Here is a 57,671-nt window from a genome sequence, read left to right as displayed (position 1 = left end):
GGGTGCCCCCATTGATGGCCTCGGAGAGATCACAGCTGAAACTCGCCGTGCGCTGGAGCTTCAAGCTCCCGGCGTCATGGACCGCAAGAGTGTGCACGAGCCCATGCAGACCGGAATCAAGGCAATCGATGCCATGATCCCGATCGGCCGCGGACAGCGCCAGCTGATCATTGGTGACCGCCAGACCGGTAAAACGGCCATCGCGATCGACACCATCATCAACCAGAAAGACAACTGGGAGTCCGGCGACGAAAACAAGCAGGTTCGCTGCATCTACGTCGCTATCGGCCAAAAGGGTTCGACCATTGCTGCCGTCAAGGGCGCGCTCGAAGAGGCCGGCGCCATGGAGTACACCACCATCGTGGCCGCCCCCGCATCCGACCCCGCCGGCTTCAAGTACCTCGCCCCCTACACCGGTTCGGCCATTGGCCAGCACTGGATGTACGGCGGCAAGCACGTACTGATCATCTTCGATGACCTCTCCAAGCAGGCTGAGGCCTACCGGGCAGTATCACTTCTCCTTCGCCGTCCGCCAGGGCGTGAGGCATACCCCGGTGACGTGTTCTACCTGCACTCTCGCCTCCTCGAGCGTTGTGCAAAGCTCTCCGATGAGCTCGGTGCCGGTTCGATGACGGGTCTTCCCATCATCGAGACCAAAGCAAATGACGTTGCGGCCTATATCCCGACCAACGTGATCTCGATCACCGACGGCCAGATCTTCCTGCAGTCCGACCTGTTCAACGCTAACCAGCGCCCCGCCGTTGACGTGGGTATTTCGGTCTCACGTGTCGGCGGAGACGCTCAGGTGAAGTCGATCAAGAAGGTTTCAGGAACGCTGAAGCTTGAGCTTGCTCAGTACCGCTCCCTCGAGGCCTTCGCGATGTTCGCATCCGACCTCGACCCCACCAGCCGTCGCCAGCTTGCCCGAGGCGCACGACTCACCGAGCTGCTTCGCCAGCCCCAGTACTCGCCGTTCCCCGTCGAGAACCAAGTTGTTTCGATCTGGGCCGGCACCAACGGCAAACTCGACGAAGTCCCTGTCGAAGACATTCTTCGTTTCGAAAGTGAACTGCACGACCACCTCGCACGCAACACCAAGATACTCGACACCCTCCGCGAGAAGAATGTACTCGATGACCAGCTGATCGCTGACATGGATGCCGCAGTCGACGAGTTCAAGCTGGGCTTCCAGACGGGCGAGGGCAAGACGCTCAATTCTGTCGGATCCGAGCAGTTCGAAGAGATCGCTGAAGAAGACATCGCCCAAGAGCAGATCGTCAAGCAAAAGCGCTGAGCTCTGCACAAGTGATAATCGAACAAGTGATCATCGACCAACACGACATAGAAAGTTAGAAAGCCATGGGAGCGCAACTTCGGGTCTACCGGCAGAAAATTAGTTCTGCCAAGACGACCAAGAAGATCACACGCGCGATGGAGCTGATCTCCGCGTCGCGCATTCAGAAAGCGAAACAGCGGGTGGCCGCATCGGGTCCGTACTCGCGTGCCGTCACGCGCGCCGTCTCGGCGGTGGCGACTTTCTCAAACGTCGATCACGTGCTGACAACCGAGCCAGAGACTGTCGACCGCGCAGCAGTCGTCATCTTCTCGAGCGACCGTGGTCTCGCGGGAGCGTTCAACACGAACGTTCTCCGCGAAGCTGGCGAACTCGCAGCTCGGCTCGAACGCGAAGGCAAACAAGTTGTTTACTACCTCGTAGGTCGAAAGGCCGCAGGGTATTTTGCCTTCCGTAAGCGTGATGCTGAGCAAATTTGGACCGGCGGAACAGATTCGCCCGTATTCGAGATTGCGAAAGAAATCGGCGACGCCGTCGTGCGCAAGTTCTTGCAGCCGGCAAGCGAAGGCGGAGTAGACGAGATCCACATCGTCTACAACCGCTTGGTGAGCATGCTGCTGCAGGTTCCAGAGGTTGTTCGTCTACTCCCCTTGGAGATCGTTGAAGGTGTGGAAGCACCCGACAAAGGTGACTTGCTTCCGCTCTACGAATTCGAACCAGAGGTAGACAAGGTGCTCGATGCCCTGCTGCCTGTCTACATCGAGAGCCGCATCTTTAACGCCATGCTTCAGTCTGCCGCTGCAAAACACGCTGCGACGCAGAAGGCAATGAAGTCTGCAAGCGACAACGCAGACAAGCTCATCAACGACTACACGCGCTTGGCAAACAACGCGCGTCAGTCGGAGATCACCCAGCAGATTTCCGAGATCGTGGGCGGCGCGGACGCCCTCAGCTCGGCTAAGTAAGAACCATAGATAGGGAAGCCATGACTGAAAAAGCCCCGGCCAAGAAGGCCCCAGCCAAAAAAACGCCAGCCAAGAAGGCGCCAGCTAACACGGCGGCAGCAACTGTTGCCGGTATTGGTCGCATCTCGCGTGTAATCGGTCCCGTTGTGGACGTCGAGTTCCCGCACGATTCGATTCCCGGAATCTACAATGCGCTCAAAACCAACGTCACCATTGGTGGCGAAACTACGGAGATTACGCTCGAGGTCGCACAGCACCTCGGCGACGACGTAGTTCGCGCCATCGCGCTCAAGCCCACAGACGGACTCGTTCGTGGCCAAGAAGTTCGCGACTCCGGCGAGCAGATCACGGTTCCCGTTGGTGATGTCACCAAGGGCAAGGTGTTCAACGTTACCGGCGACATCCTCAACGCGGATGAAGACGGCAAGGTCAACGGCGAAACCGTCGAGATCACCGAGCGCTGGCCCATCCACCGCAAGCCACCGGCATTCGACCAGCTCGAGTCGAAGACTGAACTCTTCGAAACGGGCATCAAAGTTATTGACCTCCTCACCCCCTACGTGCAGGGCGGAAAAATTGGCCTGTTCGGTGGTGCCGGTGTTGGTAAGACCGTTCTGATCCAAGAAATGATCCAGCGTGTAGCTCAGGATCACGGTGGAGTTTCCGTATTCGCCGGTGTTGGTGAGCGCACCCGTGAAGGTAACGACCTCATCGCCGAAATGGATGAAGCGGGCGTCTTCGACAAGACCGCACTCGTCTTCGGCCAGATGGATGAGCCGCCAGGAACGCGTCTCCGCGTTGCGCTCTCGGCCCTCACCATGGCTGAGTACTTCCGCGACGTGCAGAAGCAGGACGTTCTGTTGTTCATCGACAACATCTTCCGCTTCACCCAGGCAGGATCCGAAGTGTCGACCCTTTTGGGTCGTATGCCATCTGCCGTGGGCTACCAGCCGAACCTTGCCGACGAGATGGGTATCCTTCAGGAGCGCATCACCTCGACGCGTGGTCACTCAATTACGTCGCTTCAGGCAATTTATGTTCCTGCTGACGATTACACCGACCCGGCACCGGCAACGACCTTCGCCCACTTGGATGCCACGACTGAGCTCAGCCGGGAAATCGCGTCGAAGGGTCTGTACCCCGCCGTTGACCCGCTCACCTCAACGAGTCGCATCCTCGACCCCCGTTACCTGGGTGCCGACCACTACCGTGTTGCCACGAACGTGAAGCAAATCCTCCAGAAGAACAAGGAACTCCAGGAGATCATTGCGATTCTCGGTGTTGATGAGCTCTCTGAAGAAGACAAGATCAGCGTTTCGCGTGCGCGCCGCATCCAGCAGTTCCTCTCGCAGAACACCTACATGGCGAAGAAGTTCACCGGTGTTGACGGTTCGACCGTTCCGCTCAAGGAGACCATCGAGTCCTTCGACGCGATCGTCAAGGGTGAGTTTGATCACGTCGCTGAGCAGGCGTTCTTCAACGTCGGTGGAATCAACGATGTTGAAGAGCAGTGGGCAAAGATTCAAAAGGAGAACGCCCAATAATGGCCGTTCTCACGGTGAGCGTCGTCTCTGCCGACCAGGAACTCTGGTCGGGAGAGGCGAGCCAGCTCATTGCGCGCACCACCGAAGGTGAGATCGGAATTTTGCCCGGCCACGTACCAATCCTCGCAATTCTGGCGAAGGGCGAGGTTCGCGTCACTGCCACAGATGGGTCTCAAATCACCGCAAACGCAGATAACGGATTCCTCTCTGTGGAGAACAACACGGTAACAGTCGTGGCGAGTTCCGCAGAGTTGGTCTAGTTTTCGTTTTATGCTAATCGTAATGGCCGGGTTGTCGGGCGCAGGAAAGAGCACTCTCGCACAGGTGGTTGGCGCGCGCCGCAGGATCACCGTGCTGTCGGTGGATCAGATCGAAACAGCGATTCTGAAAGCGGGAATCAGTGCCGGGCAGCCCATTGGCTTAGCCGCGTATTTGGTTGCTGAAACTCTTGCCGAGTCAGTGCTCATGCACGATCGCGACATCATCATCGACGCGGTGAACGCTGTGGATCCTGCCCGTGAGCAGTGGGTAAATCTTGCTGAGCGCACGGGGTCAGGAGTTCGGTTCATCGAAGTGGTGTGCTCTGACCGGGAAGAACACAAGAACCGGCTTGTCGAACGCGCAGCGAAGCGACAGGAGGCCGGAGCCGCTGTTCGCAAAGGAGTGGAACATAACTTGGATGAGTACTCTCCTTGGACGGGAGCAAGCGGCGCGGTAGCGCGAATCACACTCGACTCCGTCGGCGCGATCGGCGTCAATGTTGAGCGTGCGATTGCCTTTCTTGACGCGTGATCGTCCTTCTTCCGCCCTCTGAGACGAAGCGTGATGGGGGAACTCAGGGTTCGCGGCTCAACCTGTCGAAGTTCATGTTTCCTGCGCTGACAGGCGCACGACAGGCTGTCGTAGCCGGATTGACCCAAATCAGCAATGATTCGGATGTTGCCCGAAAGGCTTTGGGTCTCAGCGCAAAACAACAGTTCGAGGTAGAGCGAAACCGTGTGCTTGAGACCGCGCCGGTAATGCCGTCGCTGGAGCGCTACACGGGAGTGCTTTTCGATGCCCTTGACGCGCCAAGCATGACCTCAGGGGAGCGCGAATTTGCTCACAGCACGGTGTTGGTGCATTCTGCTCTTTTCGGACCGGTGGGGGCGGGCGACCCCGTCCCCGCGTATCGACTCTCCCACAACTCAAAACTGCCCGGCCTCACCCTGAAGCGTCACTGGTTCACGCAGGTAACCGACACTCTGGCGGCTGTTCCTGGGCTGCAGCTGGATCTTCGTTCTGAGGCATATGCGCAACTAGGAGCAGCCTCCCACAACAGCGTCTATCTTCGCGTTGTCACCGAAGGAACTGACGGTAAGCGTGTGGCATTGAGCCATTTCAATAAAAAGTCAAAGGGACTATTTTTGCGCGCGCTGATCAACGCAGGGATTAGGCACTCGACCGTGGATTCGCTGGTTTCGTGGGCGCAGAGTGCCGGATTCCGCCTTGAAGCTGGCGCGCCCGGGGAACTCGACCTCGTAGTGTCGAGTGCCTAGCCCTTGAGCCTTAGCACTCGAGCACTCGAGCGCTCAGCACTTGAGCCTTAGCGTTGAGTCGTGCGCCAGCAGCCCTCGATATGGTCATCAACCATGCCGGTGGACTGCATCAGCGCATACATCGTGGTGGGGCCAACAAACCGGAATCCGTGGGTTTTGAGGGCTGTGCTCATTGCGGTCGACTCGAGTGTCACCGCCGGCACATCATCGAGAGAGACAAATCGGCGCGTGCGCGGCGGGGGAGCGAACTGCCAGAGCAGTGTGTCGAGTGCTCCGGCTGCCGCCTGGGTGAGCTCTAATACTGCGTGGGCGTTGCTGATGGCCGCCAACACTTTGAGTCGATTGCGAATAATGCGCGGATCATCGAGCAGCCGAGCGATGTCTTCATCTCCATACCGGGCAATCGTGGCCGGATCGAACTGGTCGAACGCGTCACGCAGGCCTTCACGTCTCCGGAGAATTGTGATCCAGGAGAGCCCCACCTGAAAAGCCTCAAGCATGATCTTCTCGAATAGCCGCTGATCACCGTGAAGGGGAGTGCCCCATTCTGTGTCGTGATAGTAGCGATAGAGCTCATCGTTGCCGACCCAGCCGCATCGCGCCCTGCCGTCGTCTGCGATGAGAAGTGACCGACGATCACTCATCGGTGGGCTATTCCTTCATGGGTGAGTAGCCACACTTTAGTTGGGATGCCGTCGCCACCGCTGTATCCGGTGATGCGCTGATCTGATGCGAGTACACGATGGCAGGCAATGATGATCGGGATCGGATTAGCGCCAACCGCACCACCTACCGCGCGGCCAGCGGTGGCGCGACCGGTCGCCCGACCGATATCGGCGTAGGACACGGCCGAGCCGAACGGCAGTTTCATCAGCTCGCTCCAGACGGAGCGCTGAAACTCCGTTCCGCGGGTGGAGAGCGGTAGCTCGAATGCCCGCCGCTCTCCTGAGAAGTATTCGGTGAGTTGGTGCACCGCCTGGTCGAGCACTGCGCACGATCGCTCATCGTCGTTATCCCGGGGAAGAGCCCCAGACTTTTCGATAGCGAGTCCCGTGATGTGTTCCCCGTCGCTGACTAGCTCGATGCGACCGAGAGGAGAGGGCGTACGGAGCAGATAGGGACGCTCGGTGTGGAGTGTGGTGCCTGGTTGCATGCTTCGAGCGTAATCCCGACTCTCGATCTCTCGCTGGCTATTTTCGGACATTGCGGCATGGCGCCCAGAGTGCACCTATGTTGAGGACGGGTTCTACAACCCGGTGTCGCTGCGCGGCTCGATGTTGATGCTGGTGTTCAGCTCACCAATCGTGGCGTTGAGAGCCTCCAGCTCGACCACCATTTGATCGTAAACAGCGACATCCGTATCGATAGCGGCATAGAGAGCATTCAGAACTCCCTGACGCTCGATCAAGGCTGCACGCTCTTGATTGAACTGCGCAACGGAGTTGAACTCGCCCGCATCCGCACGCGCATTGAAGCTATCAATATCGCCGTTGAGACGGTCGTAGCCGGCGTTGTAAGAGTCGTAATCTGCGTCGATACCGACGCGAAGATCATCCAACTCGCTCACCAGTTTTTTACTAGCGTCCCGCTGGGCCGTGAACACCACATTTGATTTTTCGTGAAGAGCCACGACTGCTGAACGATCGAGGAAATACCTCGCATAGTATTGCTTGAGCTCAGGGGCGACGTCCGAAAATTCCGTTCCAATAATCGAATGCAATTCGTTCGATCGTTCGCCAGGCTGAGTCTTCGCGTAAAACTCGAGCGTCGCTGAGAACTCCGGATCGTCGGTGAGGCGTTCCGCTTCCGCTTCCAACAGCGGGGTGAGCCGCGTGCGCTCTGCAGCAGAAATACGATCCCATGCGGCGTGAAGCATTTCGTGCGCGGCGACGACCGCTTCGATGCCGGCGAGACGGTCATCCTTCACATCAAAAAGATAGATCAACTTCTCGCCAGGAAAATAGCAGCCGAGTACCCCGAAATCTTCTTCAACATTCGCGCACGTGCTGTTGAAAGTGGGGTTCGATTGAATCGCGGGCTGACTGGCGTAAAACAAGAACTCGCCCTCACCCGACATGCTCGCCTCAGTTACGTATCGCGCAACGGCGGTGGAAGGCTCGAACTGCCAGACAACGAATTGATCGGCGATGCGCTGCTGATTGGTCAGCGCCCACACCCCACCAGCGATAATCGACAGGTTCAGCAGAGCAGCCAAGACAATTGCAACCGCGCGCGCCCCAGATCTCGCAGGTCGCGGATGACGGGCCAGCCCCGCGGACGAATTATCCTCAGTACTCACAGCAATAACTCTAACGGAGCCGTGGTGTGACTCAGTGCATCACTGTTGCGTTTCTAGAGACGGTTCCACGCCTCGGTAAGCACCGAGCGCAAGATTGCTTCGATCTCGTCAAACTCCGCCGGACCAATGGTCAGAGGCGGTGCCAACTGAATCACGGGATCCCCTCGATCGTCAGCGCGACAGTACAATCCGGCCTCGAACAATGCCTTAGAGAGGAACCCGCGCAACAGTCGCTCTGACTCGTCGTCGTTAAAGGTCTGTTTCGTTGCCTTATCTTTGACCAACTCGATCCCAAAAAAGTAGCCATCCCCGCGCACGTCACCGACGATAGGCAGGTCGAGTAGTCGCTCGAGAGCCGCCCGGAACTTCGGCGAATTCTCTCGAACGTGCTCGTTCAGCTTCTCTTCTTCGAAAATGTCGAGGTTTTCGAGCGCAACAGCAGCCGAGACCGGGTGCCCACCAAAGGTGTACCCGTGGTAAAACGCGGTCGCTCCGTGCTTGAAGGGCTCGTAAATGCGGTCGGAAACAATCGTGGCACCCAGAGGAGAGTAGCCGCTGGTCATCCCCTTGGCACACGTGATCATGTCGGGAATATAGTCGTACGCGTCGCAGGCAAACATATGGCCGATGCGTCCGAAAGCGCAGATTACTTCATCGCTGACCAAGAGCACGTCGTACTCGTCGCAGATTTCACGCACACGCTGGAAGTAGCCGGGGGGTGGCGGAAAACATCCGCCCGAGTTCTGTACGGGTTCCAAGAACACCGCGGCCACGGTTTCTGGCCCTTCGAACTGAATCATCTCTTCGATGCGATTTGCCGCCCACAACCCAAACTCTTCTTCGGTACCGTGGAAGCCCATCTCCTCAGCGCGGTAATAGTTGGTGTTGGGCACGCGAAAACCGCCAGGCACCAGGGGCTCAAACATCTCTTTCATTCCGGGGATGCCCGTGATGGCGAGTGCGCCCTGGGGGGTGCCGTGGTAGGCGACTGCGCGCGAGATAACCTTGTGCTTCGTGTGGCGCCCCTGCAGTTTCCAATACTGTTTGGCAAGTTTGAATGCGGTTTCGACAGCTTCGCCGCCGCCGGTCGAAAAGAACACTCGATTGAGATCGCCGGGGGCATAGCCGGCCAGTCGGTCAGCGAGTTCAATGGCTTTCGGATGTGCGTACGACCACAGCGGGAAGAAGGCCAGCTCTTCAGCCTGCTTGGCAGCGGCCGCAGCTAGACGCTTGCGACCATGACCCGCATTGACAACGAAGAGGCCACTCAACCCATCAAAGTACTTGTTGCCCTTGCTGTCATAAATGTGGTGGCCCTCGCCGCGCACAATAATGGGCACACCGTGGCCGTCCTCCATTACCGACTGGCGCGTGAAGTGCATCCAGAGGTGGTCTTGTGCTTTTTGCTGCAGATCGGCTTCGTCGAACTCTGACATGACTGACACTTTCTTGAGTGGGGTTGGGGGCGCCGCTTAGCGGGTGCCCCAGTTGTAGAACTGTTTGTGGAGGCGCAAGTAGACGAATGTTTCTGTCGAGCGCACGCCCGGAATTCCACGGATGTCGCGGTTGAGAAGGTCGATCAGGTCGTTGTCGTTTTCGCAGACCACCTCAACGAGAAGGTCGAAGCTACCCGCAGTAAGAACGACGTAGTCGACGGCGGGGAGCTTGCCAATTTGTTCGGCGACAGCCGTGGTGTCTCCTGAAATCTGGATGCCGATCATGGCCTGCCGAAAGAAGCCCAACTGCATCGGATCGGTAACCGCCACGACCTGCATGACACCGGAGTCGGTGAGTTTTTGCACGCGCTGGCGAACGGCGGCCTCGCTGAGCCCGACCGCTTTGCCGACTTCGGCATAGGAGCGACGCCCATCATTTTGCAACTGTTCGATAATTGCTTTCGAGACGTCATCGAGGTGCACCGGCTTGGTGGCTGAACTGCGTGACGAGGTGCTCATGCCTCGATTTTGTCAGTTGAAACGACCTTCTGCAAGTGATTCCGTACCAAAATAGTCTTTTCACAGCGGAAATCGACAGTTCAGCAGTGGATTCTTGGCGGCGTGCTCGGTATCTTGGAGGAATGAGCGCATCTGAGATCCATAACTTCATCAACGGCGAATACGTTGCAGCCCGCACCACGAAAAGTTTCGACGTGATTGATCCTGCCACTGAGCAGAGCTATGCAACGTCACCGGTGTCGTCGGCTGCGGACGTCGACGATGCTTACAGGGCAGCGGCATCCGCATTCGAAACATGGGGCGAAACCACCCCGGCAGAGCGCCAGCTGGCACTGTTCCGAATCGCTGACGCGATGGAAGCCCGCGCCGAAGAGTTTGCCGATCGGGAATCGAAAGACACCGGGAAGCCCCGAGCGAGCCTTGTGGCAGATGAGATTATGCTGTCAGTGGACCAGATCCGTTTCTTTGCCGGGGAGGCCCGTCATCTCTCAGGAATGGCATCCGGCGAATACATGAAAGACCACACCTCGTCGATACGTCGTGAACCTATCGGTGTCATCGGTCAGGTTGCCCCGTGGAACTACCCGCTCAACATGGCGGTCTGGAAGGTTGCGCCGGCAATCGCCGCAGGAAACACCACGGTTCTGAAACCGAGCGACACGACACCATCGTCGACGCTGCTGTTTGCGGAGATCGCCGCAGAATTCCTCCCCGCCGGCGTTTTTAATGTGATCACGGGTGATCGAACCACCGGCGGGCTCATGATCGACCACAAGACCCCGCAGATGGTCTCGATCACTGGCTCGGTGCGCGCCGGGATGGAGGTCGCCAAAGCGGCATCCGTCGACCTCAAGCGCGTTCACCTGGAACTGGGGGGCAAGGCCCCCGTCGTGGTGTTCAACGACGCCGACATCTCTGCCGCGGTGGCGGGGATCGGCGCAGCAGGCTATTTTAATGCCGGCCAAGATTGCACGGCAGCAACCCGCGTGCTGGTGCACGAAGATGTGCACGATGAGTTCGTCAGAGAACTGGTCTCCTGGACACGCGAGAACGCCAAAACCGGTGCGCCGCACGACGATGTCTACTTTGGCGCCATCAACAACGCCAACCAACTGGCGCAAGTTGCGCGAGTTATTGATGAACTGCCCTCGCACGCTCAGATAGACCTCGGCGGTCAACGCCAGGGCCAACAGGGATACTTCTTTGAAGCCACAATTGTGTCGGGGCTCCACCAAGATGACTCCGCTGTGCAGAACGAGATCTTCGGCCCCGTCATCACCGTGCAGAAATTCCGTGACGAGAATCAGGCCCTGGAGTGGGCCAATGGCGTGGATTACGGTCTCGCCTCAAGCGTGTGGACAAAGGATCATGCCCGAGCGATGCGATTCGCCAAGCACCTTGACTTCGGGTGTGTGTGGATCAACACCCATATTCCCATCGTTGCCGAGATGCCCCACGGTGGCTTCAAGCACTCCGGGTATGGAAAAGATCTTTCGAGCTATGGCTTTGAGGACTACACACGGATCAAGCACGTCATGAGTTTTATCGGACAAGCATGATGGTCTGGCGCGGCGCAGGGCCCGCATGCCTAACGGCACCCCGCATGCCTAAACTGGCCCCGTGACTCACGACTTCGACGAAACGATCGCCGCGGGCGAGCGCCCCCACGTGAGGCGTACCGAACCAGACAGCGATGACACGATCATTCGCCCGGCCCCGGCCCCGGCCCCGGCCCCGGCCCCGGCCCCGGCCCCGGCCCCGGCCCCGGCACCGCCACCGCCATCGGCTTCGGCACCGGCTTCGGCACCGAAACCGCTGCGCGCCCCGCTCTTGGCCTCGTCGGCTGGTGCTGAATCCACGACTCCGGCGCCCTCCGCGGAGGGGTCCGCTCTGCACTATCGGGTGCAGTTGGAGGGTGACGCTGCCGACCATAACTTGGAGCGTCCCTGCATCTTCGGACGGGATCCGCGACCACCTCGTATTATTCGTGGGGTGGCGCCCAAGCTGATCGCCGTTGATTCCCCCAACCGTGAGGTCTCTGCCGCCCACCTAGAAGTGCGCGAGCTGGGAGCATCCGTTATCGTGACTGATCTTCGTTCTACGAACGGTTCGCTTGTTCAGGCGCCGGGCAATCCCGTGCAGAAACTGCGCCAGGGTGAGTCGGTGGTGGTTTCTGCGGGCACGCTGGTAGATATTGGAGACGGAAACATTATTCGGATTCTGCCGCGGCAGGCTCTGGAGTGAATTGTGCAGGAAGGTAGCCGTGACCGAAATCGGCAGCAACAACTCCGGCCACACCATCGCACTGCCGGGCCAACCCAGCCAAACATTTACGTTTGCTTGGGCTGCGGGCACGCACACCGGACATCGGCGCGCCGCGAACGAGGACAGCTATGTCGCCCGATCCCCGATGTTTGCTGTTGCAGACGGCATGGGTGGTCACTGGGCCGGTGATCTTGCCAGTGCCGCAGTGGTGGAGGGACTCGACGATGCGATTTCGGGTGATTTCATGCCCGCCCGGGCCGTCGAACGTGCTCTTGAGCGCGCCACAGACCACATCGGTCTGATTGCGCAGGATAGCGAGCTCGGTGTTGGCACCACGGTTACGGGAGCCATCGTCACCGAACATCGTGAATCCGCCTGTTTCGCTATTTTTAATGTCGGCGATAGCCGCGTGTATTCATTCGAGAAGGAGACTCTCACCCAAATCACTCGAGACCATTCGGTGGTGCAAGACCTTGTAGAGGCGGGCCTCATCTCTCGTGATGAAGCAGAGAGTCATCCTGATGCGAACATCATCACGCGCGCGATTGGGTTCAATGCGGCTCCCTCTCCCGATTTTTGGATGGTGCCGATCCGCCTAGGCCAGCGTCTGCTGATCTGCTCTGACGGGCTCACCCGCGAGGTCACTGATGCGGAGCTTGCGCTCCACCTCTCAGAGCGACGAGACCCGGTCACTACGGTGTCCGCGTTGATCGATTCGGCACTCGATGGCGGTGGTCGAGACAACATCACCGCGATCATTGTTGATGTCGTGAAGGTGCCTAAAGCGCACTAAGCGAAACTTCCCCGTGTTCGGCGCGCACCGTTGGTTCCCAGTCAACGGACAGAAACCGAATGTTGAGCGATTGCTCACTTAGAATGGTCGAAATCGTTGACATGTTAGGGGTGTGATGTGGCTCGAAGACTGCCCTCGCAACCCCCAGCGTTGCCGGGATTCTCGCACGTGCACGTTCTCGGTTCCGGCGGCTTTGCTGACGTGTTCCTCTACGAACAGAACATGCCCAGGCGGCAAGTCGCCGTGAAGGTCATGTTGAGCGAAGTGGTCAACGACCAAGTGCGCCAGATGTTTCAGGCTGAAGCGAACCTGATGGCCCAGCTCAGCGCGCATCCGTCAATCTTGACGGTGTATCAGGCGAGTGTGTCATCCGACGGGCGGCCCTACCTGGTGATGGAACTCTGTTCCTCGACGCTCAACCAGCGCTACAGAGCAGAGCGACTGCCCGTGCCAGAGGTGCTCCGCGTGGCGATCAAGATCGGAAGTGCGATCGAGACCGCCCACCGCGCCGGGGTGCTGCACCGAGATATCAAGCCGTCAAACATTTTGACCACCGCCTATGGTCATCCGGTGCTGTCTGACTTTGGTATCGCAGCGACGTTGAGCGAGTCAGAAAATCTTGAAGCGGTCGGCATGTCCATTCCGTGGTCTGCCCCGGAAGTGTTGATGGATGAGACTGCCGGCACGATTGAGTCCGAACTGTGGTCGTATGCCGCGACCGTGTACTCGTTGTTGGCCGGCCGCTCACCGTTCGAAGTGCCGGGGGAGTCCAACAAGTCCGCTGACCTGATTGCACGAATCAACCGCGCAAAACCTCGGCTAACGGGCCGCGGCGATGTGCCGGAGAGCCTCGAGAGTGCTCTGGTGCGAGCGATGTCGCGCAAGGCAGAATCCCGTCAGGGAAGTGTTTTGGAACTGGTGCACGAACTTCAGGCTGTGGAATCTGAAATTGGCCTCACCCAGACGCCCATCGAAGTAGCGATGGACGACTGGGCGCTCGCGACGGTTGCGGAGCTCGAAGATCGTACCCGCATTCGGCCAAGCCAGGCGGTACCGAGTTCGTCAGCTCAGCGTCGTAAACGTCGAAGGCCGGTCGCCATCGATGAGAACTTTGGATCGTTCGACAGCGAGGGTGTCGTCGATACGGTGTCTGGTCGAAAGGCAGACTCCAGTTCGCCGACCCTGGGTGGGGGAAAGCAAGTAGTAGCGTGGGTCGGCGTGGTGGTAGCGGCGCTGGTGGTCGTTCTTGGAGCGACCATCACCTTCGTGCAGTTGCAGTCCCGATCAGAGGGGCTCCCGAGGGTCAGTGACATTCGTGCCGCCGTGTCGAGCGGAGTTGTGGAGTTTTCTTGGGCGGATCCCGGAATCGAGCCGGAGGACTCCTACCAGATCACCACTACCGACGGTCAGCCGCCTGTGCAGCAGCGTGAACCTAGTTTCGTTGTTGGTGCGGAAACAGGCGAAAATGTCTGCATTTCTGTGACGGTGACCCGTGACGGCAAGTCGGGTCCTGTGAGCTCTCAGAAGTGTGCTGTGTTGCCGTGACGACGGTGAGTGGGTCGGAGTGTGGTTGTGGCTAGCGGTGTGCGTGCGATGCGTCGTTCTACCGCGGTGATCGTCGTGAGTGTCGTTGCAATCGTCGCACTCATCACAACGGTTGCCGTGGTGTCGACGGGGTACACCGCTCAGCGCGTCAATCTGGCTGACGGCGCGGTGTGGGTCGCCAATAACCAACAGCAGGCGATTGGCCGTGCGAGCACTGAAGTTCTCGAGATCAATTCAATCGTGGATGCTCAGAGCGCCGACCTTGAGGTCGTTCAACAGGGTGAGAATGTGTTGCTTTTCGATCGCGCGGAGAGCACTATCGATGTGGTTGATCCCGCGTTCTCGGAGGTTTCCGAGAGTATCGCGCTGCCACCGAACCAGCCTGAGGTTTATTTTGCTGGAGACAATGTTGTGGTTCTTGAGCACGGCACCGGCGAAGTGTGGATCCTCCCGTACGATGATTTTCTGAATTTCGACTCTGAGTCGGTTGCGTCACTCAGTCTCGGTGCTGACGCGATTGTCAGTGTTGACGAGAACGGACTGTTGTTCGCCTTCTCCCCGTCGACGGGTCAACTCTTCCGAGTCAATTCGGCGATCACCGACACCGCCGAGTCAAGCATGATTGTCGATCTCGACACAACCGCAGAACTCAGCATTACTTCGGTTGCTGGGCAGTGGGCGATTCTTGACGAGGATGCCCAACTGCTTTATATGGATGGGAGAGCTGTTGATGTCAGTGACCTCATCGACGGCGGAAGCGGTGCTGCATTGCAGCTCCCTTCCGTGGGCGGAGAGCGGTTGCTTATTGGCTATAGCGCTGGGTTGTTAGCTGTTCCGCTGAGCGGTGCCGCGGCGGTCGGTCTCAGCACGGGCCAGACAGGATTGGCTACGCCGCCATTGCGAGTAGGAGATTGCGAGTTTGCCGCCTGGACCAATGGTGAGAACTGGCGCCGGTGTGCCGCCGATTCTGGCAATGGTGTGATGCTTCAGCTGCCTGAGATGGAGCCCACCGCGCAACTCGCCTATGCAGTCAACGGAACGCGTGCCGTCCTCAACGACCGGCTGACGGGTCGCACTTGGGCGGTGCAGGGTGATGGCGAACTCATCAACAACTGGAATCAACTCATCACGAATGATGAAGAGCAGCCTGACGTTGAACAAAATCTTTTCGATGTTGACCCAGAGGTCGACAAAGTGCAGCAGCCCCCTGTTGCCGTCAACGATGCTTTCGGGGCCAGACCAGGTCGCGCAACGGTGCTCCCCGTGCTCCTGAATGATTACGATGCGAACGGTGATGTTCTTGTTGTAGATGAATTGCCGACCATAGCAGCGGGGATTGGTCGGATTGACCGCATCACTGAGCGGCAGCAGATCCAGATCACTCTCGAACCCGGCGCGACTGGCCAAGTGAGTTTTGACTACACCATCAGCGATGGTCACGGGGGGACGGCGACGGCAAACGTAGTCGTTGACATTCGGGCCGATTCAGAGAATGCTCCGCCGCAACAAATGCGAGCCACAAAGTTCACAGCGCATTCGGGGGGCCGAGTCGGTGATTGGGTTCTTGGCGACTGGGTCGACCCCGATGGCGACGCTTTTTATCTCACCAGCGCATCGGTCGCAGAACCCGACGCCGTGAGCTATAAGCCCGGTGGCGACGTCGTATTTTCTGATGCGGGTGAGGGAAGCGAGCTCACAATTGTCACCCTTGTTGTCTCCGATGGAAACAGCGAAAGCTCCGGGACGATCTCCGTAGCTGTCCTGCCGCTTGGCGAAGTGCCGATCGAGGCCGACCCTTTTGTTGTGCTTGCGTATGCGGGTAAAGAAGTCACCGTCTCACCCCTGTCACATGTTCGTGGTGGCAACGGCAACATCCGGCTCAATAGCGTGCCTGCTAAGACTGGCGCGCAGGTTGTACCCAGCTATGAGAAAGGTACTTTCCGTTTCAGTAGCGACGAGATTCGCAGCCACAACCTGGAATATGTGGTCACGGATGGCAACCTCACGCACACGGCAATTGTGCGAATCGACGTGGTCGCGCCGCCGGATGTCAATACATCGCCCGTTACGGTTCCTAAGACGATCTTTGTGCGGACGCTTCAGAATGAGCGAATCGATGTCGCCGGCACCGACGTTGATCCTGCTGGCGGTGTTCTCCTCGTAACCGAAATCATGAACTTGGATGCCGAATCAGGTGTTCGCGCCGAAATCTTAGAACAGCGACTCGTGCGTGTAAGTCTCGAGAATCCGCTCGATGATGGGCCGGTGAACTTCAACTACCGCATTAGCAACGGACTTGCTGATGCGGTTGGCGTTATCACTGTCGTGGAGATTCCAGCCCCGCCCCAGTTTCAAGCGCCGATAGCAAACGATGACTCGATAACGGTGCGCGTCGGCCAAGCTGTCGACATCCGCGTGCTTCAGAACGACGAACACCCTGATGGCTTCGAATTGACGCTGGTTCCCCAGCTAGCTCAAGACTTGCCTGACGATTCGGGGCTCCTGTTCGCCTCGGGTGAGGTGCTGCGCTACCTTGCGCCCGAACGAATCGGGAACTTCACTGCGGCCTATCGCGTCGAGGGCCCTGACGGTCAATCAGGGACCGCGATCGTGCGTATCGCGGTGCGTGAAGCCGACCCGGCAAGCAACAATCCTCCCGTGCCGCCGACGGTCACGGCGCGCGTGCTCGCGGGCGACTCCGTGCGGGTTCACATTCCGATGACAGCGGCCGATCCCGATGGCGATTCTGTGCAACTGCTCGGTCAGGCAACCAACCCTGACAAGGGTGCGGTCATCGAAGCCGATTCCAGTTCGTTTGTCTATCAGGCCGGCGAGTACTCGGCAGGAACCGACACCTTCAGTTACACACTGATTGATTCATTGGGTGCGCGAGCAAATGGTGAGATCACCGTTGGAATTAGCCCACGAATCGATGGTGCCCGTAACCCGGTAGCCATCATTGATGAGGTCACGGTGAAGCCGGGCATCACGGTGTCAGTTGAGGTTCTCGCCAACGACTCCGACCCCGATGGGAGCCCGTTATCGGTGGTCTCGGTGGAACCGAATGACCCCGTTACGGTTGCGGAAATAGACGGCGATGTGGTCAAGGTGACGCCGCCGAGTGCCCCCGGCGACTACGGTGTCATTTACGTTGTCGAGAACGAGACGGGCGGTTCAAGCCAGAACTTCATCCGTGTCACCGTCGATCCCGACGCCAAGCCTGCATACCCTGTGGTAACGGATAGTGTGCTTACCCTGTCTGACGTTCTCGACCGCAATCGGGTGACGGTGGATGTTCTTGCCGGGGCCTTCTTCGCGGATGGCGACCCGCGCAGTCTCTCTCTTGCCATCTACGGCGGGTTCGAGGACGCGGCGCGGATAACCTCCGACAATAAGATCGAAGTGTCGGTCAATGATGCGAGCCAGATCATTCCGTTCCGAGTGACTAACCCTGCCGACCCCACCGCGTTTACTTATGCCTTCATAAAGGTTCCGGGCTACAACGATGCCCTCCCGCAGGTCGATCGCCGCGCCGCGAAACTCACCGTCAATAGTGAGAGCACCCTTGTCATTGACCTCAACGATTACATCATCGCCGTTGGGGAGAAGCCGGTGCGGCTGACGGACTCAAGCACTGTTCTCGCAACGCACAGCGACGGTGCTGACCTCGTGCGTGACGAAGACACACTGGTGTTTACGTCTGCGGAAAAGTATTTCGGCCCCGCATCAATTTCTTTTGAGGTAACGGACGGCACGTCGGCGACCGATCCTGAAGGCCGATCCGCAATTCTCGTGTTGCCAATTGACGTTCTCCCGCGCGACAACCAAGCACCGGTGTTCGGTGGCGCAGTTATTGACTTTGAGCCGGGTCAGGAGAAAGAAATTGACCTCCTCAATCTCACCAACTATCCCTACTCTGATGACCTCGACGAGCTGGCCTATTCGGTGTTGAGTCCGCTTCCCGAGGGCTTCACCTACTCGCTCGACGGCACGATACTGATGCTTCGCGCTGACAACGGTGCCGCAAAAGGAGCGCAAACCTCTATTTCGTTGGGCGTTCGCGATGACCTATCTGAGGGAAAATCTGGGCGCATCGAACTGAATGTCGTAGCCTCAACCAGGCCGTTGGCAAGCCCCGCGACAGACCGCGCGATCGCCCAGCGTGGACAGACCACTGTGGTCGATGTTCTTGCCAATGACGCCTCAACGAACCCGTTTCCTGGGGCCCCACTTCGTGTGGTTGATATCCGGGGACTCGCCGGAGGGCAAATCCCTGCCGGACTCAGGATCGTACCCAGCGATGACAGCAGCACTCTGACCGTCACAGTGGCAGCTGATGCCGTTGCCGGCGACGTAAACCTTCAATATCGGGTTGCGGACGCCACCAACGATAGGAGTCGCTATGTCTGGGGAACAGTAGTAGTTTCCGTTCAGGATCGACCAGATCCGGTGACTAATCTCGGCCCGAGTGGCTTCGGGGATAAGACGCTCACTATGCGGTGGAACGCGGGCCCGGCGAACAACTCCGCGATTACGTCCTACCGCGTGACGACGAAAACAGGCGACACCTCGGTCCAGACAACCGACTGTGCCGGCACCACCTGTGTCATCACAACACCCGGAAACGGTCCAGCCAACGCGGTGACAGTCACAGTCGTCGCCATCAATGCAATAGGGGAATCCGCTCCGGTAACGCTCGGCGACCCCGTGTGGTCAGACGTTATTCCTCGTGCTCCCACAGAGCTCAGTGCAGCGCCCCTCGACCGCGGCCTGCGACTAACGTGGAACGCGGTACCGACACCTCCCGGTGGCTCGCCCGTTGACCGTTATCGAGTTGCAGTCGGGGGATTTGACCGGTCCGTTGGGCTGATTCAGTGCGGTAGCTCGACCTGCACCTGGGACACACCAGCGACCTGGGAACTCGACAACGGCGTAGCCGTCAGTTACACGGTCAGCCCCCGCAATGCTGCCTACACGGCACTATCGATCTGGAACACCAGCGCACCGCAGAGCGCAATCCCCGCCGGGCCGCCGATTGCCGCATCAGCGCCGATTGCGACCCTGATCGACGACAGCACTGCCCGCCTCGCATGGGCTGGTGCCTTCGCCGCGAATGGGCGCCCCATCACGGGGTACACCGCTGCCGCATACACCGGCACCGCTCCAACCTGTGCCGCGAATGGATCCATCAGCAGCAATGGTGCCATACTCTCTGCGGTCGGAACCGGAACATCCGCGACATTCTCCGGGCTGTCACCGAACCGTGCCTACACAATGCTGGTGTTCGCCGCCAATAGCCAGGGCTGCACGAGCTCCGCCACAGTGATTGCCCAGACCCCACCGGGGGTTGTCACTGTGCTCAACACTGCTGGCCCTCTGCCCAATGGCGAGCGATTCGATTTCACCCTCACTGGCGGAATGATGGGCAGTGAGCCGCTCACCAGTGATTACACGCTGTTCTACCGATTGACCGGCGGCAGCGTTCCCGCGACCATTTTCGGCCCCGTCCCACTCGACTCCTTTGTGACCGCGGATGGCGGTCAACACTACGGAACAGATATTTCCGTCGCAGTGCGCGCCTGTAAGACCTATGGCTCCGGTCGGCTCTGCCAGACTGCGTGGTCTGCACCATTCCCGCTCGGCGTGCCGGTAAACCCCTCGGTCGCCAATCTCACCTTTACCTCAGGGGGCGATCTGCTCACCGGCAGCGGAACGTTTGAGTGGCTCGGCTGGCCCACAGGAACCTATGAGGCCGTGCGTTACCGCTGCGGTGGAACAACCCTCGGCCCGTGGCAGTACGCGAACACCAGCACTCCGGGCGGCAGCTGTTACGCCGATGTTGAACTTTTTGAACCGCCAACTATGGTGGTGCGCGTGATCGCGAACAACGGTCAGGCTTATGACAGAACGTATAACGGATACGACTATGACTAGAGGTTTGCGATGCCCATGACTCCCGACCAAGCTGAACGGTTTGCGGAAAACTTCGACCGACTCGTAACAAATGTCGAACAGGTGCTGCTGGGCAAGACCTTTGTTGTGCGCCTTGGCTTTACCGCACTCATGAGTGAGGGCCACCTGCTGCTTGAGGACTACCCCGGCACGGGCAAGACCTCTTTTGCCCGCGCAATTGCCCAGAGCGTCTCGGGAACGACAAACCGAATCCAGTTCACGCCCGACCTACTCCCCGGCGACATTACCGGAGTGAGCATTTTCGATCAGCGTGACAACAAATTTGAGTTTCATCCGGGACCGATCTTCGCGAATATCGTTCTTGCCGACGAGATCAACCGTGCGAGCCCCAAAACTCAAGCCGCACTCCTCGAAGTCATGGAAGAAGGCCACGTGACTGTTGACGGCATCTCGCACCCGGTAGGCACGCCCTTCATGGTAATTGCGACACAGAACCCCATCGAGCACGCAGGAACTTATCGTCTGCCGGAAGCGCAGCTGGACCGTTTTCTCATGAAAGCCTCGATCGGATACCCGGATCATGCATCCACTCTTCGAATCCTCGACGGGGCATCAGTGGCCGCACACTCGGTCACGATTGACCCTGTCGTCAGCGCGGATCTGGTGATCGAGATGGTGCAGCTTGCGCGCACCGTTCACGTGGACCCCACCATCAGCGACTATGTGAGCCGCCTAGTTGATGCAACGCGAAGCGCCACTGAAGTTCGACTGGGAGTAAGTGTTCGCGGGGCACTCGCCCTTCTGCGCGCAGCCAAAACCTTGGCAGCATCGAACGGGCGCCACTATGTCGTTCCCGACGATGTCAAAGCGCTCGCTGAACCGGTGCTCGCGCACCGACTGGTTATTGATGCGGAAGCTGAGTTTGATGGGGTGAGCGCCTCAAGTGTAATCGCACAGACTCTCATCGAGACTCCGCCGCCTATGGAACGGCAAGCCGTGTGAGCGCGCGCGCCGATTCTTCGACGGCGATCGAGGACCTCGATAATGCCCGAACCAGGATCGTGGGATATCGGACCGGAGTTCTGGCAGACCTGATCGTCACCGTCGTTCGTTTCGTTGTGATCGCGCGAAGAACCACGCTGCGCCTAATCGCTCAGATCACGTCAGTCGTCACTCCACTGGGCTGGGTCGTGTTGGCGGTGATCCCGACGACCCTCATCGCCGGCTACTCCCTGGCATGGATCGAATTGGTGGTCGTCGGATACACCTGTAGCGCGGTTGCGGTCATGGCAGCAATTTATCTTGTAGGCCGAAGTCGGCTCGAGATCAGCCTCCACGTGGAACGCCACCGAGTGGTCGTCGGCGAAGCAACCCGCGGCGAACTTCGCAGCACCAACAGCGGCAAACGTCGCAGCCTCGGGATCATCGCTGAGATACCGGTTGCTCGGGCCGTTGCTGAGGCGGCAATTTCGGGGATCCGGCCCGGGGGCTCAGCGGTTCACGAGTTTCCGATCCCGACGCTTCGGCGCGGTGTGGTTTCGGTGGGCCCCGTGCGTACGGTGCGTGCCGACCCCGTGGGTCTTGTGCGCCGCGAACTTGCGTGGACTGAATCCGCTGATGTCTTCGTTCATCCGCGCACCATCAGCATCCCGAGCGTGAGCACCGGTCTGATCCGGGATCTTGAGGGCAATGCCACAAAAGTTCTTGCGGACAACGACATTTCGTTTCACGCGCTGCGCGAGTACCTCCCGGGTGACGAGCGCCGCAACATCCACTGGAAGACGACCGCTCGCACCGGGCGGTACATGGTGCGCCAGTTTGAGGAAACTCGACGGAGCCAGTTGGTGATCGCGTTGAGCCTGGCTACGGCTGACTACAAGAGTGACTATGAGTTTGAGATGGCCGTCAGTGTGGCCGGGTCACTGGGCGCTCAAGCGATTCGGGATGCGCGCACGGTCACTGTCGTGGCAAGTGAGCAAACTCCGCAGTTCGCAAAGCGTAAAGTTTTTGCCGTGCGAGCACTTTCGACGGTGACGGGTACGCGACTTCTTGATGATCTCACTCGGGTGCAAAGCGCTGATACGGCACTGCGCCTCGTGGATGTTGCGCGCATTACTTCTGAACAGACCGACGGAGTTTCTGTTGCGTTTCTTATTTGTGGCTCGACGGTGAGTTCTCAACAACTTCGTGCTGCGTCCACAAAGTTTGCGGCGAACGTAGAAGTCGTGGCGATTGTCTGTGACCCAGAAGCTGCTCCTGGCCTGCGGCGAGTGACGGGATTGAGTGTGCTGACGATCGGTTACCTTGAGGACCTCAAGCGTGCGCTTGCCCGATCGGCTGCGGTATGACCGGCACAGTATCGCGATCATTTCTGCTTGTCACAACGGCACTGCTCTGGTCAGCAATTGCGTTGGCTGCTGCGGCGATGTGGCCCATCTACCGCAGCCCCGAACTGATTACCCTGATAGCCGCAGGGATTGCTGCCGGGACTCTGCTGGCAGTCGTTTCGCTCGTGCGGCGGTGGTCTTTTGTGATTACCGCGATTGCTGCCGTCGTGGTGTTTCTCGTGATCGGGGTGCCTGTTGCGGTGCCGTCCGCTGCTCAATACTCGGTGCTTCCGACACCCTCAGGGCTTGTCGATCTTGTCTTTGGGGTGGCACTCGGGTGGAAGCAGCTTCTCACCATTTCACTTCCTGTGGGCAGCTATCAGGCGCTTCTCGTTCCCGCGCTCGTTCTTGTACTGGGTTCTACAGTCGTTTCACTGAGCATCGCATTCCGAACGCGGGCCGCCGAATTGTCGGTGATCTCACCGATCGTGGTCTTCGTCACCGCGGTAGCGTTCGGGCCAACGTATCCCGCTCGTCCGCTGATCTTGGCGATGTCGCTCCTGATCGTTGTCGCTCTCACTCTGGTGTGGTTTCGATGGCGACGCCGACGCGATACGGTCAATGCGCTTGAAGCAACTAGGGACACCGCTCGTGGGGTCCAACGAACGCGGGAGTTTGGGTTTGCGGGTGCGCGAACCGTTGTCAGCGCTGTTGTCGTCCTCGCGCTTGCGGCGAGCGCTGCAGTCGGCATCACGAGCCTTTTACCGCCCAGCAATGATCGCTCAGTTCTGCGCACCACTATTGTCGAACCCTTTGATCCGCGTGACTACGTGAGTCCGCTCTCCGGCTTCAGAAGCTATTGGCAGCCAAGTTCAGCCAATTCCGCGCTCTTTGTGGTCTCCGGCGTTCCGCTCGGGACCCGGATCAGGCTTGCGACCCTCGACAGTTATGACGGGATCGTTTATGCCGTCGGCAGCGGTCGCGTCACCAGTGCCTCCGGTTCATTTACGCGTGTCCCGTCGCGTGTTGATCAGTCGGATGTTGCTGGCGATCAGGTCACTATGTCGATCACTGTCGCAGGGTACACGGGTGTGTGGTTGCCGACCGTCGGCCTGCTTGAGGAGATCAATTTCGATGGTGCGCGTGCGTCAGCGCTCGGTGACTCGTTCTACTACAACACTGTTTCTGGCACGGCGGCAGTGACTGAACGTCTCACCAGCGGAGATAGCTACTCCTTTCGGGGCGTATTGACCACCCAGCCGAGTGCTGAAGAGGTTCAATCGCTCACCCCGGGCACCGCCGAAGTGCCACCCATTGGCGAATCTCCCGCACAACTCACCGAGAAACTTGACCAGTATGCGGGGGGAACGACGACGCCGGGGGAGCGCCTGGCCGCGATGCTCAGTGGCCTCGCGGCTGATGGCTACGTTAGCCATGGTGTGGGGGTGGATGAACCGGTCAGTCGATCAGGGCACTCTGCCGGCCGCATAGCCGAGCTCGTAACCGCGCCCCAAATGATTGGTGATGGTGAGCAGTATGCGGTCGCGGCATCCCTCATGGCGAACGAGTTGGGTTTTCCTGCCAGGGCTGTGCTCGGCTTCGTCACCTCTGACCCGCAGATTCGTGGCGATGATGTTCAGGCGTGGATCGAGGTAAATACTGCCGAGTACGGCTGGGTGACCCTTGATCCCAACCCGCCGTTGCGAGAAATTCCGACCGAACTTCCCGACGATGCCGCCCAGGTTGCGCGACCGCAAACAATCGTGGAGCCACCAGAGGTTGAATCGGATGTAACCAATCGGCAGTCGAATCCGGATAGCGAACAGGCCCTTCAGTCCGGTCTCGATCCGGTACTGCAAGCGGTGCTAGCCGCTCTGCGAATTCTCGGTGGGGTTCTTCTCGTGCTCCTGGTGCTCGCCGCTCCGTTCGCCGTGATCATTGCGGCCAAAGTGCGGCGTCGGCTGTTGCGTCGGCGCGCCAACACAACCCTGGGGCAGATCAGTGGGGGCTGGCAAGAGTTCGCGGATGCACTTGTTGACCACGGCTATTCGCCGCCTCCGTCAGCAACCAGAACCGAGATCGCGGGCGTTCTGCAGGTACCCGAAGCGTATGAACTTGCCGTGCATGCTGACCGTGCAATTTTCTCCGGAGCCGATCCGCGCTCGGATGAGGTGGATGAGTTTTGGACGAAAGTCGCCCATCTGGAGAATCAACTCCATGCCGGGCTCTCGCGGCGGGCGCGGTTGAGAAGCAAAATATCGTTGCGCTCGCTTGGCGGTGATAGTGTCACTCGTCTGTTTAGGCAATAAGAGGACTACTGGTGATTTGTACTTTCTGTGCGACACAACTGCCCGCTGATGCAACCTATTGTGACGATTGTGGGCGGCCAACGCGCGAGCCTGACGCCCTCGTCGAACCGTCAGCCCGGCCGCATCGGCTGGGTGCGCCTGACCTGAGCACGCTTGGTCGGGCTGACATGCGCGAACCGTCAAGTGACGATCGAGGAAGCGCACCATCGGTTGGGCAAACGCCTCCGGGAGCATCGACCACAGCCGATGCGGTGTGTGGGCAGTGTGGCGGGTTTCTGTCGGATTCCGACATTTTCTGCGGTGACTGTGGTTTCGTGAAGCACGGCGTGGGGCCAGGTGAGCGCCCGCCGATTCCGCCGCCCATCACGCCCTCCCTGCCCATCACGCCTTCTCTGCCCATCACGCCTTCTCCGCTACGGTCCGATGCTGAAGACAGTGAGGAAACTCGGATCGTGGAACGCTCCAGTGGAGGAACCCGTTTCGTTTTGCAGTTCAGCACCGGCGAGAGCGTGATCGTAACGGGCACAGGTCTCGTCGGCCGCAATCCGGTGCCGGAGCCGTCCGAAAACTTCGACGTCATTGTTGCGATCACAGATCCCAGCAAGTCTGTGTCCAAAACTCATCTTGAGTTTGGTCAGCTGGCAGGCGTGTTTTGGATAGGTGATCGCTACTCGGGAAACGGCACTGTTGTGCGGGAGCCGGCCGGGCAGCCGGTGCGCTGCGACCCAGCAACGCGTTACCGGGTGGTGCGGGGTACGCGTATTGAGATTGGTGAGCAGTTCTTTATCGTTAGCTAGCTACAGGGACTAGGCTCCCTCACAACGGTGGGCTCGTGCCGACTCTCCACGACTTGCGGGTACCGAGATTGCGGGATGCCGGTGGCTGGTGGAGTAGGCCTGTGACTGACTCCCATTCCACCGGCCCCCATGCCACCGATGCTCCTGCCGCCGATGCTCCTGCCTCCATTGCGCGCATCACCGACTCGCGCATCACTCTGCCCAGTGCGCCGCAACCGGCGCCACCGTTTCGGTTTCCGGTCGTGGCGGCGACGGTGCCTATCGTGGCGTCGGTGGCGATTTGGTTGATAACAGGATCAATGTTTGCATTGATTTTTGCTGCGTTGGGTCCGCTAGCGGCCACCGGAAGCTACATTGATTCGCGCGTCACTGCCCGCAAGAACCGGCGGGCGGAGGCCGCACGTTTCGCACAGCAGGTGTCGGCGACACAACTATCGATTGACGCCTATCACGGTCGAGAAAGTGTTGACCTTGCCGAACGAACTCCGTCGGCACTGATCGTGGTGCGAGATGTGCACACCGATTCGGCGCGGTGGCTGCGAGAGCCTCGCGATGTTCTCCCCGTACATTTGGGGTATGGCAGTGTTCGCAGCAATCTCGTGATTGATGGAGTGGCAGCTCCTGATCGCCCAGACGCGTCGACTGACGAACAGTTTCAGCACCTCACCGAACGGGCTGCACACCTTCATAACGCCTCGATCGCGGTGAATGCCCGGCTCGGCATTGCAATATTTGGCAACGAGCTGATCGCACTGTCGATTGCGCGGGCACTGGCAATTCAGCTCGCTCGCGCTCTCTCTCCGACCACGAGTTGGGTAAGGCTACGCGGAGTGTTCGGTGCCGAAGGATGGGGCTCCCATTTGCCCCATCGAGTGTTGCGCTCTGACGGTGGCGTCGATGCGGTTGGCGGCAGTCATGAGCGCGCTAGCGTTCATTGGGGCCAGCTGGGTGAGGATCTGCCGTGCGTGTCAATCAGCGTAGTCTCGCGGCAAGAGCAGGTGCCTAGCGGTCACCGGATTATTATTCGGGCCACTGACCATGAGATTGCCGTTGTGAGCCACCCTGACAAGCACCAGCGACGAAAGTTTGATCCTTCCTTTCTTGGCCGCGAACAAGCACTCGGCTGGGCGCGTGTGGCGCAGGGGATTGCGTCGAGGGACGGCCTCGCCTCAAACGATGGCGCGGTGCCAGAGTCACTCCAGTTCAACGAACTGCTGACCCAACTTGCGGCAGTTTCTGAGCCGAATATTCCGCAAGCACACTCGCTTGAAAGCCGACCGGCGGCGGGGTCACACGGTCCAATCATGATTGATCTCGTCTCGCACGGCCCGCACGCCATTGTCGGGGGCACCACCGGAAGTGGCAAAAGCGAGCTGCTTATCGCATGGGTTCTCGCAATGGCGGCGGAATCGTCGCCCAGCGACGTCACGTTTCTCCTTGTCGATTTCAAAGGTGGGTCGGCCTTCGATCACCTTATCCAGCTTCCCCACACTGTGGGCATCATCACAGACCTCGACAAGGCTGCCGCCGATCGGGCTTTTGCCAGTCTCCGGGCAGAATTGCAATACAGAGAGCGTGCGCTGGCGCAGGCGGGTGCTCGCGATATTTCCGAACTAGAGACCCTTCCGCGCCTCGTGATCGTCATTGATGAATTCGCGGCGATGATGGCCGACTACCCGCAGCTTCACACGCTCTTTAGCGATATCGCGGCCCGCGGTCGCTCGTTGGGGGTGCACCTCATACTCTGTACCCAGAGACCGTCGGGGGTCGTGCGTGATGCCCTTCTGGCCAACGCAGATCTTCGGATCTCACTGCGCGTCAACAACGGTGCTGACAGTTCCGCGGTCATCGGTAGCGACCGCGCGGCAGAACTCCACGCAAACGCCAAAGGCCGTGCGTGGGTTGCCCATGGTTCATCCTCAGCGGAGCTCGTGCAGTTCGCGCTGGCCACCCCCGACGACGCGACCGCGGTCGCCGAACGGTGGCCAGGCAATTACAGCCAACGCCGCCCCTGGTGTGAACCGCTGGAGCAGCGCATACCGCTCCGGCTCGTCATCGAGATGAGCACGGCACCAGCAGCGAACAACACGGCATCAGCAGCCAGAAACACTGCACAGGGTAATAACGCGCGCAGTCCGCACCACACGCACAGCCCGCACCTGAACCCGAGTGCGACGGACATCCACACCGATCGGGGCACCGACAGTGTGTTCTTCGGGCTCACGGATCTGCCCGATGAACAGCGACGGGGCCTAGCCCAGTGGTCTCCAGTCATGGATGGCAACGTGCTGATTGTGGGTGCCCCGGGCAGCGGAAAGAGTGTCGCGATCGCAACATTCTCTGCTGCGAGCCCAGAAGAAGACGTACTGATCATTGCCGGAGGGCCCGAGCCCACAGCATTCTGGGACGTTCTTGCCGAGTTGCACTCTCAACTCGACCACTCGGAGCCGGGCAGCAGTGCGCCGGGGGATAAGGAAGATGGTCGAACGGTCCTGATGCTTGACGACCTTGATGCACTAGTTTCTCGCTACGACGACGACTATCGTCTCGCGGTGCTTGACAAGCTCACCCGGCTGTTGCGTGAAGGACCAGCGCACAACATCTGGATAGTAGCGAGTGCTCAGCGCATCACTCCCGCACTTCAGTCACTGGTCCAGCTCATCCCGAACACATTGAGGCTGCGGCTCGGAAGCCGGCAAGATTTTGTGCTCGCTGGTGGAGTCTCAGCCGACTTTGACCCATCCCTCCCACCCGGCGGCGGGGTCTGGAAAGGCGTGCGCGCACAAGTCGCCCTCAGCGATAGCCGCCCACCGGTGGCGCGGCCGCCGGTAGTTGTCACACTGAAACGCACCCAAAATCTGGCGATCGCCACCAGCCGGCCGGGGGCGACGGCGGCAGCGCTCACCGCTGCAGGATGGCAGGTGCGAAACCTTGAGGGAGCGCCGGGCGCCGAACGCGAACTGCTGGTCGCGGCCACGACAAAACCCGTTGCCCTCATCGGATCGCTGGACGAATGGCAATCCCGCTGGGGGGCTCTGGCACTCCTCAGAGCACATACAACCGTTCTCCTCGACGGTTGCACGCCCAGTGACTACCGACAACTCACCCGCGCACGCGAGTTGCCGCCCCCACTCGCCGCAGGCTCGGGGCACTACTGGAGAGTAGCCGAAGGGAGGTCAGACAGAGTGCGGATGCCACACTAAGCGAACCACCTCAACCTCGTGACAGCGTTGCAACTCCGTAGCGCAGTGCATCCTCTAAGCGTGACTGGGCAAGGCCGTGAGCGTCTGCGACGCTGCGATTGACTACAGTACCGGCAAAGGTGTTGAGGCCGAGTGCGAGAGCGGGATCAGCAGACAGGGCCGCACGCCATCCAAGGTTCGCGATCGCACGTACGTACGGCATCGTGGCGTTAGTCAGAGCGTACGTAGACGTGTTAGGTACCGCACCGGGCATATTCGCAACGCAGTAGAACACCGAACCGTGCACCATGAACGTTGGATCAGCGTGCGTCGTGGGATGGGAATCTGCAAAACAACCGCCCTGATCCACCGCAATATCAACCAGAACGCTGCCCGGCTTCATGCGTGACACCAGGTCATTGCTCACGAGTTTGGGCGCTTTAGCTCCGGGGATGAGTACCGAGCCGATTACAAGATCAGCGGTCAAAAGAGCACGCTCGATCTCAAAACCATTCGAGGCAATCGTTTTGATCCGCCCCGCGTACAGGGCATCCAGCTCTCTCAAGCGCTGAATGTTGGTGTCGAGCACTGTAACCTGAGCGCCAAGCCCCACCGCGACCGAAATGGCACTTGTGCCGGCAACGCCGCCACCCAGAACGACGATCTCTGCTGGGTGAGTTCCGGGAACTCCCGGCACGAGCATTCCCGAGCCACCATTGGGCTTAAGCATGACGTTGGCGCCGACAATCGTCGACAGACGGCCAGCGACCTCACTCATGGGGGCCAAAAGTGGCAGGCCTCGCGAAGGAAGCTGAACGGTCTCGTAGGCGATCGCCGTGACCTTCGCGTCGAGCAGAGCATGCGTCAACTCTGGTTCAGCAGCCAGGTGCAGGTAGGTGAAGAGCACGAGGTCATCGCGAAAGTACTGGTACTCCGCGGCGACAGGTTCCTTCACCTTAAGCAGCACATCCGCTGCGGCCCACGTGCTTGCGGCATCCGGCGAAAGCGTGGCACCCGCCTCAACGTATTGCTCATCGGTTATCGATGAGCCGAGGCCCGCGCCCGACTGGACGAGCACCTCGTGACCATGTGCAACCAGGTCGTGCACCCCTGAGGGTGTGATTGCGACACGGAATTCGTTATTTTTAACTTCGGTCGGAACGGTAATTCTCATAAACGAGAGCGTACCGGCGGGGTACCCGAATTGGGCACAATAATGGGGCGAATTTGTGCGGAAAACATGGAATTATTACCAAGCGCCCATAAAGCCTCTCCTGACGGGGGCAATAACCACCCAAACTGCGCTCACTGCCATCGGGGTACTTGGTGGGGCGAAGGAGAAACCTTGATGAAATTACCCGCGCAGCATTCGGCGATCCCACAGCTCATGTTGCAGGCGAAGCAGTCCCAGCTCAGCCGGAGGCAGCTGATACAGGGAGCGGGGCTTGGCGTATCGGCTTTGGCGCTTGCGGCCTGCGCCGGGCCCGACGGGTCGGGTACACGTGATATTTCTGAAAGTGACAAGTCACTGATTTGGGCAAGTTGGCCCTCGTACCTTGACGAAGATCTCAGCGGTCAATCCGCAACGTTGAAAGCGTTCAAGGAAGCGTCAGGCATCAGCGTCGAGTATCGCGAGATCATCAAAGACAACGTCGGCTTTTACCTGACGATGAAAGACCAGCTCGCTCTCGATAAGCCGACAGGGGCCGACCTCATTGTTGTCAGCGACTGGATGGCAGCCCGCCTCATCAGATTTGGATACGCCCAGAAGCTGGATTCGGAGAACATCCCCAATAAGGCAAATCTCACCGAGAGGCCCGCCAGCCCAGACTTTGACCCCAATCGTGACTACTCTCTGCCTTGGCAAAGTGGATTCATCGGTCTCGCCTGGAACGCGGAAGAATACCCTAACGGTCTCGAGGCTGTTGATCAACTGTGGAGTGACGATCTCACAGGCAAAGTCGTCGTGCTCGCAGAGATGCGTCACACCATGGGGATGCTCTTACTCGCCCAGGGGGTCGACATTTCCGCAGAGAACTGGGGAATCGAAGAATTTAACACGGCCAGCGCAGTGCTCGAAGAGCGCCTCACGTCAAAGCACATTCTGGGTGTTTTTGGTAGTGACTACATCGCCAAGTTGAAATCGGGCGAGGCGCTTGCCGGATTCGCTCGTGCGGGAGATATCGCGGTGCTGAATGCGCAAGCAGGCTATGAGAAGTTCACATTCTTGCTTCCGGGATCGCGCGGAACGTTCTTCACCGATTCACTGGTGATCCCGGCCGGCGCTCAGCACAAGACCAACGCTGAAGAGCTAATGAACTTCTACTACGACCCTGCAATTGCGACAGAAGTTGTGGAATGGATTCGTTGCGTCAGCCCGGTTGATGGCGCGCGTGAATACGCAATTGAGAACTATCCGACGCTTGCCGAAAACCCTTTCACGTTCCCGGATGAGGCAGCAATGTCTCGCGCCAGCGTTTTCCGAACCCTGAGCACGACTGATGACCAGGCTTTCAACGCTGAGTTCCGGCGTATTACCGGGAAGGGTTAGAACTAACTTTCTCTCCCCCTCCTAACTGGGGCTACACCTGCCCGGACTTCGCTCACTACCATCGGGGTAGTTGGTGGGCGAGGGGGCAACCGAAATGAGATCAATTTCTGAGGATTCGGCGATCCAGCGGCTGCAGTTGCCGGCGCAGCAATCTCAGCTCAGCCGCCGAAGACTGATACAGAGCGCGGGGGTCGGCGTATCCGCGCTAGCGTTGGCAGCCTGCGCTGGGCCGGGCGCATCGGGGGGTATCGACATTTCTGATACCGACAATTCGCTCGTCTGGGCGAGTTGGCCCTCCTACATCGACCGCGATCCCAACGGAACGTCAACATCGCTCCTCGCCTTTAAAGATCAAACGGGAATCAGCGTCGATTACCGTCCCATCGTTCAAGATAACGTCGGTTTTTACCTCACAATGAAGGATCAACTTTCCTTGGGGAAGCCCACCGGCGCTGACATTGTCTGCGTCAGCGAATGGATGGCGGCCCGACTCATCCGATTCGGCTACGCACAAAAAATTGACGCCTCGAATATGCCCAATAAATCGAACCTCAAAGAAGAGTTTGCGAGCCCGGCATTCGACCCCAATCGGGAATACTCGATGCCGTGGCAGAGCGGTTTCATCGGACTCGCATGGAACAACGACGAGTACCCCCAGGGTGTTCAGTCGGTCGACCAACTCTGGGCCGACGATCTCTTCGGCAAAGTCGTTGTGCTTGCAGAAATGCGGCACACAATGGGCATGCTGTTAATGAATGAAGGGATCGATATCTCAGCCGATGACTGGGGTATTGACGAGTACCGCACCGCCAGCGCGATCCTTGACAAGCACATTACCTCGAAGCATATCTTTGAGGTGATGGGCAGTGACTACGTGGAAGCTTTCGCTTCGGGCGAGGTGATCGCGGGGTTCGCACGAGCGGGCGATGTTGTCATCTTGAATGCAGAAGCCGGATACGAAAAGTTCAAGTTTCTCCTGCCCAACGAGGGGGGAACTTTCTTCACCGATGCACTGGTCATTCCCGCGGGAGCGCAGCATAAAAAGAATGCTGAACAGTTGATCAACTTCTACTATCGGACCGATATTGCAATGAAAGTCGTGCAATGGATTCAGACGGTCAGCCCGGTGGCAGGAACCCTCGAGGTTGCGCGCCAAAGTTACCCCATGCTGGCATCGAATCAGTTTATTTTTCCCGACGAGACGACGATGAGTATGGCGCGCACCTTCCGAAGCCTCAACTCCACTGATGACCAAGCGTTCAATGCTGAGTTTCGGCGCATCACGGGCAAAGGCTAGCTCTCAGCCGATGCCTCATGGGGTCGAGGAGAGTTGGTAGCGCAACTCGCCGACACCGTGGCCACCGCCGAGAACCTTCTCTGTAGTTGACGCGATCACGGCGGCAGCCTTCGCGGCATCGATTGCGCTGGCCTCCGAAAGAAGCGACAACCCCACAGAAAGAAGTGGGCGAATCGAGCCGTCAAGCACTTTCAGGGTTACCGTGGTGCCGTCGGGGGCTGCCGCGATGAGAACACCCTCAGCTCCACGCTTAGCAATGATCCCGAGGGTATTCATGGCTTCGGCGACCTGGGGCATATCGAGCCCCCACGCGTGCGCCCTAATTGCGCTGACGAGAGCGTGGGCGTGGGGGTCGCTATCGGCGGTGGCGGTTGCCACGCGCTGGATTGCCGTGGCCAACGAGGCGAGGCTCATAGCAAACACCGGCGCACCGCATCCATCGGTACCTTCATGGGCCAACTCGACGCTGGTGAATTCGACCACGGTTTCGCGAATTCGAACCTGTAACGGATGGTCGTGGTGGAGGTAGCTTTCCCGGGGCCAATCATTGACAACGCACGCCGCTAAGAAGCTCGCGTGTTTGCCGGAGCAGTTCATGGCGAGTCGGGTCGGAGCATCAGCGCTCTGCCGCGCCTCTGAATCGGCGGGCCAGTCGGGTGGGCATCGCAGATCCCCGAAGGTCAGCCCGTAGGCCGCGAGAATTGATGAGACGACACTCTGGTGGCGGTGGCTGCCCGTGTGGCTTGCGCTGGCAAGCACCAGCTGTTCTTCGGTGAGTGTCACTCCGGAGCGAAGGACCGCGATGGCTTGCATTGGTTTGAGGGTGGAACGTGGATAAACGAGTGCCTGGGGATTGCCGAGTCGGCGCATTTCACTGCCGTCAGGAGCAAGAACGATCGCGGCCCCGAGGTGGCGGGATTCGATCATCCCTGACCGTTCGAGCACCGCGAGCTGAACGGTGTCGTCGATGGTAAGGGCAGTGGCAGGGCGAGGGGAGGTGGTGTTCACCATCTCACGCTAGCGGGAACGCTACGGTTGAGGTGCGTAAAGGAGTGCAACCGTGCACTGCTTTCCCCCGCCCGGGGCCACGCAGCGGCAAAGGAGACTCTCATGAACATCGACCATAACTTTGAGGTGCGACTCGAATGGTCGGGAAACCTGGGAGAGGGCACCCGAGAATATCGCGGGTACTCGCGTCACAACGAGATCACGGCGAAGGGAAAGCACAGCATCGATGGTTCGAGCGCGCGAGTGTTTCACGGTTCTGCTGACCGCTGGAACCCCGAGGAGTTGCTGATCGCCGCTCTCAGCCAGTGCCATATGTTGAGCTACCTGCACGTGGCTGTGAGCCGCGGCATTGTCGTGACCGCGTACCACGACGAAGTTTCAGGCACCATGAAGCAGACCGATAATGGGGGCGGACACTTCACGTCGGTGACGTTGCGGCCCGTAGTCACGATCTCTGGTGGGAACGAAAGCGATGCCATGGATGCGCACGCCGAGGCCAGTAAGAAGTGCTTCATCGCGGCATCCGTCAATTTTCCGGTGCTTCACCAGCCGCGAATCATTGTGGAGCACTAACTCGCGACTCACTGCTGGGCGGCACACCAAACTCCAATGGGCGATTCCACACGCTACACACAGCAAGGATGGGGCAGCATTAGAGGTCCGTGTTTTTGCTGTGAAAGGTCCCTGTGCGTAAAGCGATTCCGTTCTTTCTGACCCTCGGCGTTGTGGTGTCTCTCGCCGCGTGTGCCCCCGCCGACTCCTCAACGGCTGAGCAGTCAGCGGATTGCGTGCCCGCAGAGTCTGGCGCCGCATCGGAGGCTGTCACGGCCAGTGGCGATTTTGGCACTAAACCGGTCGTCGAGATTGACTTCCCTACCGCTGTCTCGGAGACAGAACGTTCCGTCGCAATTGAGGGTGACGGCGATCAGGTTGCCCTCGAAGGCGCCATCGCAAACGTCCACTTCAGCCTGTACAGCGGTGCCACGGGTGAAGAGCTTTCCGCGACCACCTACGACGAAACCGGTCTTGCACCGCTTCCGGTCGACCCTGAACAGTTTCTCGTGGGTATCGTCAAAACCATTCAGTGCTCCACCTCCGGTTCGCGCGTGATCGGAGTGATTCCGCCGGCCGAGTCCTTCGCCGATGATGCCGCTCGCGAGCAGCTCGGTGTCGCGGCCGACGACGACATCGTGTTCGTTGCTGATGTCGTTTCGGTTGACGCTCCCGCCGATCCAGCTCTTCCGCGCGCGGACGGTGAAGACCAGCCGGCGGTCGACGGGCTGCCGACGGTTGAGCTCGATGATGACGGTCGACCAACGATCACAATTCCCTCCACTGACCCTCCCTCGAAGCTGGAAGTAGCAGTTCTGAAACAGGGCGATGGCGCCACCGTTGAAGAGAATTCCGATGTGATCGTCCACTATGTGGGGATGAATTGGACGACGGGTGAAATCTTTGATGAGAGTTGGGCCCGAGGAGAGCCATCACGGTTCAATACTGGCCAGGTCGTTCCCGGGTTCAAGGCCGCGCTAGAGGGTCAAACAGTGGGTTCTCAGATTCTGGCGGTGCTCCCACCGAGCGAGGGTTACGGCGACAAAGGCAATGAGGGTGCGGCAATCGCCGGCACCGACACGATTGTCTTTGTAGTCGATATTCTCGGCATCGGCTAACGGCCGCTCGTCGCGGTTGTTGGCCCCGACGGCTCGCTAAGGTAGCGGGATGCGCAAGATAATTCTGCTGGGCTCAACCGGGTCGATCGGCACACAGGCTCTCGAAGTCATCGATGCCAATCGTGATCAGTTCGAGGTAGTGGGTCTTGCTGCGGGATCCAATCGTGTGCTCGCTGAAGAGCAGGCCGCCCGATTCGGAGTGCAGCACATCGCGTTCGGCGCTGAGCAGGCTGCCCAATTGGTTCGGGATGTTTCGGCCGATGTTGTTCTCAACGGCATCACGGGTTCGGTGGGGCTCGGGCCCACGCTCGCGGCTCTCGATTCGGGTGCGGTGTTGGCTTTGGCCAACAAGGAGAGTCTGATTGTTGGCGGAGATTTGGTCGTGTCGCGAGCGGCGCCAGGCCAGATCGTGCCGGTCGATTCCGAGCATTCGGCGATCGCGCAGGCACTGAGGTCGGGGGAACGGTCCGAAGTTGGTCGGCTGGTGTTGACGGCATCCGGCGGCCCCTTTCGTGGCCGCACGCGAGAGTCGTTGCGCGATGTCACTCCGCAGCAGGCGCTCGCGCACCCCACCTGGAACATGGGGCTTGTGATCACCACAAACTCGTCGACGCTCGTCAACAAGGGTCTTGAGGTGATCGAGGCACACTTGCTCTTCGGTGTGCCCTATGACCGCATTGCTGTCACGGTGCATCCGCAGTCGATCGTGCATTCGATGGTGGAGTTTGTGGATGGATCCACGCTTGCCCAGGCGAGCCCAGCCGATATGCGGTTGCCGATTTCTCTCGCACTCAATTGGCCGCACCGTGTTTCTGGTGTCGGTAAACCGCTCGATTGGACGACGTCAAGCACCTGGAACTTTGAGCCACTCGACAGCGAAGTGTTCCCTGCCGTCGAGATGGCGAAGGCTGTGGGTGCCGCCGGGCGCACCTTCCCTGCGGTGTTCAACGCGGCCAATGAGCAGGCTGTGCTCGCCTTCCACGCGGGGGTAATCGGCTACCTAGACATTCTGGATGTGATCGAAGAGGTTGTGCAGCGCCACGAACCGACAGACTTGAGCTTGGACGCGCTGCACGACGCCGAGGGGTGGGCTCGCCGCGAGGCAGATTCGGTACTCGAAACTCGCCGCTGAGGGCAGCATCCACCCCCAGTGCGGGTCAGTTCTGAGCGCTCCACAGCGCTGGCACAGGTCGGCGTCGGTGCGCGTGGCTATTCTTAGCTGGTGGAAAACGTGCTCCTATATCTTCTCGGCATCCTGGTGGTCGTCGTCGGCCTTGCCGTGTCGATCGGCCTGCACGAGATCGGCCACTTGGTGCCGGCAAAACTCTTTGGGGTGCGAGTTAGCCAATACATGATTGGTTTCGGCCCGACGCTCTTTTCTCGCAAGCGTGGCGAGACGGAGTATGGCGTCAAGGCGATTCCTTTGGGCGGCTATATCGCGATGGCCGGGATGTACCCTCCGGGAAAAGCGAACAGTGGTGGTCGAACGGCTACGACCGGTATTTTTCAGTCCCTGGTGCAGGATGCTCGCACCGCGAGTGCGGACACCCTCGTCGATGTCGACGAGTCACGGGCTTTCTATAATTTGCCTGTATTCAAGCGAGTCATCATTATGCTCGGCGGCCCGTTCATGAATCTGCTGATCGCAGTCGTGATGTTCGCGATTCTTTTGGTGGGTTTCGGGTTACCCCAGACCACAACAACGATCGGCAGCGTTTCTGAGTGCGTGCTTGCTGCCACCTCGGAGCGTCAAACCTGTGAGAGTTCTGATCCCGCAGCCCCCGGTTTTGCTGCGGGAATACTGCCGGGCGACCGGCTTGTGTCGATGGATGGTGAGCCGGTGGAATCGTGGGCTGAAGCCACGGAGTACATTCGGGCGGCGGCGGGCGATGACCTCACGGTCGTGGTCGATCGTGAGGGAAGCCAGAGAACCCTCCTCGTCGAGCCACTGCTCACGGAACGCTATGTCTACGATGACCGTGGCCGGATTCTTGAGAACGCGGCAGGTGAACCGCAAACGGAAGAATATGGTTTCTTAGGGATCGGTTCGGCCGTAGAAACTGTCCCGCAACCGGTGACAGCTGTTCTGCCCGCTGTCGGAGACAACGTCGTAGCCGTCGGAAACGTGATTCTGAACCTTCCCCAGCGCATGATCGATGTTGCTAATGCAGCTTTCGGTCCCGGTGAGCGCGACCCGAACGGCCCGATCAGTGTGGTCGGGGTTGGCCGTATCGCCGGCGAAATTTCCAGCCTCGATTCATCTCCGGTTGCCGACCGTGTGGCGTCGCTGGTCGGTTTGATTGGCTCTCTCAACGTGGCGCTGTTTGTCTTCAACCTGGTGCCGCTGATGCCCCTCGACGGTGGTCATGTGGCGGGTGCCCTCTACGAGGCAATCCGTCGTTTTTTCGCCAAGCTGTTTGGCAAGCCCGATCCGGGCCCTGTTGACACCGCGAAGATCATTCCCCTGACTCTGGTGGTCGTTGTGCTGCTTGGCAGCATGAGTGCGCTGCTGATCTACGCAGACATCGTCAAGCCGATTTCGTTCTTCTAGACCGACCGCATCCTCTTGCGTTAGCGGCGGAGCAGGAGGGCGTCGCCCTGTCCGCCGCCACCGCAGAGTGCGACGGCAGCCCGACCGGAACCCCGGCGAGCGAGCTCATGAGCCGCGTGCACCACGAGCCGTGCGCCAGAGGCGCCAATGGGGTGTCCGAGGGCGATTGCTCCACCATGAATGTTCACAATGTCATGGCTCAACCCCAGCTCTGCGGTTGAACGAAGGCTCACCGCAGCGAATGCTTCATTGATCTCGACGAAGTCGAGACTGTCAGCGGTCCACCCGGCGTTTTCCAGCGCCGCGGCAATGGCACGGGAGGGTTGCGAGTGCAGTGAGTTATCGGGGCCGGCGACGTGGCCTGAGCGGTCAAGCACGGCAAGCCAGGTGAGGCCGTGTTCTTCGGCCCACGCTCGACTGGCCAGAATTACGGCGGATGCGCCATCGCTGAGGGGGGACGAGTTTCCGGCAGTGATGGTTCCCGCCGGGTCGAAGGCGGGGCGCAACCCTGCGAGAGTTTCGACGGTCGTGTTGGCGCGTACACCCTCATCCGTATCGATCACGAGGTCGTCACCGTTGCGCTGAGGAATCGTAACGGCCGCAATCTCGTCGGCGAAAACACCGGACTCCATTGCGGCGGCAGCACGCACGTGGGAGGCGGCAGCAATCTCATCCTGCTCGGTGCGACCGATATCGAGACGGCCATTGTGGCGTTCGGTACTGGCGCCCATCGATTCAGCATCGAAGGCATCCGTGAGCCCGTCGTGGGCGGCGGAGTCGAGTGCAGAGACTGTTCCGTAAGCCCAACCCATGCGCGATCCAGCCAGTATGTGCGGTGCGTTGGTCATGGATTCTTGACCGCCGGCAGCCACGACGTTTGCTTCGCCGAGACGGATGAGGCGCGCAGCATCCACGATGGCGGCAAGCCCAGATAGACACACTTTGTTCACGGTGACCGCCGGAGTTTTCCAGCCGATGCCGGCGGCGATGGAGGTCTGGCGGGCGGGGTTTTGGCCAGCGCCGGCCTGCAGAACCTGACCGAAGATGATCTGGTCGATGTCGTCGACGTTGACTCGGGCGCGTTCTACTGCTGCGCTGAGAGCTACTGCGCCGAGCTGAACAGCGGTGAGTGAGCCCAGTTGTCCGCGCAGTTTCCCTTGTGGGGTGCGTGTTGCGGAAAGGATTACTACATCGTTGGGTGCGGGGCTGTTGGCCACTGTGCATACTCCTTTGTTTGTGCGCCGTTGTTGACAGCGAGGTTGTGCAACCATAGGCTACATGAAACCTGAACCGGGTCTCAGGTTCAGATCACAATCCTTCTAAGGCAGCAGGAAAGGTCCCATCATGCGGGTCAGTAAAAAGTACCTCGCTCCGGCGTTAATTGCGACGGTTGCACTCACACTGGCGGGCTGTGCCCCCAGCGTAGATACCGGATCGGGCGGCGACGAGCTCGCTCCGGTCGATATCTCGATGATCACGTCTCAAACAGGTCCGCTTGCGGCCTACGGGGAGGCCTACCTTGCCGGCTTCGATGCCGGTCTCGACTACGCCACCGACGGCACAGGCACCGTCGACGGCCGCGAACTCAACATCGAGATCACGGATGACGCCGGCGACGCCGACAAGGCCGTTACTGCGGCTAAGGACGTGATTGGTCAAGGCAAGAAGGTGATCGTCGGCACCGTATCGTCCGGAATCGCTTTGGCGCTGGCGGAACAGGCCGAACAGAACGAGGTGCTCTACATCTCGGGCCCTGCAGCAGCAGATGCTGTTACGGGTGTCAACGGCTACACCTTCCGTTCAGGTCGACAGAGTTTCCAAGACGTTGCCACCGCGGGAACCTTCATCGGTGACCCGGAAGGGAAGTCGGTTTTGGTCTTCGCTCAGGACACCGCATTCGGTCAGGGCAACGTTGCTGCGGCAACTGCCGTGCTCGGCGGCCAGGGTGGCGACGTGACGAGTCTTCTCGTTCCCGAGGACGCAACAGAGTTCACCCCCTTCGCTCAGCAGGTCGTTGATGCGCAGCCCGATCTCGTATTCGTGGCGTGGGCCGGAGCAACTTCAGGTGCCATGTGGGAAGCCCTCAGCCAGCAGGGCGTGTTCGATAGCGTTCCTGTAGCAACCGGTCTTGGTGACATCTCGACCTACGGTGCCTACGGCCCCGCGAGTGACAAGATCAGCTTCCTCAATCACTACTTCGGCGAAGCAACGGACAACGAAGCCAATCAGGCGATGGTGAGCTACCTCGAGGCAGAGGGCAAGCAGGCTGACCTCTTCTCACCCGACGGTTTCGTTGCCGCTCAGATGGTTGTTCACGCAGTTCGTGAAGGCGGCGACGATGTGGATGCCATGATTGCGGCTCTTGAGGGCTGGACGTTCGACTCCGTCAAGGGTTCGATCACAGTTCGTGCTGAAGACCACGCAATGATCCAGCCGATGTTCCAGGTGAAGCTCGTCGCTGATGGCGACTCATGGGCTCCTGAACTCGTCACGGCCGTTGACGCAGACGCCGTAACCCCACCCATCGCAGAGTAAGTAGCTCCCAACAATGTCGGACCAGCCCGTGCTCACGGTCGAGCACCTCGCCCTGTCGATCGGCGGTGCCGTCATCATCGATGACGTGTCACTGTCGGTTGCCAGGGGTGAGATGCTCGGCGTGATCGGCCCCAACGGGGCAGGAAAAACCACGCTCTTCAACCTCATCTCCGGGGTGATGACACCCACCGGTGGCGTTGTCACTCTTGAGGGGTGTGATGTCACGAATCAGACCATTGATGCGCGAGCCCGGGCGGGTCTCGGCAGAACTTTTCAAACCTCCAGTCTGTTCCCGGCGCTGAGCGCCGTGGAGAACGTGCGACTGGCGGCTCAGGTCAAACTGGGTGGTTCCACTTCGGTGATTCGGTTTCCCCGGTCAAACGATGCAGCAACAACGATTGCCAGAGGTCGACTCGATGAGGTCGGCTTGGATCACCACGGCAACACCGCCGCAGGGGTGCTGTCACACGGTGACAAACGCAAACTTGAAATCGCGATGCTGCTTGCCACAGATCCCAGCGTAATTTTGCTCGATGAGCCGATGGCGGGTGTCGCTTCGGGCGATGTTGCCGGCCTCAGCGAGGTCATTCGCCAGGTTCATCGTTCTGGGCGCACCGTGCTGATGGTCGAACATCACCTGGATGTCGTGCTGGGCCTAGTTGACCGCGTGGCGGTCATGCACCACGGCCAGTTGCTCGCCTGTGACACCCCGGATGCGGTAATGGCAGACGAAGCGGTGCAGAAGGCTTATTTGGGGGCTCCACTATGAGCGAATCCATTCTCACGGTCTCTGATCTTAACGCCAATATCGAGGGCCAGCAGGTTGTTGAATCGGTGAGCTTTGAGATGCTTCCTGTGGGGGTGACTGCTCTGCTCGGCCGCAACGGTGTGGGTAAGACGAGCACGCTGCGGGCAATTTTGGGGCTCATCGAACGTTCGGGCGAGGTGAGGCTCGCGGGTGAGCGAATTGATCGCGAACCAACTCACCGAATTGTGCAGCGCGGTGTGGGTTATGTGCCCGAAGACCGCGAAGTTTTTGCTTCTCTTACGGTTGCGGAGAATCTTCGGCTCGCTGAGCGTGACTCGTCTCCGAATCGTGAGCTTATCGCCGAGCTCTTTCCCGATCTCACCGAGCGCTCACATCAGCTTGCGGGAACCCTTTCGGGTGGCCAACAGCAGATGGTGTCGCTTGCTCGCGCGCTCGTGAATGACAACCGTGTGCTCTTGGTTGATGAACCGACAAAGGGTTTGGCACCCCTCATCGTGGTGGATGTGGCGCGTGCCCTCGAACGCGCAGCAGAAACCGTTCCCGTGCTTCTGGTTGAGCAGAACCTTCAGGTTGTGCGGATGCTCGCCGAGAGAGCGATTGTGCTTGAGGGCGGACGAGTTGTCTACGACGGAAGCGCCGAAGAGTTACTCGGCAATGGGGCGTTGACAAAAGAATTGTTAGGGGTCGCGTGAGCACCATAATTCTCCTGCTGATTACGGGCCTGGGGCTTGGGGCACTGTACTTCTTGGTGGCATCCGGTCTTTCGCTGATCTACGGGCTCATGGGCGTGCTGAACTTTGCCCATGGATCGTTTCTCACCCTCGGTGCTTTCGCCGGGTGGGAATTGGCCAGACGGATGGGCGGCGAAAGCTGGGGCACGCTGATCGCCTCGCTGCTGCTGGGCATGGTGGTTGGTGCCGTCGTTGCAGCGGCGACCGAGTTCCTGCTGATTCGGCGTCTGTACAATCGCCACATCGAACAAGTGCTGGTGACTGTGGGTCTAGCGCTGGCAACCGTCGCGCTCTTTGAGGGCATCTGGGGAACAGATGCGATCTACGTCACCGCACCACCGTGGCTGTCAGAGACGACAGAAATCTTCGGTGCGCTAGTTCCGAACGACCGCTTCTTGCTGATCGGGGCCGCTGTGCTGGTGCTCCTCGGTATTGTCGCGTTCTTGCGGTATACCCGTTTCGGCCTAGTCATTAGGGCCGGGGTTGAGAACCGGTCAATGGTGACGGCACTCGGCATCGACGTTCGCAAAGCGTTCACGGTCGTCTTCGCGATCGGTGGTGCAGCAGCCGGTCTCGGCGGTGTACTCGCCTCGCACTACTTCGGCTACGTATCGCCACAGCTGGGCGGATCCCTGCTGATCTTCGCCTTCATCGTCACGGTGATCGGTGGTCTGGGATCGCTCGCCGGTGCCGCCATTGCCTCGGTCGTCGTCGCGATCCTGCAGCAGTTCGCCAACTATTACCTCGGCGGCACGGGTGACCTCATGGTCGTATTGTTGCTCGCTGTCGTGTTGTTGGTTCGGCCAACCGGAATCTTGGGGAAGAAAGCATGAAGTCGCTCACGAACCTCAGCCAGCGCACGTGGTGGATTGTTGGCGGCGCCTTCGTGGTGCTTGCCGCGCTCCTGCCGGTGCTAAATATTTCGATCCCCGGCGTATTGCCGGGCGCCACGTATACGCCGGGAACCCTGCAGTTGCTTGCACTGGCGTTACTCTTTGCGTCGCTCGCTCTCAGCTACCACCTCTTGTTCGGTACCGCCGGAATGCTGTCGTTTGGTCACGCACTGTACTTCGCGCTCGGTGCCTACGGCCTCGGGATCGTGCTGCAGCAGACGGAGCTCACCCTGATCCCCGCGTTGGGACTCACCTTGGCGATCGTCATCGCGGCGGCATATCTGCTTGGCTCGCTGAGCCTGAGGGTTACCGGAATTTCGTTCGCGATGGTGACCCTGGCGTTTGCTCAGGCCGGAAACGTGCTCGTGCGCCGCAATCCCTCCATCACCGGTGGTGAGGAAGGTTTGCGGCTCGACACCGAACACATCCCGGAATTCTTTATTGGTGTGCTGAACACGCGCAACCTGTATTGGCTTGCCCTGGCGCTGCTAGTTGTCGTGTTCATCATCGTTGCGTGGTTTGAGAACTCTCGTGCCGGTCATGCGGTGACGGCAACTCGCGAGAATGAGCTGCGGGTTCGTGTGCTCGGGTTGCGCCCGTTCGGCGTAAAGCTGATGGCGTTTGTGATCGCTTCAGTGCTGGCGTCGCTCGTGGGGATGGTCCACTTGCTCCTGCAGAGCGGAACGACGCCGCGGGCAACATCCGCAGACTTCACTCTCACGATTCTCGTGATCGTGGTGCTCGGTGGCGTTGGCTCACGCTGGGGTGCGATCGTTGGCGGCATTGTTTACACGCTGCTCGATCAGCGCCTCACTGCACTCGCTGGGTCTGAGGCGATCGCCGACCTTCCCGCAGTTCTGCGTATTCCTCTCTCAGAACCTCTCTTTATCCTCGGCACGCTGTTTATCCTTGTGGTGTTGTTCCTTCCCGGAGGAATCGCCGGTGCTACGAGACGCCTCGGAACAGGTACTCGTGCCACACCGGTTGCTCGCAAGCGGCTTGAGGAGGCGGAATGAGTCAGCCCGAAGTGCTACACACGCTAGGGCGGTGGACTGCTGATCGCGCCCTGGCGACGCCCGAGCGCGTGGCGGTCGACGATCGCGGTGTGGTGCTGACCTATCGACAATTGGATGATCGGGCTACTGCTCTCGCTGAAGTTTTCCTCGATGGCGGCTACGGTGTCGGTGATCGCATTGCCACGATCACCGGAAATAGCTCCGACCACGTGGTCGTCTTCTTCGCTTGCGCTAAAGCAGGGTTGGTGCTGGTGCCGTTATCGTGGCGGCTGTCCCCGCGGGAAATAGCGCAGCAGCTTGAACAGGCCGACCCAGCGCTGTTGCTGGTGGAAGATGAGTTTTCTACCCTGGCAAGCTTGGCCACTGATCGGTTGATTACTCCCATTGCTCGAGGGATTCTGGGAACGCACGGAATCGAACGCGACATCGTTGCTCCGCTTCGACGCGATTCGACACCGCCGGTGCGACGCCCCGTGCAGGATAACGATGCACTGCTCATTGTCTTCACCTCGGGGACCCTTGAGCAGGCCAAGGGCGCGATCCTGACCCACTCCAACTGCTTCTGGACCAATTTGTCGCTCTCGCGCACTGCCGAGATCACGAGTGCCGATACGGTGCTCGCAGTGATGCCGCAGTATCACGTGGGGGGCTGGAATATTCAGCCGCTGTTGGCGTGGTGGATGGGCGCAACGGTCGTGCTTGAACGCACTTTTGACCCGGCACGGGTGCTTCAGCTCATCGCTGACCGCCGAATCACCACCATGATGGGGGTGCCGGCGAACTACCTAATCTTGTCGCAGCATCCACGATTCGCCTCGAGCGACCTGTCGAGTTTGGCGCACGCTATTGTGGGCGGCGCGCCGATGCCTGAGCCGCTGCTGCGGGTGTGGCATAGCCGCGGGGTGGCACTCACGCAGGGCTACGGTCTTACCGAAGCCGCCCCCAACGTGCTGTGCCTCCCGGATGAGGAGGCGCGTGTTCGAATCGGTTCGGCGGGAAAGCCCTACCCGCACGTCGACGTCGATATCGCCGACCCCGTCACGGGAGAACGCATCGAGGGTGCGGGTCAGGGTGAGTTGCTCGTGCATGGCCCCGGAGTTTTCAGCGGCTACTTTCGTGCGCCGGAGGCAACGGCGCTGGCGCTTCGCGACGGATGGTTGGCCACCGGTGATCTGGTGAGCCGCGATGCCGAAGGCTACTACCGCGTGCTGGATCGCATCAAAGACATTTTCATTACCGGGGGAGAGTCGGTCGCTCCCGCAGAGATTGAAGGCGTTCTGTTCGGCCACCCCGCCGTGGCCGATGTTGCCGTTGTTGGTGTGCCCGATGAGCAATGGGGCGAAGTCGCGGTGGCGTGGGTCGTGGTGCGTTCGGGGGCCGCGACCGACGAAACAGATCTGCTCGACTTTGCTAGCGCCGCCCTCGCCAAGTACAAAGTGCCCAAGCGCGCGCTGTTCGTGGAATCGATCCCGCGCTCCTCCAGCGACAAGGTGCGCCGCCGTGTTTTGCTCGGCCAATGGACCGAAGAGTCTGCACAAGCAGGACGGATCAGTTCATGACTACACCGCTTACCGCTCGCGGCACCCGCACCAAAACCAAACTGATCGAAGCAGCCGAAATAGTCTTTGCCCGCTACGGCTACGCGGATGCGTCGATCGTGCGCATCACCGAAGAGGCGGGTGTCGGCCAGGGCACGTTTTACCTCTACTTTGCGAGCAAGCTCGAGATTTTTGAGGAGCTCGTTGAGGATCTCAACCGCCGGGTGCGCCGGGCCATGAGTGAGGCGTCGGCTGCGGCATCCAATCGCATCGAATCGGAGCGTGCAGGTTTTCGCGCGTTCTTCGAGTTCACGGCCGAGCATCCGGCACTTTATCGGGTGGTTCGCGAGGCCGAATTCGTGTCACCCAAGTCGCTCCGGTTGCACTATTCGCGCATCGTCGATGGTTACATCGAGGGGCTCAAAGAAGCACAGTTGCTGGGTGAAATTGGCGATATTGATCCGACTGTGGCTGCCTGGGCTCTCATGGGCATTGGCGAGATGATCGGGATGCGGTGGGTGCTGTGGGGCGATTCCCCGACGGCAGGAAACGATGCCGATCCGACCGCCAGCGGAACCTCACGGGTTCCTGACGATGTTCTCGATCACATGATCACATTTATTCGCCGTGCTCTGGCTGTGCCGGAGCCGAACCGTGGGGGAGTCGAGAAATGACTGATCTTTCGGGCCGAAGGGCCCTCGTCACTGGTGGTGCCAGCGGGATAGGGGCGGCGTGCACCGTGTCGCTCGCGAATGCCGGGGCGCACGTGATCGTTGCCGATCTCAACGGCGATGCCGCTACAGCCCAAGCGGCGCGGGTCGGCGGCGAAGCCTGGCAGGTTGACCTCACCGACACGGCGGCCCTTGCCGATCTCACCCTCGACATCGACATCCTCGTCAACAATGCGGGCATTCAGCACGTGAGTGCGATTGAGAGCTTTGAGCCGAAAATGTTCAGGCGCATCCTCGATCTCATGGTCGAAGCGCCGTTCCTGCTCGTGCGGGCCGCGTTGCCGCGAATGTACGAGCGTGAGTTTGGGCGCATCATCAACATCAGCTCAGTGCATGGTCTGCGGGCATCGCCCTACAAGTCGGCCTATGTCACCGCGAAGCACGCGCTCGAAGGTTTCTCCAAAGTGACGGCTCTGGAGGGTGGAGCTCACGGCGTCACCAGCAACTGCGTGAATCCCGGCTATGTGCGCACCCCTCTGGTCGAAAAGCAGATCGCTGACCAGGCAAAAGCGCACGGTATCCCCGAGTCTGAAGTCGTTGAGAAAGTCATGCTGACTGAGAGCGTCATCAAGAGATTGCTTGAACCCGAGGAAGTGGCCGATCTTGTCTTGTGGCTGACCGGCGACACCGCCGGAATGGTCACGGGGGCCTCCTACACGATGGATGGCGGCTGGAGCGCACGATGACACAGCACTATCGAACCATCCGGTGCCCCGTGGAGGGCGGGGAACTCACAGCCGCGATCTGGGAACCAGACTCAGTGCCCACCGGCACAATCCTGCTCATTCATGGCATCACGGCATCCCACATGTCATGGCCGCTCATCGCTGCCGCATTTCCCGAGTATCGGGTTATCGCCCCCGATCTGCGCGGGCGCGGTGCCAGCCGTGAGCTTCCCGCACCGTTCGGGATGCCGCAGCACGCCGCCGACATGAACGCACTGCTAGCGGCGACCGATACCGCCTCGGCGCTCGTGGTAGGGCATTCGATGGGGGGATTCGTCGCTGCGAGCTTGGCGGCGCAGTACCCGGAGCGTGTGTCGGCGTTGATCCTCATCGACGGCGGTTTGCCGATTCCTGCGCCGGAGGGCACTTCTCTGGAGGAGCTGCCGCAGGTGATTTTGGGGCCGGCTGCTGAGCGGCTGTCGATGACGTTTGCCGATCGCGAAAGTTATCAGAAGTTTTGGAGAAGCCACCCTGCGTTTGCGGATGAGTTCACGGATGCTGTGCGTGACTACGTGGATTATGACCTGGTCGGCTCTGAGCCCTATTTGCATCCGGCGAGCAACCTTGCCGCGGTCAGTTGTGATGCGGTGCAGCTGAGCGGCGACGAGCATTATCTTAGCGCTCTGCAGGACCTGACGGTTCCGGTGCATTTCATTCGTGCGCCTCGGGGTCTTCTCAATCAGCTGCCCGCGCTGTATTCTCCGGAGCAGCGTAACCGCTGGCGTTCCGAACTTCCGAATGTGACTTTTCATGAGGCGGCCAACGTCAACCACTACACAATTACTTTGACACCGCGTGGCGCAGATCGTGTTGCGGGCGTCATGGATGAACTTTTGACGAGTCGACCGCGGGAGGTTCGAGCGTGAGTATCGATAAGACAGTGGGGTCGGCGGCCGAGGCTATAGCCGATATTCCGAGTGGCGCCTCTCTTGCGGTGGGAGGCTTCGGCCTCTGCGGCAATCCGATGGTTCTGATTCAGGCGCTGCTGGAGTTGGGCTCCGACGATTTGAGCATCGTGAGCAACAACTGTGGTGTGGATGACTGGGGTTTGGGCGTGCTGCTGGGCGCTCGCCGCATCCGCAAAATGACGTCGTCATATGTTGGGGAAAATAAGGAGTTTGAGCGCCAGTTTTTGACCGGCGAGCTTGAGGTTGAGTTGACACCGCAGGGCACGCTTGCTGAGAAGCTTCGCGCGGGTGGTTCGGGCATTGCCGCATTTTTCACTCAGACGGGTGTGGGTACTCAGGTTGCTGAGGGTGGCCTGCCGCGCCGTTATGACGGTGCGGGGGGCATCGCGGTTGCGTCGCCTCAGAAAGAGGTTCGCACTTTCGAGGTCAAGGGAGGGTCGAAAGAGTTCGTGCTCGAAGAGTCGATCACGACCGACTTTTCGCTCGTGCACGCACTCAGGGGCGATCGTCTTGGCAACCTTGTTTTTGCTAAATCGGCGCGTAACTTTTCGCCGCTTGCGGCAATGGCGGGGCGGGTCTGCATCGCCCAGGTCGAAGAACTGGTCGAACCCGGTGAGATTGAACCGGATGCCGTGCACTTGCCCGGAGTGTATGTCTCACGAGTAATCGAGGTCGGCTCCGACGTCGAGAAGAGAATCGAACGCCGCACTGTGCGGCCGGGGGTGGCGTGATGGCTTTGACACGTGAAGAAATGGCGGCTCGTGCTGCGCTCGAGCTGGCTGATGGTTCCTACGTGAACCTGGGTATTGGATTGCCGACGCTGGTACCAAACTATGTTCCCGAGGGTCGCTCTGTTGTACTGCAGTCGGAGAATGGCATTCTCGGGGTTGGGCCGTACCCCACTGAAGGCAATGTCGACCCCGACTTGATTAACGCGGGCAAAGAGACGGTGACGACCCTTCCGGGCACCGCGTTCTTCGATTCGGCGATGAGCTTCGGGATGATCCGTGGCGGCAAGATTGACGCAGCTATTCTGGGCGCGATGCAGGTCTCGGCCGCCGGCGATCTCGCCAACTGGATGATTCCCGGCAAGATGGTCAAGGGACCAGGCGGCGCCATGGATCTGGTGCACGGTGCCGCTCGAGTGATCGTTCTCATGGAGCATGTCGCCAAAGATGGCAGCCCTAAGATCGTGAATGAGTGTTCGCTGCCGCTCACCGGTCGCGGCGTTGTTCACCGCATCATCACCGATCTGGCGGTCATCGATATCACTGCAGAGGGTCTCGTGTTGCGCGAGCTCGCGCCCGGCGTCGACGAAGCCACTGTTCGGGCAGCAACCGAGCCCGAGCTGACCGTCGACCTTATCTCCGCATAGTTTCCCCGAAAGCCCGCATTCCGCGCAGTTTCACCTACTCGCAGTTTCACCAACGCAAAGGACACCCCATGGCAACTCTTCTCAACGGCATCGTTCAGCACAGTGTCACCACCGCCCGACTGGTCGCGTCAGTGCTGGAACGCCCGGCCCAAAATGCAACATCGACCGTTGTTTTCGTTCATGGCAATGTTTCCTCGTCGCTGTTTTGGCAGCCCACAATGCTGAGCCTCGGCGCCGGTGTGCGGGCGCTCGCTATCGACCTCCGCGGTTTTGGAGACAGCGAAACGCTGCCGGTGGATGCCACGCGTGGCGTTCGCGATTTTTCTGATGACGTGGCTTCGGTTCTTGATTCGCTCGGTGTGGAACGCGCACATTTCGTCGGCTGGAGCATGGGCGGTGGTGTGGTGATGCAGTTCATGCTGGATCACGCTGAGCGCGTTGCCACGGCAACCTTCGTTTCTCCCGTCTCGCCTTTCGGGTTTGGTGGCACCAAGGGCGCCACGGGCGAGCTGCTTGCTGCCCAGTGCCCGGGCACCGGTGGCGGGGGAGCGAATCCCGACTTTATCGCCCAACTGAACGCGGGAAACACGAGTGACGATTCTCCGGCATCCGCACGGATGGTGTTCCGCGCCGCTTACGTCGCGAACCCCGACCAGCACACTGAGCACGAAGACCTGTGGGTGGAGTCGATGCTCACAACGGCAACGGGGGAAGGTAACTACCCGGGTGATTCCGTTGTGGTGGAGGCCTGGCCTGGCTTTGGCCCCGGCGGGCGCGGTGTGCTCAACACGATGACGCCCGACCACTTCAATGTCAGTGGCATTACTGAGTTGGCAACAAAGCCACCAGTGCTCTGGGTGCGCGGGCTCAACGATGCAATCGTTTCTGACGCTTCGGGTTTCGACCTCAACTTCTTGGGCCAATTGGGTGTGATTCCGGGCTGGCCGGGTGCCGAGGTTGCGCCGCCGCAGCCGATGATTGAGCAGACGCGTGCCGTGTTCGATCACTATGCGGCCAATGGCGGCGAATATACGGAGTTGGCGTGGGAAAACTGCGGGCACTCAGCTCACTTGGAACGCCCAACGGAGTTTGTTGCAGCACTGACGGCGCACCTCGCCGCGCGCTAGAGTTCCGCTCTGGTTCAGGAGTCGGCTCTAGACTGGTTCAGTGCCAGCAATCAATCTTGGAATACCGAAAGTTCCCGAAGTCCTCGCTCCTCGCCGAAAGACTCGTCAGATAAAGGTCGGTTCTGTCGGAGTCGGCAGCGACTCGCAGGTCAGTGTGCAGTCAATGACAACAACGCAAACCACGAATATCGATGGAACTCTTCAGCAGATCGCCGAACTGACTGCTTCGGGTTGCGACATTGTTCGTGTCGCCGTTCCCCATCAGGACGATGCGGATGTCTTGCACATCATCGCGAAAAAGAGCCAGATTCCCGTTATTGCCGATATTCACTTCCAGCCGCGGTACGTATTTTCGGCGATTGATGCCGGAGTTGGTGCGGTGCGCGTCAATCCCGGAAACATTCGCAAGTTCGATGATCAGGTTGCGGACATCGCGAAGGCGGCGAAAGACGCTGGCGTGAGCATCCGTATTGGCGTGAACGCGGGTTCGCTCGAGCCCAGCCTGCTGCAAAAGTATGGCAAGGCCACCGCCGAGGCGCTCGTCGAGAGTGCTGTGTGGGAGGCGAGTCTCTTCGAGGAGCACGACTTTCACGACTTCAAGATTTCGGTCAAGCACAATGACCCCATCGTGATGGTCAAGTCTTACCGCATGCTGGCTGAGCGAGGCGACTGGCCATTGCATCTCGGTGTGACCGAGGCTGGCCCCGAGTTTCAGGGAACCATCAAGAGCGCGACAGCGTTCGGCATCCTGCTCTCTGAAGGCATCGGTGACACGATTCGGGTCTCACTGTCTGCGCCACCGGTGCAGGAGGTCAAGGTTGGACTGCAGATCCTGCAGTCGCTCAACCTGCGTGAGCGCAAGCTCGAAATCGTTTCGTGCCCGAGCTGTGGTCGTGCCCAGGTCGATGTCTACAAGCTTGCGAACGACGTCACCGCGGGCCTCGAAGGCATGACTGTTCCGCTGCGGGTTGCTGTGATGGGGTGTGTCGTGAACGGACCGGGTGAAGCTCGTGAGGCCGACCTCGGTGTTGCTAGCGGAAACGGCAAGGGCCAGATCTTTGTCAAGGGCGAAGTTATCAAGACTGTGCCCGAATCAGAGATCGTCGCCACGCTGATCGAGGAGGCAAACCGGATCGCCTCAGAGATGCCCGCCGGAGAGGTCGGCAGCCCGCAAGTTCTCGTCCCCTAGCGCGACTACCATTGAGGCGTGTCTACACGTCTCTCACAACTCTTTGTCCGCACGCTTCGCGAAGACCCCGTCGATGCCGAAGTGGCCAGCCACCGCCTCTTGGTGCGTGCCGGCTACATCCGTCGACAGGCTCCCGGGGTGTTTGCGTGGTTGCCGCTCGGCCTCAAGGTTCGCCGCAAGATTGAGGCGGTCATCCGTGAGGAGCTTGAGGCGTTTGGTGCGCAAGAGGTGCTCTTTCCGGCGCTTCTGCCGCGTGAGCCCTATGAGCTGACCGGTCGCTGGTCGGAGTATGGCGACGGAATTTTCCGGCTTAAAGACCGCAGAGATGTCGACTATTTGTTGGCGCCCACCCACGAAGAGGTATTCACGCTGCTCGTGAAGGATCTTTATTCGAGCTATAAAGATTTGCCTCTGGCGCTCTACCAAATTCAGGACAAGTACCGCGACGAGGCACGCCCGCGTGCTGGCCTGCTGCGCGGGCGCGAGTTCTCGATGAAAGACTCCTACTCTTTCGATTACACGGATGCCGGACTCGACGTTTCGTACCAGCAGCACCGTGATGCCTACGAACGCATTTTCACTCGCTTGGGCCTTGAGTATGTCGTGGTCGCGGCGGATGCGGGAGCCATGGGTGGCTCCAAGAGCGAAGAGTTTTTGCACCCCACCCCGATCGGCGAAGACACCTTTGTTCGCTCGGCTGGCGGGTATGCCGCGAACATTGAGGCCTACCGAACGACGCCACCCGAGGTGCAGCCGATTGACGGCCTTCCCGCGGCGCTCGTTTTCGATTCGCCAAACACCCCCACAATCGAGACGCTCGTCGCGCTCGCCAACGAGCAACAGCCGCGCGTGGATCGTCTGTGGACCGCCGCCGACACTCTCAAAAATGTGGTTCTTGCGCTGCGCTTCCTTGACGGACGCCGCGAGTTAGTCGTTGTGGGTCTGCCAGGCAATCGCGATGTTGATCTGAAGCGTGCCGAGGTTGCTTTCGCACCCGCCGAGGTTGAAGCAGCAACCGAGAAGGACTTTGCCGATCTCGCGAAGCGAGAGGGTAACCCCGGCTTTGTGAAGGGCTACATCGGCCCCTGGTCACCAGAGGGTGCCGTTCTTGGCAAAGAGTCTGCAACGGGCGTGCGTTTCCTGCTCGACCCCCGTGTTGTTGAGGGTACGCAATGGATCACCGGCGCAAACATCCCTGAGAAGCATGTTCTTAATCTTGTTGCGGGCCGCGACTTTGTGGCCGACGGTACCGTCGAGGTCGCGGACGTGCGCGAGGGCGACCCGGCTCCCGACGGAAGCGGCCCCATTGAGACCGCTCGCGGCATGGAGATTGGTCACGTATTCCAGCTCGGCCGCAAATATGCGGAGGTGCTTGGGCTCAAGGTCCTCGACGAAAACGGCAAGCTTGTCACCGTGACGATGGGCTCGTATGGCATCGGCGTGACCCGTCTGATGGCCGCAATTGCGGAGACCACCAACGATGGCAAGGGGCTCTTGTGGCCCAAGAACATCAGTCCGTTTGATGTGCACATCGTTGCCGCCGGTAAAGACGAGGTGGTGTTTGAGACGGCGGAAAGCTTGGTCTCATCCCTCGAAAGCGCGGGACTTGACGTTCTCTTCGATGACCGGCGCAAGGTTTCGCCCGGCGTAAAGTTCGGCGATGCCGAGCTGTTGGGCGTGCCGAAGATCGTGATTGTCGGCCGCGATGCCGCCAACGGAATGGTCGAGGTGTGGGATCGAGCCACCAACGAGCGCACCAGCACCAGCACAGGCATCGCTGAGGTGCGTGCGGCGCTGCTCAGTTAAGGCGGCTAAACTAGCCTATTCTGAGCAGCACGGCCCAGAGAGTCATCACCCCTAAATGAATATCGGAGGCCCTCAATGGATATCGACTTGAGCGTGCTGCGCATGATGGAGCGCGAGCGAGAGATACCGTTCGAAGAACTGGTGTTGATCATTGAGCAGGCAATTACGAGTGCCTACCTCAAACACGTTGAGGCTCCCGAAGGTAAAGCTGCCGAAGCTGCCCCGACTGCTCGCGTTGTCCTTGATCGAAAGACCGGCCACGTTAGCGTGTGGGTTCCCGAGTACGACGACGAGGGCGCAATCGTTGGCGAGGCTGAAGACAGTCCCAGTGATTTCGGTCGTATCGCAGCGTTTGCGGCGAAACAGGTCATCAACCAGCGACTTCGAGACATCGGGGACGACAAGGTTCTCGGCGAATTCAAAGGGCGCGAGGGCGACATCGTTGCCGGAGTGATCCAGCAGGGCCCCAATCCGCGCATGATTCACATCGATTTGGGCACCGTCGAGGCAATAATGCCTCCCGAAGAGCAGGTTCCGAGCGAGGAGTACACGCACGGTTCACGATTGCGCGTGTATGTCACCGCCGTAAACAAGGGCGACAAAGGTCCTCAGATCACTGTCAGCCGCACCCATCCTTCGCTCGTGCGCAAACTGTTTGCCCTCGAAGTCCCCGAGATCGCCAGTGGACTTGTTGAGATCACGTCAGTGGCTCGTGAGGCCGGCCACCGTACCAAGATGGCTGTGCGCGCCACAGAAGCAGGCATCAACGCCAAGGGATCGTGCATTGGGGAGCTCGGCCAACGGGTGCGAGCGGTGACAGCGGAGCTCAACAACGAGAAAATCGACATCGTTGACTACTCCGAGAATCTTGCGGTTTTTGTCGCGAATGCACTGTCGCCAGCCAAAGTCTCAAGCTCCTTCGTGATCGACGAAGCGACCAAAGCAGTGCGAGCACTCGTTCCTGACTACCAACTTTCGCTAGCGATCGGCAAAGAGGGTCAAAATGCGCGGCTGGCGGCCAAACTGACCGGCGCCCGCATCGACATCCAGCCCGACTCGATTCTCGACGACGAATAGTCGCGCGACCGCGGCCATCTCCGCTCCGGGGGAGTGCGCGTGCGGAGAGTAGGGGTATCATGAAGGCAGTAAGAACATGTATTGGCTGTCGTGCGAGCGACAGCAGATCTTCCTTACTGAGGATCGTCGCATCTCACGGTGCGATTGTGGTCGACTATTCGGCCGCACTTCCGGGTCGCGGTGCGTGGCTTCACCCCACATTCACGTGTTATGAGTCTGCGGTCAAACGCAGAGCTTTTGGGCGTGCTTTTAGGGCGAATTCGCCGCTGGATTCCGGAACACTTCTTTCAGTGTTAGCTGAATATGAGACGGGGCATCAACCGGTGCCCCCTAACGAACAGGCTGATTGACCTATGGACAACTAATGAGCGGCTCTAAATGAGTTCCGTCCGTAATTAGCGGTCTGCCCCTGTCTGGGAGCAGACCCAGACAGGAGAAATGTGGCTGCCAAACCACGCGTACACGAAGTCGCCGCCGAAGCAGGCGTCGATAGCAAGGCTGCACTAGCGAAGCTCAAAGAAATGGGCGAATTCGTTAAAGGCCCTTCGTCAAGCATTGAACCCCCCGTCGCACGACGGTTGAAAGCTGCCCTCGAGGCAGACGCTGCGAAAGCTCCCCCAGAGCCGGAGAAGCCCAAAGCTGCGCCCAAAGCTGCGCCCAAGGCTGCGCCTAAAGCGGCGCCGAAGCCCAAGACCCCAACACCCAGTGCCCCGAACCCTGCAGGCGTGGCTGACGAAGCGCCGGCTGCTGTTTCGGCGCCCGAGCCAACTCATGAACCAGAGGAGGGCGCGGCTCCCGCACCCTTGACGGTTGCTGAGCGTCAAGCTCAGGCCTTGGCTGCCGAAAAGGCTTTGGCCGCAGAGAAGGCGTCCGCTGAAGCCAGCGGAAAGCCCGAAGGCGACACACCTGCTGCTCCAAGCCCGTCGGCGATTCCTCGCCCGGGTACCCCGCGTCCGGGCAACAACCCCTTCGCATCGAATCAGGGAATGCAGCGCGGCGGCAACTCTCGCCCCGGCAATAACCCCTACGCCGCAAGCCAGGGCTCACAACGTGCTGGTGCCAGCGGCGGAATTCCTCGTCCCGGTGCGCCTCGCCCCGGAACCCCACGCCTCGGCGCTCCACGTCCGGGTGGACCCGGTCAGGGTACCCGTCCCGGTGGCTTCGGTCAGCGTCCCGGCGGCCCCGGTGCCGGCGGCGGTCAGCGTCCCGGCGGCCCCGGTGCCGGCGGCGGTCAGCGCCCCGGTGGAGCCGGTGGTGGTGCACGTCCCGGCGGCGCTCCCGGAAACAACTTTGGTCCTAACCGTCCGCCCGGTGGCGGTCGCGGTCGCGGCCCCGGTGGTGGCACCGCAGGCGCGTTCGGTCGCGGCGGCGGCAAGAGCAAGGCGCGCAAGTCAAAGCGGGCGAAGCGGGCAGAGTTTGAACTGAGAGAAGCCCCGTCGCTGGGTGGCGTCAGCGTTCCTCGCGGTGACGGCAAAGAAGTTATTCGTCTTCGCCGCGGTGCATCGATCACCGACTTTGCCGACAAGATCGACACGAGTCCCGGAAACCTCGTCACCGTACTGTTCCACCTGGGACAAATGGCGACCGCAACGGAATCCCTCGACGAGGCGACCTTCGGCATCCTGGGTGACGAGCTCGGCTTCAAAATCGAAATGGTCTCACCTGAAGAGGAAGACCGCGAGCTCCTGCTCGGCTTCGACATGGACCTCGATCAAGAACTCGAAGACGAATCGGATGACGAACTGATCGTCCGCCCTCCCGTTGTCACCGTCATGGGTCACGTCGACCACGGTAAGACCAAACTGCTTGACTCGATCCGTAACGCCAACGTTGTTGCTGGCGAAGCGGGCGGCATCACGCAGCACATTGGTGCCTACCAGGTTGTCAAAGAGCACGACGGCATCGAACGTCCGATCACCTTTATCGACACCCCGGGTCACGAGGCGTTCACCGCCATGCGTGCTCGTGGTGCGCAGGTCACCGACGTCGCAATCCTGGTGGTTGCCGCCGACGACGGAATCATGCCGCAGACGGTTGAAGCACTCAACCACGCTCAGGCAGCCAACGTTCCGATCGTTGTCGCGATCAACAAGATCGATAAAGAGGGAGCAAACCCGGCCAAGGTCCGACAGCAGCTCACCGAATTCGGTCTCGTAGCTGAAGAATACGGCGGAGAGACCATGTTCATGGATGTCTCGGCGCTCAACAACGTCGGTATTACGGAGCTTCTTGATGCTGTGCTTCTGACAGCGGATGCCGGACTCGACCTGCGCGCAAACCCCAACAAGGATGCTCGTGGTGTCGCGATCGAAGCCAAACTCGACAAGGGTCGCGGTGCTGTTGCCACCGTGCTCATCCAGTCGGGAACGCTCTCGGTCGGAGACCCGATCGTCGCCGGAACGGCCTACGGCCGCGTTCGTGCAATGTTCGATGAAAACGGCGATTCTGTCGAGAAGGCCGAACCTTCGCGTCCCGTTGCCGTGCTCGGTCTCACCTCGGTTCCCAAGGCCGGCGACGTGTTCTTGGTCACCGACGACGACCGCATGGCTCGCCAGATCGCAGAAAAGCGCGAGGCGGCAGAGCGTAACGCCCTGCTGGCTCGTAGCCGCAAGCGCATCAGCCTCGAGGACTTCACCAAGGCACTCGAAGATGGCAAGGTTGAATCGCTCAACCTCATCATCAAGGGTGACGTATCGGGTGCTGTTGAAGCTCTCGAAGAATCGCTGCTCAAGATTGATGTTGATGACTCAGTTCAGCTGCGCATCATCCACCGCGGTGTTGGTGCTGTTACCGAAAGCGACATCAACCTCGCCACCGTAGACAACGCGATCATCATCGGATTCAACGTTCGCCCCGACCCGAAGGCGCGCGAACGCGCCAATCGCGAAGGTGTCGACGTACGTTTCTACTCGGTTATCTACGCGGCACTCGAAGACGTCGAGAACTCACTCAAGGGCATGCTCAAGCCTGAGTTCGAAGAAGTCCAGTCTGGTTTTGCAGAGATCCGCGAGATCTTCCGTTCCTCCAAGGTCGGAAACATCGCTGGTGTCATCGTACGATCGGGAACGATCACGCGAAACGCCAAGGCTCGAGTCATCCGCGATGGTGTCGTCGTTGGCGACAACCTAGCGATCGACTCGCTGCGTCGCTTCAAGGATGACGTCACTGAGGTCCGTACCGACTTCGAAGCCGGAATTGGATTGGGCAAGTTCAACGACATCCAAATCGGTGACGAGATCGAGACAATTGAAATGAAGGAAAAGCCGCGGGATTAGTCCGGATGGCTTATGACGCCGGCCCCATCCAAGAAGCGAAGCTCCGCAAGCTTCTTGGATGGGGCCGGCGTCAACGCCACGGGTAACCCCGAGGTGGAGAATAGTTAAGGAGAAGAGATGGTTGACGCAGCTCGCGCGGCGAAAATGGCCGACCGCATCAAAGTAATCGTGGC

At 59.7% G+C, this 57,671-nt stretch carries 49 protein-coding genes (2 of these 49 only partly in view); 40 read left to right on the top strand and 9 right to left on the bottom strand.

The annotated features are described in order from the left end of the window. The 6 genes from atpA to FB472_RS02750 form a co-directional block, all read left to right on the top strand. Positions 1–1,294: the 3' portion of a F0F1 ATP synthase subunit alpha gene (gene atpA, locus FB472_RS02775; protein ID WP_141989557.1), read on the top strand. 344 nt of this gene lie to the left of the window's left edge; 1,294 of the gene's 1,638 nt are visible here — the last part of the coding sequence; its start codon lies beyond the left edge, outside the window; the stop codon is at positions 1,292–1,294. Between the two features lie 65 nt (positions 1,295–1,359). Next, positions 1,360–2,259, top strand: coding sequence for a F0F1 ATP synthase subunit gamma (locus FB472_RS02770; protein ID WP_141989556.1), 900 nt, complete (start codon positions 1,360–1,362; stop codon positions 2,257–2,259). A gap of 20 nt (positions 2,260–2,279) precedes the next feature. After that, positions 2,280–3,803, top strand: a complete 1,524-nt coding sequence (atpD, locus tag FB472_RS02765; RefSeq protein ID WP_246078044.1) for a F0F1 ATP synthase subunit beta — start codon at positions 2,280–2,282, stop codon at positions 3,801–3,803. Next, complete coding sequence (locus FB472_RS02760; protein WP_021809791.1) at positions 3,803–4,063, top strand: F0F1 ATP synthase subunit epsilon; 261 nt, start codon at positions 3,803–3,805, stop codon at positions 4,061–4,063. The genes atpD and FB472_RS02760 overlap by 1 nt, the downstream gene beginning before the upstream one ends. A 22-nt stretch (positions 4,064–4,085) precedes the next feature. After that, positions 4,086–4,595, top strand: a complete 510-nt coding sequence (locus tag FB472_RS02755) for a P-loop nucleotide/nucleoside kinase family protein (protein ID WP_246078043.1) — start codon at positions 4,086–4,088, stop codon at positions 4,593–4,595. After that, positions 4,592–5,341 (top strand): YaaA family protein, encoded by a 750-nt coding sequence (locus FB472_RS02750; protein WP_141989554.1) that lies wholly within the window; start codon positions 4,592–4,594, stop codon positions 5,339–5,341. The genes FB472_RS02755 and FB472_RS02750 overlap by 4 nt, the downstream gene beginning before the upstream one ends. 47 nt (positions 5,342–5,388) lie before the next feature. Here FB472_RS02750 and FB472_RS02745 read toward each other — a convergent pair whose 3' ends face one another. The 5 genes from FB472_RS02745 to FB472_RS02725 all read right to left on the bottom strand — a co-directional run bounded on the left by FB472_RS02745 (position 5,389) and on the right by FB472_RS02725 (position 9,595). Then, positions 5,389–5,985 (bottom strand): DNA-3-methyladenine glycosylase I, encoded by a 597-nt coding sequence (locus FB472_RS02745; RefSeq protein WP_141989553.1) that lies wholly within the window; start codon positions 5,983–5,985, stop codon positions 5,389–5,391. Next, a complete protein-coding gene (locus tag FB472_RS02740; protein WP_141989552.1) occupies positions 5,982–6,494 on the bottom strand; it encodes a methylated-DNA--[protein]-cysteine S-methyltransferase in 513 nt (170 codons plus the stop codon). The genes FB472_RS02745 and FB472_RS02740 overlap by 4 nt, the downstream gene beginning before the upstream one ends. 93 nt (positions 6,495–6,587) lie before the next feature. Next, positions 6,588–7,640 (bottom strand): hypothetical protein, encoded by a 1,053-nt coding sequence (locus tag FB472_RS02735; RefSeq protein WP_246078042.1) that lies wholly within the window; start codon positions 7,638–7,640, stop codon positions 6,588–6,590. 53 nt (positions 7,641–7,693) lie between these two features. Further along, entirely contained in the window at positions 7,694–9,076 is a 1,383-nt protein-coding gene (locus FB472_RS02730) for an aspartate aminotransferase family protein (protein ID WP_021809799.1), read from the bottom strand. A gap of 36 nt (positions 9,077–9,112) precedes the next feature. Further along, a complete protein-coding gene (locus FB472_RS02725; protein WP_021809800.1) occupies positions 9,113–9,595 on the bottom strand; it encodes an Lrp/AsnC family transcriptional regulator in 483 nt (160 codons plus the stop codon). A 122-nt stretch (positions 9,596–9,717) separates the two neighbouring features. Here FB472_RS02725 and FB472_RS02720 point away from each other — a divergent pair, with 122 nt between their 5' ends. Then, entirely contained in the window at positions 9,718–11,154 is a 1,437-nt protein-coding gene (locus FB472_RS02720) for a gamma-aminobutyraldehyde dehydrogenase (protein WP_141989551.1), read from the top strand. Between the two features lie 66 nt (positions 11,155–11,220). Here FB472_RS02720 and FB472_RS14305 read toward each other — a convergent pair whose 3' ends face one another. Next, on the bottom strand, positions 11,221–11,454 hold the full coding sequence (locus FB472_RS14305; protein WP_246078041.1) for a hypothetical protein: 234 nt from the start codon (positions 11,452–11,454) through the stop codon (positions 11,221–11,223). Positions 11,455–11,497: 43 nt separating this feature from the next. Between FB472_RS14305 and FB472_RS14300 the strand changes: the two genes are divergently transcribed. The 9 genes from FB472_RS14300 to FB472_RS02675 all read left to right on the top strand — a co-directional run bounded on the left by FB472_RS14300 (position 11,498) and on the right by FB472_RS02675 (position 28,747). Continuing rightward, positions 11,498–11,839: an FHA domain-containing protein gene (locus FB472_RS14300; protein ID WP_281283323.1), complete on the top strand. Its 342-nt coding sequence runs from the start codon at positions 11,498–11,500 to the stop codon at positions 11,837–11,839. A gap of 19 nt (positions 11,840–11,858) precedes the next feature. After that, positions 11,859–12,653, top strand: coding sequence for a PP2C family protein-serine/threonine phosphatase (locus FB472_RS02710; protein WP_141989549.1), 795 nt, complete (start codon positions 11,859–11,861; stop codon positions 12,651–12,653). A gap of 117 nt (positions 12,654–12,770) precedes the next feature. After that, positions 12,771–14,198 carry a serine/threonine-protein kinase gene (locus FB472_RS02705; protein ID WP_141989548.1) on the top strand — a complete coding sequence of 476 codons (1,428 nt, stop codon included), beginning with the start codon at positions 12,771–12,773 and terminating at the stop codon, positions 14,196–14,198. Positions 14,199–14,225: 27 nt separating this feature from the next. Continuing rightward, positions 14,226–20,132: an Ig-like domain-containing protein gene (locus tag FB472_RS02700; protein ID WP_141989547.1), complete on the top strand. Its 5,907-nt coding sequence runs from the start codon at positions 14,226–14,228 to the stop codon at positions 20,130–20,132. A gap of 9 nt (positions 20,133–20,141) precedes the next feature. Then, the gene (locus FB472_RS02695; RefSeq protein WP_141989546.1) at positions 20,142–21,113 is read left to right on the top strand and encodes an AAA family ATPase; all 972 of its coding nucleotides are present in this window, start codon (positions 20,142–20,144) and stop codon (positions 21,111–21,113) included. Further along, complete coding sequence (locus tag FB472_RS02690) at positions 21,110–22,459, top strand: DUF58 domain-containing protein (protein ID WP_246078039.1); 1,350 nt, start codon at positions 21,110–21,112, stop codon at positions 22,457–22,459. Before FB472_RS02695 ends, FB472_RS02690 begins: the two co-directional genes overlap by 4 nt. After that, a complete protein-coding gene (locus FB472_RS02685) occupies positions 22,456–24,747 on the top strand; it encodes a transglutaminase TgpA family protein (protein ID WP_141989545.1) in 2,292 nt (763 codons plus the stop codon). Before FB472_RS02690 ends, FB472_RS02685 begins: the two co-directional genes overlap by 4 nt. Positions 24,748–25,061: 314 nt before the next feature. Next, positions 25,062–25,544 (top strand): FHA domain-containing protein, encoded by a 483-nt coding sequence (locus FB472_RS14295; protein ID WP_246078037.1) that lies wholly within the window; start codon positions 25,062–25,064, stop codon positions 25,542–25,544. A gap of 101 nt (positions 25,545–25,645) precedes the next feature. Further along, entirely contained in the window at positions 25,646–28,747 is a 3,102-nt protein-coding gene (locus tag FB472_RS02675; protein ID WP_246078035.1) for an FtsK/SpoIIIE domain-containing protein, read from the top strand. 10 nt (positions 28,748–28,757) lie between these two features. Here the strand turns inward: FB472_RS02675 and ald are convergent, their stop codons facing one another. Then, positions 28,758–29,900 (bottom strand): alanine dehydrogenase, encoded by a 1,143-nt coding sequence (ald, locus tag FB472_RS02670; RefSeq protein WP_141989543.1) that lies wholly within the window; start codon positions 29,898–29,900, stop codon positions 28,758–28,760. A 174-nt stretch (positions 29,901–30,074) separates the two neighbouring features. Between ald and FB472_RS02665 the strand changes: the two genes are divergently transcribed. Beyond that, positions 30,075–31,277, top strand: coding sequence for an ABC transporter substrate-binding protein (locus FB472_RS02665; protein WP_141989542.1), 1,203 nt, complete (start codon positions 30,075–30,077; stop codon positions 31,275–31,277). 94 nt (positions 31,278–31,371) lie between these two features. After that, complete coding sequence (locus tag FB472_RS02660; RefSeq protein WP_141989541.1) at positions 31,372–32,574, top strand: ABC transporter substrate-binding protein; 1,203 nt, start codon at positions 31,372–31,374, stop codon at positions 32,572–32,574. A gap of 15 nt (positions 32,575–32,589) precedes the next feature. On the opposite strand, the gene FB472_RS02655 is transcribed toward FB472_RS02660, so the two are convergent. Further along, positions 32,590–33,582, bottom strand: coding sequence for an asparaginase (locus FB472_RS02655; protein ID WP_246078033.1), 993 nt, complete (start codon positions 33,580–33,582; stop codon positions 32,590–32,592). Between the two features lie 102 nt (positions 33,583–33,684). On the opposite strand from FB472_RS02655, the gene FB472_RS02650 reads away from it, so the two are divergent. From FB472_RS02650 to FB472_RS02635, 4 genes are all read left to right on the top strand, one after another. Continuing rightward, on the top strand, positions 33,685–34,155 hold the full coding sequence (locus tag FB472_RS02650; RefSeq protein ID WP_141989539.1) for an OsmC family protein: 471 nt from the start codon (positions 33,685–33,687) through the stop codon (positions 34,153–34,155). A 113-nt stretch (positions 34,156–34,268) separates the two neighbouring features. Then, complete coding sequence (locus FB472_RS02645) at positions 34,269–35,252, top strand: FKBP-type peptidyl-prolyl cis-trans isomerase (protein ID WP_141989538.1); 984 nt, start codon at positions 34,269–34,271, stop codon at positions 35,250–35,252. Between the two features lie 49 nt (positions 35,253–35,301). Continuing rightward, positions 35,302–36,384, top strand: a complete 1,083-nt coding sequence (locus FB472_RS02640; protein WP_141989537.1) for a 1-deoxy-D-xylulose-5-phosphate reductoisomerase — start codon at positions 35,302–35,304, stop codon at positions 36,382–36,384. A gap of 90 nt (positions 36,385–36,474) precedes the next feature. Beyond that, positions 36,475–37,803, top strand: coding sequence for a M50 family metallopeptidase (locus FB472_RS02635; RefSeq protein ID WP_215730369.1), 1,329 nt, complete (start codon positions 36,475–36,477; stop codon positions 37,801–37,803). Positions 37,804–37,823: 20 nt separating this feature from the next. Here the strand turns inward: FB472_RS02635 and FB472_RS02630 are convergent, their stop codons facing one another. After that, positions 37,824–39,020 (bottom strand): acetyl-CoA C-acetyltransferase, encoded by a 1,197-nt coding sequence (locus FB472_RS02630; RefSeq protein ID WP_141989536.1) that lies wholly within the window; start codon positions 39,018–39,020, stop codon positions 37,824–37,826. Positions 39,021–39,147: 127 nt separating this feature from the next. Here FB472_RS02630 and FB472_RS02625 point away from each other — a divergent pair, with 127 nt between their 5' ends. The 18 genes from FB472_RS02625 to rbfA all read left to right on the top strand — a co-directional run. Further along, entirely contained in the window at positions 39,148–40,338 is a 1,191-nt protein-coding gene (locus FB472_RS02625; RefSeq protein WP_141989535.1) for a substrate-binding domain-containing protein, read from the top strand. A 13-nt stretch (positions 40,339–40,351) separates the two neighbouring features. Beyond that, positions 40,352–41,107: an ABC transporter ATP-binding protein gene (locus FB472_RS02620; protein WP_141989534.1), complete on the top strand. Its 756-nt coding sequence runs from the start codon at positions 40,352–40,354 to the stop codon at positions 41,105–41,107. After that, on the top strand, positions 41,104–41,799 hold the full coding sequence (locus FB472_RS02615) for an ABC transporter ATP-binding protein (RefSeq protein WP_141989533.1): 696 nt from the start codon (positions 41,104–41,106) through the stop codon (positions 41,797–41,799). The genes FB472_RS02620 and FB472_RS02615 overlap by 4 nt, the downstream gene beginning before the upstream one ends. Beyond that, complete coding sequence (locus tag FB472_RS02610; RefSeq protein ID WP_141989532.1) at positions 41,796–42,671, top strand: branched-chain amino acid ABC transporter permease; 876 nt, start codon at positions 41,796–41,798, stop codon at positions 42,669–42,671. Before FB472_RS02615 ends, FB472_RS02610 begins: the two co-directional genes overlap by 4 nt. Then, on the top strand, positions 42,668–43,747 hold the full coding sequence (locus FB472_RS02605; protein ID WP_021809827.1) for a branched-chain amino acid ABC transporter permease: 1,080 nt from the start codon (positions 42,668–42,670) through the stop codon (positions 43,745–43,747). The genes FB472_RS02610 and FB472_RS02605 overlap by 4 nt, the downstream gene beginning before the upstream one ends. Then, complete coding sequence (locus tag FB472_RS02600; protein ID WP_141989531.1) at positions 43,744–45,306, top strand: class I adenylate-forming enzyme family protein; 1,563 nt, start codon at positions 43,744–43,746, stop codon at positions 45,304–45,306. The genes FB472_RS02605 and FB472_RS02600 overlap by 4 nt, the downstream gene beginning before the upstream one ends. Further along, a complete protein-coding gene (locus FB472_RS02595) occupies positions 45,303–45,959 on the top strand; it encodes a TetR/AcrR family transcriptional regulator (RefSeq protein ID WP_021809829.1) in 657 nt (218 codons plus the stop codon). Before FB472_RS02600 ends, FB472_RS02595 begins: the two co-directional genes overlap by 4 nt. Then, a complete protein-coding gene (locus FB472_RS02590; RefSeq protein ID WP_141989530.1) occupies positions 45,956–46,702 on the top strand; it encodes a 3-hydroxybutyrate dehydrogenase in 747 nt (248 codons plus the stop codon). The genes FB472_RS02595 and FB472_RS02590 overlap by 4 nt, the downstream gene beginning before the upstream one ends. After that, on the top strand, positions 46,699–47,607 hold the full coding sequence (locus tag FB472_RS02585) for an alpha/beta fold hydrolase (protein WP_141989529.1): 909 nt from the start codon (positions 46,699–46,701) through the stop codon (positions 47,605–47,607). Before FB472_RS02590 ends, FB472_RS02585 begins: the two co-directional genes overlap by 4 nt. Further along, positions 47,604–48,380: a CoA transferase subunit A gene (locus FB472_RS02580; protein WP_021809832.1), complete on the top strand. Its 777-nt coding sequence runs from the start codon at positions 47,604–47,606 to the stop codon at positions 48,378–48,380. Before FB472_RS02585 ends, FB472_RS02580 begins: the two co-directional genes overlap by 4 nt. Next, positions 48,380–49,024 (top strand): CoA transferase subunit B, encoded by a 645-nt coding sequence (locus FB472_RS02575; protein ID WP_193742384.1) that lies wholly within the window; start codon positions 48,380–48,382, stop codon positions 49,022–49,024. Before FB472_RS02580 ends, FB472_RS02575 begins: the two co-directional genes overlap by 1 nt. A gap of 68 nt (positions 49,025–49,092) precedes the next feature. Then, positions 49,093–50,151 (top strand): alpha/beta fold hydrolase, encoded by a 1,059-nt coding sequence (locus FB472_RS02570; RefSeq protein ID WP_141989528.1) that lies wholly within the window; start codon positions 49,093–49,095, stop codon positions 50,149–50,151. A gap of 40 nt (positions 50,152–50,191) precedes the next feature. Next, complete coding sequence (gene ispG, locus FB472_RS02565; protein WP_141989527.1) at positions 50,192–51,340, top strand: flavodoxin-dependent (E)-4-hydroxy-3-methylbut-2-enyl-diphosphate synthase; 1,149 nt, start codon at positions 50,192–50,194, stop codon at positions 51,338–51,340. A gap of 18 nt (positions 51,341–51,358) precedes the next feature. Next, positions 51,359–53,146 carry a proline--tRNA ligase gene (locus tag FB472_RS02560; RefSeq protein ID WP_141989526.1) on the top strand — a complete coding sequence of 596 codons (1,788 nt, stop codon included), beginning with the start codon at positions 51,359–51,361 and terminating at the stop codon, positions 53,144–53,146. 75 nt (positions 53,147–53,221) lie between these two features. Then, on the top strand, positions 53,222–54,223 hold the full coding sequence (gene nusA, locus FB472_RS02555; RefSeq protein ID WP_141989525.1) for a transcription termination factor NusA: 1,002 nt from the start codon (positions 53,222–53,224) through the stop codon (positions 54,221–54,223). A 59-nt stretch (positions 54,224–54,282) separates the two neighbouring features. After that, positions 54,283–54,573: a YlxR family protein gene (locus FB472_RS02550; RefSeq protein ID WP_141989524.1), complete on the top strand. Its 291-nt coding sequence runs from the start codon at positions 54,283–54,285 to the stop codon at positions 54,571–54,573. Between the two features lie 90 nt (positions 54,574–54,663). After that, the gene (infB, locus tag FB472_RS02545) at positions 54,664–57,498 is read left to right on the top strand and encodes a translation initiation factor IF-2 (protein ID WP_141989523.1); all 2,835 of its coding nucleotides are present in this window, start codon (positions 54,664–54,666) and stop codon (positions 57,496–57,498) included. 117 nt (positions 57,499–57,615) lie between these two features. Further along, a protein-coding gene (gene rbfA, locus FB472_RS02540; protein WP_141989522.1) for a 30S ribosome-binding factor RbfA crosses the window boundary here: on the top strand, positions 57,616–57,671 show its start. The gene runs 430 nt beyond the window's last position; 56 of the gene's 486 nt are visible here — the first part of the coding sequence; the start codon lies at positions 57,616–57,618; the stop codon falls past the right edge of the window.

This window comes from Rhodoglobus vestalii (assembly GCF_006788895.1).
Classification (GTDB): domain Bacteria; phylum Actinomycetota; class Actinomycetes; order Actinomycetales; family Microbacteriaceae; genus Rhodoglobus; species Rhodoglobus vestalii.
The sequence above is the reverse complement of the archived record's forward strand: the minus strand, read 5'-3'. Positions and strand labels throughout refer to the sequence as shown.

What these genes read in the sequence shown, in the direction of transcription:
- FB472_RS02570 (WP_141989528.1), top strand. Translation starts at nt 49,093, where the DNA reads ATGGCAACTCTTCTCAACGGCATCGTTCAGCACAGTGTCACCACCGCC.
- FB472_RS02550 (WP_141989524.1), top strand. Translation starts at nt 54,283, where the DNA reads ATGAAGGCAGTAAGAACATGTATTGGCTGTCGTGCGAGCGACAGCAGA.
- FB472_RS02575 (WP_193742384.1), top strand. Translation starts at nt 48,380, where the DNA reads ATGGCTTTGACACGTGAAGAAATGGCGGCTCGTGCTGCGCTCGAGCTG.
- FB472_RS02600 (WP_141989531.1), top strand. Translation starts at nt 43,744, where the DNA reads ATGAGTCAGCCCGAAGTGCTACACACGCTAGGGCGGTGGACTGCTGAT.
- FB472_RS02665 (WP_141989542.1), top strand. Translation starts at nt 30,075, where the DNA reads ATGAAATTACCCGCGCAGCATTCGGCGATCCCACAGCTCATGTTGCAG.
- FB472_RS02725 (WP_021809800.1), bottom strand. Translation starts at nt 9,595, where the DNA reads ATGAGCACCTCGTCACGCAGTTCAGCCACCAAGCCGGTGCACCTCGAT.
- FB472_RS02625 (WP_141989535.1), top strand. Translation starts at nt 39,148, where the DNA reads ATGCGGGTCAGTAAAAAGTACCTCGCTCCGGCGTTAATTGCGACGGTT.
- FB472_RS02650 (WP_141989539.1), top strand. Translation starts at nt 33,685, where the DNA reads ATGAACATCGACCATAACTTTGAGGTGCGACTCGAATGGTCGGGAAAC.
- FB472_RS02620 (WP_141989534.1), top strand. Translation starts at nt 40,352, where the DNA reads ATGTCGGACCAGCCCGTGCTCACGGTCGAGCACCTCGCCCTGTCGATC.
- nusA (WP_141989525.1), top strand. Translation starts at nt 53,222, where the DNA reads ATGGATATCGACTTGAGCGTGCTGCGCATGATGGAGCGCGAGCGAGAG.
- FB472_RS02605 (WP_021809827.1), top strand. Translation starts at nt 42,668, where the DNA reads ATGAAGTCGCTCACGAACCTCAGCCAGCGCACGTGGTGGATTGTTGGC.
- FB472_RS02615 (WP_141989533.1), top strand. Translation starts at nt 41,104, where the DNA reads ATGAGCGAATCCATTCTCACGGTCTCTGATCTTAACGCCAATATCGAG.
- FB472_RS02770 (WP_141989556.1), top strand. Translation starts at nt 1,360, where the DNA reads ATGGGAGCGCAACTTCGGGTCTACCGGCAGAAAATTAGTTCTGCCAAG.
- FB472_RS02755 (WP_246078043.1), top strand. Translation starts at nt 4,086, where the DNA reads ATGGCCGGGTTGTCGGGCGCAGGAAAGAGCACTCTCGCACAGGTGGTT.
- FB472_RS02760 (WP_021809791.1), top strand. Translation starts at nt 3,803, where the DNA reads ATGGCCGTTCTCACGGTGAGCGTCGTCTCTGCCGACCAGGAACTCTGG.
- FB472_RS02745 (WP_141989553.1), bottom strand. Translation starts at nt 5,985, where the DNA reads ATGAGTGATCGTCGGTCACTTCTCATCGCAGACGACGGCAGGGCGCGA.
- FB472_RS02740 (WP_141989552.1), bottom strand. Translation starts at nt 6,494, where the DNA reads ATGCAACCAGGCACCACACTCCACACCGAGCGTCCCTATCTGCTCCGT.
- FB472_RS02720 (WP_141989551.1), top strand. Translation starts at nt 9,718, where the DNA reads ATGAGCGCATCTGAGATCCATAACTTCATCAACGGCGAATACGTTGCA.
- FB472_RS02590 (WP_141989530.1), top strand. Translation starts at nt 45,956, where the DNA reads ATGACTGATCTTTCGGGCCGAAGGGCCCTCGTCACTGGTGGTGCCAGC.
- FB472_RS02640 (WP_141989537.1), top strand. Translation starts at nt 35,302, where the DNA reads ATGCGCAAGATAATTCTGCTGGGCTCAACCGGGTCGATCGGCACACAG.
- FB472_RS02730 (WP_021809799.1), bottom strand. Translation starts at nt 9,076, where the DNA reads ATGTCAGAGTTCGACGAAGCCGATCTGCAGCAAAAAGCACAAGACCAC.
- FB472_RS02660 (WP_141989541.1), top strand. Translation starts at nt 31,372, where the DNA reads ATGAGATCAATTTCTGAGGATTCGGCGATCCAGCGGCTGCAGTTGCCG.
- FB472_RS02595 (WP_021809829.1), top strand. Translation starts at nt 45,303, where the DNA reads ATGACTACACCGCTTACCGCTCGCGGCACCCGCACCAAAACCAAACTG.
- ald (WP_141989543.1), bottom strand. Translation starts at nt 29,900, where the DNA reads ATGAGAATTACCGTTCCGACCGAAGTTAAAAATAACGAATTCCGTGTC.
- FB472_RS02685 (WP_141989545.1), top strand. Translation starts at nt 22,456, where the DNA reads ATGACCGGCACAGTATCGCGATCATTTCTGCTTGTCACAACGGCACTG.
- atpD (WP_246078044.1), top strand. Translation starts at nt 2,280, where the DNA reads ATGACTGAAAAAGCCCCGGCCAAGAAGGCCCCAGCCAAAAAAACGCCA.
- FB472_RS02695 (WP_141989546.1), top strand. Translation starts at nt 20,142, where the DNA reads ATGCCCATGACTCCCGACCAAGCTGAACGGTTTGCGGAAAACTTCGAC.
- FB472_RS02585 (WP_141989529.1), top strand. Translation starts at nt 46,699, where the DNA reads ATGACACAGCACTATCGAACCATCCGGTGCCCCGTGGAGGGCGGGGAA.